50 protein-coding genes, 1 tRNA gene and 1 pseudogene (1 of these 52 only partly in view) are annotated in these 56346 nt (G+C 66.4%); 29 read left to right on the top strand and 23 right to left on the bottom strand.

Annotated elements, in window-relative coordinates; all coding sequences use genetic code 11:
- A pseudogene (locus tag HRUBRA_RS05005) lies at positions 1-316 on the bottom strand (patatin-like phospholipase family protein); the annotation flags it as partial.
- Entirely contained in the window at positions 309-1307 is a 999-nt protein-coding gene (locus HRUBRA_RS05010; RefSeq protein WP_035515089.1) for an AraC family transcriptional regulator, read from the bottom strand. The gene HRUBRA_RS05010 and the pseudogene HRUBRA_RS05005, both read right to left, overlap by 8 nt.
- A gap of 119 nt (positions 1308-1426) precedes the next feature.
- On the opposite strand from HRUBRA_RS05010, the gene HRUBRA_RS05015 reads away from it, so the two are divergent.
- Positions 1427-2635, top strand: a complete 1209-nt coding sequence (locus tag HRUBRA_RS05015; protein WP_035515091.1) for a ferritin-like domain-containing protein — start codon at positions 1427-1429, stop codon at positions 2633-2635.
- A gap of 384 nt (positions 2636-3019) precedes the next feature.
- Here the strand turns inward: HRUBRA_RS05015 and rpsT are convergent, their stop codons facing one another.
- On the bottom strand, positions 3020-3286 hold the full coding sequence (gene rpsT, locus HRUBRA_RS05020) for a 30S ribosomal protein S20 (RefSeq protein ID WP_035515093.1): 267 nt from the start codon (positions 3284-3286) through the stop codon (positions 3020-3022).
- Positions 3287-3408: 122 nt separating this feature from the next.
- Here rpsT and HRUBRA_RS05025 point away from each other — a divergent pair, with 122 nt between their 5' ends.
- Entirely contained in the window at positions 3409-4404 is a 996-nt protein-coding gene (locus tag HRUBRA_RS05025; RefSeq protein WP_052094410.1) for a tyrosine-protein phosphatase, read from the top strand.
- Here HRUBRA_RS05025 and HRUBRA_RS05030 read toward each other — a convergent pair.
- Complete coding sequence (locus HRUBRA_RS05030) at positions 4401-4628, bottom strand: hypothetical protein (protein WP_035515095.1); 228 nt, start codon at positions 4626-4628, stop codon at positions 4401-4403. The genes HRUBRA_RS05025 and HRUBRA_RS05030 overlap by 4 nt on opposite strands.
- A gap of 170 nt (positions 4629-4798) precedes the next feature.
- On the opposite strand from HRUBRA_RS05030, the gene HRUBRA_RS05035 reads away from it, so the two are divergent.
- Entirely contained in the window at positions 4799-5950 is a 1152-nt protein-coding gene (locus tag HRUBRA_RS05035) for a 1-acyl-sn-glycerol-3-phosphate acyltransferase (protein ID WP_035515096.1), read from the top strand.
- The gene (gene dinG / locus HRUBRA_RS05040; protein ID WP_322786718.1) at positions 5947-8073 is read left to right on the top strand and encodes an ATP-dependent DNA helicase DinG; all 2127 of its coding nucleotides are present in this window, start codon (positions 5947-5949) and stop codon (positions 8071-8073) included. The genes HRUBRA_RS05035 and dinG overlap by 4 nt, the downstream gene beginning before the upstream one ends.
- Before the next feature lie 51 nt (positions 8074-8124).
- Here dinG and HRUBRA_RS05045 read toward each other — a convergent pair whose 3' ends face one another.
- From HRUBRA_RS05045 to HRUBRA_RS05055, 3 genes are all read right to left on the bottom strand, one after another.
- Positions 8125-10491, bottom strand: a complete 2367-nt coding sequence (locus tag HRUBRA_RS05045; RefSeq protein ID WP_035515100.1) for a TonB-dependent receptor — start codon at positions 10489-10491, stop codon at positions 8125-8127.
- 293 nt (positions 10492-10784) lie between these two features.
- Positions 10785-10858: transfer RNA gene (locus HRUBRA_RS05050), tRNA-Gly, on the bottom strand.
- A 224-nt stretch (positions 10859-11082) separates the two neighbouring features.
- Positions 11083-13446, bottom strand: coding sequence for a TonB-dependent receptor (locus tag HRUBRA_RS05055; RefSeq protein ID WP_035515102.1), 2364 nt, complete (start codon positions 13444-13446; stop codon positions 11083-11085).
- A gap of 364 nt (positions 13447-13810) precedes the next feature.
- Between HRUBRA_RS05055 and HRUBRA_RS05060 the strand changes: the two genes are divergently transcribed.
- Complete coding sequence (locus HRUBRA_RS05060) at positions 13811-14128, top strand: YqcC family protein (protein ID WP_035515104.1); 318 nt, start codon at positions 13811-13813, stop codon at positions 14126-14128.
- On the opposite strand, the gene HRUBRA_RS05065 is transcribed toward HRUBRA_RS05060, so the two are convergent.
- The 4 genes from HRUBRA_RS05065 to argF all read right to left on the bottom strand — a co-directional run bounded on the left by HRUBRA_RS05065 (position 14125) and on the right by argF (position 21329).
- Positions 14125-16344 carry a TonB-dependent receptor gene (locus HRUBRA_RS05065; protein WP_035515106.1) on the bottom strand — a complete coding sequence of 740 codons (2220 nt, stop codon included), beginning with the start codon at positions 16342-16344 and terminating at the stop codon, positions 14125-14127. The genes HRUBRA_RS05060 and HRUBRA_RS05065 overlap by 4 nt on opposite strands.
- A gap of 357 nt (positions 16345-16701) precedes the next feature.
- The gene (gene fadA, locus HRUBRA_RS05070; RefSeq protein WP_144244392.1) at positions 16702-17877 is read right to left on the bottom strand and encodes an acetyl-CoA C-acyltransferase FadA; all 1176 of its coding nucleotides are present in this window, start codon (positions 17875-17877) and stop codon (positions 16702-16704) included.
- Between the two features lie 28 nt (positions 17878-17905).
- On the bottom strand, positions 17906-20053 hold the full coding sequence (fadB, locus tag HRUBRA_RS05075) for a fatty acid oxidation complex subunit alpha FadB (protein WP_035515108.1): 2148 nt from the start codon (positions 20051-20053) through the stop codon (positions 17906-17908).
- A 358-nt stretch (positions 20054-20411) separates the two neighbouring features.
- The gene (argF, locus tag HRUBRA_RS05080; protein ID WP_035515109.1) at positions 20412-21329 is read right to left on the bottom strand and encodes an ornithine carbamoyltransferase; all 918 of its coding nucleotides are present in this window, start codon (positions 21327-21329) and stop codon (positions 20412-20414) included.
- A 244-nt stretch (positions 21330-21573) separates the two neighbouring features.
- Between argF and grxD the strand changes: the two genes are divergently transcribed.
- Positions 21574-21903: a Grx4 family monothiol glutaredoxin gene (gene grxD / locus HRUBRA_RS05085; protein ID WP_035515110.1), complete on the top strand. Its 330-nt coding sequence runs from the start codon at positions 21574-21576 to the stop codon at positions 21901-21903.
- A 33-nt stretch (positions 21904-21936) separates the two neighbouring features.
- Here the strand turns inward: grxD and bfr are convergent, their stop codons facing one another.
- On the bottom strand, positions 21937-22422 hold the full coding sequence (gene bfr / locus HRUBRA_RS05090; RefSeq protein ID WP_035515112.1) for a bacterioferritin: 486 nt from the start codon (positions 22420-22422) through the stop codon (positions 21937-21939).
- 99 nt (positions 22423-22521) lie between these two features.
- Positions 22522-22731: a bacterioferritin-associated ferredoxin gene (locus HRUBRA_RS05095; protein ID WP_035515113.1), complete on the bottom strand. Its 210-nt coding sequence runs from the start codon at positions 22729-22731 to the stop codon at positions 22522-22524.
- Positions 22732-22875: 144 nt separating this feature from the next.
- On the opposite strand from HRUBRA_RS05095, the gene HRUBRA_RS05100 reads away from it, so the two are divergent.
- The 11 genes from HRUBRA_RS05100 (at position 22876) to lipB (ending at position 32607) form a co-directional block, all read left to right on the top strand.
- Positions 22876-24132 carry a glutamate-5-semialdehyde dehydrogenase gene (locus HRUBRA_RS05100; protein ID WP_035515115.1) on the top strand — a complete coding sequence of 419 codons (1257 nt, stop codon included), beginning with the start codon at positions 22876-22878 and terminating at the stop codon, positions 24130-24132.
- Entirely contained in the window at positions 24129-24794 is a 666-nt protein-coding gene (nadD, locus tag HRUBRA_RS05105) for a nicotinate-nucleotide adenylyltransferase (protein WP_035515117.1), read from the top strand. Before HRUBRA_RS05100 ends, nadD begins: the two co-directional genes overlap by 4 nt.
- A 34-nt stretch (positions 24795-24828) precedes the next feature.
- The gene (gene rsfS, locus HRUBRA_RS05110; RefSeq protein WP_035515119.1) at positions 24829-25164 is read left to right on the top strand and encodes a ribosome silencing factor; all 336 of its coding nucleotides are present in this window, start codon (positions 24829-24831) and stop codon (positions 25162-25164) included.
- A complete protein-coding gene (gene rlmH, locus HRUBRA_RS05115; protein WP_035515120.1) occupies positions 25164-25634 on the top strand; it encodes a 23S rRNA (pseudouridine(1915)-N(3))-methyltransferase RlmH in 471 nt (156 codons plus the stop codon). Before rsfS ends, rlmH begins: the two co-directional genes overlap by 1 nt.
- A gap of 27 nt (positions 25635-25661) precedes the next feature.
- Positions 25662-27515: a penicillin-binding protein 2 gene (mrdA, locus tag HRUBRA_RS05120; RefSeq protein WP_035515123.1), complete on the top strand. Its 1854-nt coding sequence runs from the start codon at positions 25662-25664 to the stop codon at positions 27513-27515.
- On the top strand, positions 27508-28647 hold the full coding sequence (gene rodA / locus HRUBRA_RS05125; RefSeq protein ID WP_035515199.1) for a rod shape-determining protein RodA: 1140 nt from the start codon (positions 27508-27510) through the stop codon (positions 28645-28647). The genes mrdA and rodA overlap by 8 nt, the downstream gene beginning before the upstream one ends.
- A 29-nt stretch (positions 28648-28676) precedes the next feature.
- A complete protein-coding gene (mltB, locus tag HRUBRA_RS05130) occupies positions 28677-29681 on the top strand; it encodes a lytic murein transglycosylase B (protein ID WP_052094412.1) in 1005 nt (334 codons plus the stop codon).
- A complete protein-coding gene (locus HRUBRA_RS05135; protein WP_035515125.1) occupies positions 29678-30448 on the top strand; it encodes a septal ring lytic transglycosylase RlpA family protein in 771 nt (256 codons plus the stop codon). Before mltB ends, HRUBRA_RS05135 begins: the two co-directional genes overlap by 4 nt.
- Before the next feature lie 97 nt (positions 30449-30545).
- Positions 30546-31706 (top strand): D-alanyl-D-alanine carboxypeptidase family protein, encoded by a 1161-nt coding sequence (locus HRUBRA_RS05140; protein WP_035515127.1) that lies wholly within the window; start codon positions 30546-30548, stop codon positions 31704-31706.
- A gap of 8 nt (positions 31707-31714) precedes the next feature.
- A complete protein-coding gene (locus tag HRUBRA_RS05145; RefSeq protein ID WP_201771540.1) occupies positions 31715-31984 on the top strand; it encodes a YbeD family protein in 270 nt (89 codons plus the stop codon).
- Entirely contained in the window at positions 31981-32607 is a 627-nt protein-coding gene (gene lipB / locus HRUBRA_RS05150) for a lipoyl(octanoyl) transferase LipB (protein WP_035515129.1), read from the top strand. Before HRUBRA_RS05145 ends, lipB begins: the two co-directional genes overlap by 4 nt.
- Here the strand turns inward: lipB and HRUBRA_RS05155 are convergent.
- From HRUBRA_RS05155 to HRUBRA_RS05170, 4 genes are all read right to left on the bottom strand, one after another.
- On the bottom strand, positions 32604-33911 hold the full coding sequence (locus tag HRUBRA_RS05155; RefSeq protein WP_084592472.1) for a PepSY-associated TM helix domain-containing protein: 1308 nt from the start codon (positions 33909-33911) through the stop codon (positions 32604-32606). The genes lipB and HRUBRA_RS05155 overlap by 4 nt on opposite strands.
- A gap of 9 nt (positions 33912-33920) precedes the next feature.
- A complete protein-coding gene (locus tag HRUBRA_RS05160) occupies positions 33921-36074 on the bottom strand; it encodes a TonB-dependent receptor (RefSeq protein WP_035515131.1) in 2154 nt (717 codons plus the stop codon).
- Between the two features lie 90 nt (positions 36075-36164).
- Positions 36165-36695: a response regulator transcription factor gene (locus HRUBRA_RS05165; RefSeq protein WP_035515133.1), complete on the bottom strand. Its 531-nt coding sequence runs from the start codon at positions 36693-36695 to the stop codon at positions 36165-36167.
- Entirely contained in the window at positions 36692-37984 is a 1293-nt protein-coding gene (locus HRUBRA_RS05170) for an ATP-binding protein (protein ID WP_052094413.1), read from the bottom strand. Before HRUBRA_RS05170 ends, HRUBRA_RS05165 begins: the two co-directional genes overlap by 4 nt.
- 91 nt (positions 37985-38075) lie before the next feature.
- Between HRUBRA_RS05170 and HRUBRA_RS05175 the strand changes: the two genes are divergently transcribed.
- The 5 genes from HRUBRA_RS05175 (at position 38076) to HRUBRA_RS05195 (ending at position 44247) form a co-directional block, all read left to right on the top strand.
- A complete protein-coding gene (locus HRUBRA_RS05175) occupies positions 38076-39659 on the top strand; it encodes a peptide chain release factor 3 (RefSeq protein ID WP_035515134.1) in 1584 nt (527 codons plus the stop codon).
- A gap of 134 nt (positions 39660-39793) precedes the next feature.
- Complete coding sequence (gene egtB, locus HRUBRA_RS05180) at positions 39794-41035, top strand: ergothioneine biosynthesis protein EgtB (protein ID WP_035515135.1); 1242 nt, start codon at positions 39794-39796, stop codon at positions 41033-41035.
- A complete protein-coding gene (gene egtD, locus HRUBRA_RS05185) occupies positions 41028-42005 on the top strand; it encodes an L-histidine N(alpha)-methyltransferase (RefSeq protein ID WP_035515137.1) in 978 nt (325 codons plus the stop codon). The genes egtB and egtD overlap by 8 nt, the downstream gene beginning before the upstream one ends.
- A 5-nt stretch (positions 42006-42010) precedes the next feature.
- Positions 42011-42760 (top strand): ATP-binding cassette domain-containing protein, encoded by a 750-nt coding sequence (locus HRUBRA_RS05190; protein ID WP_052094414.1) that lies wholly within the window; start codon positions 42011-42013, stop codon positions 42758-42760.
- Positions 42757-44247, top strand: a complete 1491-nt coding sequence (locus HRUBRA_RS05195) for a glycine betaine ABC transporter substrate-binding protein (protein ID WP_084592474.1) — start codon at positions 42757-42759, stop codon at positions 44245-44247. The genes HRUBRA_RS05190 and HRUBRA_RS05195 overlap by 4 nt, the downstream gene beginning before the upstream one ends.
- Here HRUBRA_RS05195 and HRUBRA_RS05200 read toward each other — a convergent pair.
- The 6 genes from HRUBRA_RS05200 to HRUBRA_RS05225 form a co-directional block, all read right to left on the bottom strand.
- Positions 44244-44750 (bottom strand): glutathione peroxidase, encoded by a 507-nt coding sequence (locus HRUBRA_RS05200; protein ID WP_035515140.1) that lies wholly within the window; start codon positions 44748-44750, stop codon positions 44244-44246. The two genes, HRUBRA_RS05195 and HRUBRA_RS05200, sit on opposite strands and share 4 nt — an antisense overlap.
- Positions 44751-44768: 18 nt before the next feature.
- The gene (locus HRUBRA_RS05205; protein ID WP_035515141.1) at positions 44769-45950 is read right to left on the bottom strand and encodes an acyl-CoA desaturase; all 1182 of its coding nucleotides are present in this window, start codon (positions 45948-45950) and stop codon (positions 44769-44771) included.
- 102 nt (positions 45951-46052) lie between these two features.
- Positions 46053-47399, bottom strand: coding sequence for a glutamine synthetase family protein (locus HRUBRA_RS05210; RefSeq protein ID WP_035515143.1), 1347 nt, complete (start codon positions 47397-47399; stop codon positions 46053-46055).
- An 84-nt stretch (positions 47400-47483) separates the two neighbouring features.
- Entirely contained in the window at positions 47484-48329 is an 846-nt protein-coding gene (locus tag HRUBRA_RS05215) for a helix-turn-helix transcriptional regulator (protein WP_035515144.1), read from the bottom strand.
- 79 nt (positions 48330-48408) lie between these two features.
- Positions 48409-49032, bottom strand: coding sequence for a lytic transglycosylase domain-containing protein (locus tag HRUBRA_RS05220; protein ID WP_052094415.1), 624 nt, complete (start codon positions 49030-49032; stop codon positions 48409-48411).
- Positions 48995-50707 (bottom strand): proline--tRNA ligase, encoded by a 1713-nt coding sequence (locus HRUBRA_RS05225; RefSeq protein WP_035515145.1) that lies wholly within the window; start codon positions 50705-50707, stop codon positions 48995-48997. Before HRUBRA_RS05225 ends, HRUBRA_RS05220 begins: the two co-directional genes overlap by 38 nt.
- Before the next feature lie 273 nt (positions 50708-50980).
- Between HRUBRA_RS05225 and HRUBRA_RS05230 the strand changes: the two genes are divergently transcribed.
- The 7 genes from HRUBRA_RS05230 to ruvB form a co-directional block, all read left to right on the top strand.
- On the top strand, positions 50981-51460 hold the full coding sequence (locus HRUBRA_RS05230) for an HU family DNA-binding protein (RefSeq protein ID WP_035515146.1): 480 nt from the start codon (positions 50981-50983) through the stop codon (positions 51458-51460).
- A 178-nt stretch (positions 51461-51638) separates the two neighbouring features.
- Positions 51639-52004: an FmdB family zinc ribbon protein gene (locus tag HRUBRA_RS15535; protein WP_035515147.1), complete on the top strand. Its 366-nt coding sequence runs from the start codon at positions 51639-51641 to the stop codon at positions 52002-52004.
- Between the two features lie 43 nt (positions 52005-52047).
- A complete protein-coding gene (gene aspS, locus HRUBRA_RS05240; protein WP_035515148.1) occupies positions 52048-53856 on the top strand; it encodes an aspartate--tRNA ligase in 1809 nt (602 codons plus the stop codon).
- A 24-nt stretch (positions 53857-53880) separates the two neighbouring features.
- Positions 53881-54630 (top strand): YebC/PmpR family DNA-binding transcriptional regulator, encoded by a 750-nt coding sequence (locus HRUBRA_RS05245; protein WP_035515149.1) that lies wholly within the window; start codon positions 53881-53883, stop codon positions 54628-54630.
- Positions 54631-54706: 76 nt separating this feature from the next.
- The gene (gene ruvC, locus HRUBRA_RS05250; protein WP_035515150.1) at positions 54707-55225 is read left to right on the top strand and encodes a crossover junction endodeoxyribonuclease RuvC; all 519 of its coding nucleotides are present in this window, start codon (positions 54707-54709) and stop codon (positions 55223-55225) included.
- 10 nt (positions 55226-55235) lie between these two features.
- Complete coding sequence (gene ruvA, locus HRUBRA_RS05255; protein WP_035515152.1) at positions 55236-55838, top strand: Holliday junction branch migration protein RuvA; 603 nt, start codon at positions 55236-55238, stop codon at positions 55836-55838.
- 13 nt (positions 55839-55851) lie between these two features.
- Positions 55852-56346, top strand: the 5' end (the start) of a protein-coding gene (ruvB, locus tag HRUBRA_RS05260) for a Holliday junction branch migration DNA helicase RuvB (RefSeq protein ID WP_035515153.1). It continues 576 nt past the right edge of the window; 495 of the gene's 1071 nt are visible here — the first part of the coding sequence; it begins with the start codon at positions 55852-55854; its stop codon lies off the right edge, out of view.

The following is a 56346-nucleotide window of genomic DNA, read 5'->3' on the forward strand; positions in this document are numbered from 1 at the left end:
TCGGTCGCGCCGCGTAGGCCTGGCCGAGATAGGACTCGGCGAAGCGGTTCACGGCGGCCACCGGGTCGTCCTGAGCAAGGCAGGCATGACGCCAGGCGCCAACGGAGGAGCCGAGCACCGCCAGCGGGCCTGTGGAGCGCTGCAGGTAGTCGCCGAAGAGAAAGCGGTCGAGGGCCGCGAGGATAAACCACTTGGGCCCGCCGGAGGCGCCCAGGAGCAGGCTGAACAGGGAGGGATCCCAGCCGTGGCGGGCGAGGGTGGCCGCGGCCTCCCGTCCGGCGTGAATCGCCAGCGGCCCGCCGGCCCGATCAGCCATCTGCGCGTACCTGCGCCGGGGAGCGCCCGGTCCAGCGCCGGAAGGCCCGGCGGAAGTTCGACGGGTCGTTGAAGCCCACCATGTAGGCGATGGTCGACAGCGGAAGGCGCGTCTGCGTGAGGTGGCGGGTGGCGTGCTCGACCCGCACCCGGTCGAGCAGAGTCTGGAAGGACTCTCCCTCCCCGGCCAGCCGGCGCCGGTAGGTGCGCGGGCTGAGGTTGAGCATCCGGGCAAGCTGCGGCATCTGCGGATACTGCCCCTCCAGCTTGCGCAGCAGTCGCAGGGTCTGTTCCGCGACTGAGTCGGCGCCCTTGAGATCCTGCAGCAGGCGCGCGCATTCCTCCTCGTAGAGGGCGCGCAGGGCGGGGTTCGACGAAGGCAGGCGTGTACGCAGCAGCGCTCGGTTGAAGCGGATTCGACCTTGCGGTCGTTCGAAGTGGACGTGGTCGCCAAAGAGTGCCCGGTAGGCATCATGGTGCGCCGGGGCCGGATAGGGGAACTCCAGCTCCAGGGTCAGCTCCGGGAGGCCGAGGAGGCCGCGGAGCGTGTTGCGCATGGCGGCGCCCATCAGCTCGAAGCCGAATTCCGCGAGCTCCGGATAGGGAATGTTCACGGTGGTGATGATGCACTCCCGGTCCGTGAGCGCATACTCGAGCTCCAGCGCCGGCGACAGCAAGTGGTAGTAGCGCATGAAGAGGTCGAGAACTTCGGCGAGGTCCCGGCAGGTCATGAAGGCCTGGCCGAGGACTGCATGGGCGCTCAGGTTCAGGCGCTCCCCGAGGCGCAGACCGAGGGCCGGATCGTTGGTGAGCCTGAGGGCGTTGGCCACCAGCCGGGCGAAGTCTGCCTGGGCCACGCGCGCGCCGAGACCGCCGATGCCGGTCTCGGCCAGCGAAGTGCCCTCGAGGATCGCTGCCTGCGGGTGTCCGCGGCCTGTCACCAGATCGATGAGGATGAGAACGTAGGGCGCTGGAGTCGTGGGGGCAGCCATGGCAGCATTTGGCCATATATGACCCTATTGTGGCAAGAGCGAACCTTGCTCGGGCGGAAAGTCGCTGGCCATAGTGGTGCCATGCCGATAACGCCTATAACGATAGCAGGAGTTGCCCCATGAAAATCGAATGGAAAGACCAGTCCCCGCGCAAGATCCAGCAGTTCGCACACGCTGACTACCCCCGCGAGAATCCCGATCTCGAGGATCTGCTCACCGCGCAGGATGTGGATCACATTGCCGAGATCTTCCAGACGCCGCTCACCGGCGCCTACAACTGGGATTACCAGGTGCAGGATGACCGTATCAAGAAGCTCTACGATCTCGGCAAGCAGCTGAACTGGGATCCGGAGATCGACATCAACTGGAATCGCCCCTGGCCTGACGAGGAGCGGGCCCCAGAGCTCATGAACCTGCACGAGTACCCGCCCTACCTGGCCATGGACGACAAGACCAAGGATGAGTTCTGGCTGCACATGAACGCCTGGAGCCTGTCCCAGTTCCTTCACGGCGAACAGGGCGCCCTGCTCGTGGCCTCGCAGCTCTGCTCCTGTGCACCGACGCTCAACGCCAAGCTCTACGCCGCTTCGCAGACCTTCGACGAGGCCCGCCATGTCGAGGTTTTCAACAAGTACCTGCAGAAGCGCATCGGCGTCATGTACCCGATCAATACGCACTTGAAGAGCATCATTGACAAGATTCTCACGGATCCGCGCTGGGACATGAAGTTCATCGGCATGCAGATTGTGATCGAGGGCCTGGCGCTGTCCGCCTTCAACACGACCCGCGAGACCACGCCGGATCCGGTGCTCAAGGACGTGGTCTACCTGGTCACCCGGGACGAGGCGCGGCATGTGACGTTCGGCGTGAACTACCTGGAGGAGTTCGTGAAGACGCTCTCTGACGAGGAGCGCGAGGAGCGCGCCGAGTTTGCCTACCAGGCCTGCGTGGTGAGTCGCGAGCGGCTGGTGGCGACGGACGTGTTCCGGCACTTCGGTTGGGATGTGGAAGAGGCCCGCAAGCAGGTGCTCGAGGGCTTCGTCATGGCCACTTTCCGCAATCTGCTGTTCCAGCGGGTGGTGCCGAACCTGAAGCGCATCGGCCTGCTCACGGACAAGATCCGGCCGAAGTTCGAGGAGCTCGGCATTCTCGACTTCGAGAACCTGGCCACGGACGGCGATATCGACTGGACGGCCCTGGAGCGCCCCCTCGACACCGAGGAGGCCCAGTCTCACGAGCAGAGCATGCTCGCGGCGTTTCATGCGGCGCACGAGGAGGAGCAGGCGTCCACCGCTGATGAACAGGCTAAGGCCGCTGGTTACGGCTGAACGACGCACTCCCTGTCAGGGGATGTTTGGCGAGCCCAGAAAAGGTTTATTGTAGCTTTTCGTGGCGGACACGTTGGTCGTCCTGTTCCGGGGCGAGCACGGGACACTTCCCTCAGTCGCTCCACGATATTCGCTTGGTGAGGGAAGTGTCCCGCGTTCGCCCCTGGCGCCTGGCGTACTTCGGGCTCGGCAGGGACCCAGCATGCGGTAGGGGCGGCTGCGGGAGGGTGCCCCCACCAAGCGAATATCGTGGAGCGACTGGGGGCACCCTCCCGCAGCCGCCCCGGAAATTTACGATTAACCAAAAAAAAGCCGGCGCTCCTTTCCGGGCGCCGGCCTTTCTTGTGAGATGCAGTCGTGGGACGGAGCGCAGGGCCCGCCCGCTCAGGCGGCCAGGTTCTTGACCTGGGCGCTCAGGCGGCTCTTGTGCCGCGCTGCCTTGTTCTTGTGGATGATGCCCTTGTCGGCCATGCGGTCGATGACCGGAACGGCCTGCGTGTAGGCCTCGCGGGCTTTTTCCACGTCGCCGCTCTTGATCGCTGCGACAACGCCCTTGATCTTCGTGCGCACGAGCGAGCGCAGGCTGGCGTTGCGGGAGCGGCGCTTCTCCGCCTGGCGGGCGCGCTTGCGGGCTTGCGGTGAGTTGGCCACGGTGTGTCCTCTGAATCAGTAACAGAAAAATCGGGAGGGCGGAGTATCCATAGGTGCGGTATCATTGTCAACTGCGCCACCCGGCCGCTGCCGGCCCCTCGCAACGCCTCCAGGAGTACCCCATGGCCCTCAACCCCGACAGCGTTCACATCTGGCGCACGCCGGATGGTCACCACTACCTTCACTGGGAGACCAGCGATCCGGCGACGGCGGTCGCCGTCGAGCCCATCGACGCCGTGGCCGAGACCCGGGAGCTGCCGCCGGGCGGTCCCGGACGGGCACGGATCTCGGGTCTGCCCGCGTCGCGCCGGCACTTTTTCCGCCTTCGCGACAGTTATGGCACGGAGGTGGTTGCCGCGGCCCGGGGCCTTGGCCTGCCGGGGGGCGTGAACTTCCGCGATTTCGGCGGCTACCGCGCGGCAGACGGGCGCCGCGTGCGCTGGGGTTACCTGTTCCGCTCCGGCAACCTGTCCCGCCTCACTGATGAAGCCCAGGCCATGTTCACCGGGCTTGCCATTGATGTGGTCTGCGACTTCCGGCGCGAAGATGAGCAGGTCAGTGACCCGAGCCTGCTGCCCAGCGGGCCCCGGCGCATCAACCTCGCGATTACCCCCGGCAGCCAGGGCAGTGCGCTCTATGACGCGCGGCACCGGCTCACCGATGCCGAGGCCATGGCCGAGGCCATGCGCGACATCAACCGGGAGTTCGTGCGTTCACAGAGCGACCGCTATGCTGCACTTTTCAGCCACCTGCTGGAGCCCCGTAACGAGCGCTGCCTCGTGCACTGCGCCGCCGGCAAGGACCGCACGGGTTTTGCCGCTGCGCTGGTGCTCTTTGCGCTGGGCGTGCCGCAGGAAACGGTGCTCCACGATTACCTGTTGACGCGGCACTACTTCGACGCCACCGGTGAACTGGGCCGGGTGCGCGAGAAGTACGATATGCATCACCTGGATGACGAGGTGTTGCTGCCGATGCTGCAGGTGGACGAGAGCTACCTCGGCGCTGCGCTGGGGGTCATTGCGGAAGACTACGGCAGCACCGAGGCCTATCTTGAAGAGGCGCTGGGCGTTGGCCCGGCGGAGCGGGCGGCGCTGGCCGCCCGCTACCTGGAAGACTAGCTGAGACCCAGGCCGAGGCAGAGGAGGCCGATCGCGGCGACGCCGACACTCTGGCCGGCCTTGTCGAGGTGGAACAGGCCGTAGAGATAGGCCAGGGGCGGCAGCAGCGTGGCGACGAGGCCCCAGGCGTAATCCTCGCGCCAGGCCGTGATGAGCATCAGAATCCAGCTCACCAGCAGGATGGCAGCGCCAAAGGTCGTCAGGGCAGCACTCGCAGCGTCCATGGTTCCTCCATGATGGACTCGGGGGGTCGATAAAACGCTGGCAAGCCTACCAGAAAGCGGCGCTGGCGCTAGTGTTTTCTGGGCGCCGCGGGCTGCCGGGGCTGTTTCTGGCGGATGACGCTGAGAGGCTTTTTCGTTAAGGTTAGGCGCTTTTTTTCGAGGATAACCGCTTGAGCGAGCACGATCCTTTCGCCGACATCAGGCCCTACCGCGACGACGAACTGGCGCCGGTGCTCGCCCGGCTGCTCCGGGACCGGGAGCTCACGGGGGCCGTTGCCGCTTTTCGCTTCGGTGGCCCGGCCCGTCTGCTGCCTTTCCTGCTCCGCCCGGCGGTGCGCTGGTACCTGAAGCGCGAGCTGCGCGGCGTCGCCAGCATCCGCGACCTGCAGCTGGTGATCCGCCGATACATGGATGCCATGATCGAGCAAACCACTGCCGGCCTCACGGTTTCCGGCCTGGAACGGCTCGACCCGGATCGCGCCTACCTTTTCGTCAGTAACCACCGGGACATCGCCCTCGACCCGGCTTTCACCAATTATGCGCTGCACATAAACGGCTTCGACACGGTGCAGATCGCCATCGGTGACAACCTGCTGACCAAGCCCTGGGTCGCCGACCTCATGCGCCTGAATAAGAGCTTTCTTGTGCGCCGCTCGGCGGCGGGACCGCGGGAACTGTTCGCCGCATCCCGGCACCTTTCCGCCTACATCCGCCACGCCCTCACGGTCGAGGGCGCCAACGTCTGGATCGCCCAGCGCGAGGGGCGGGCCAAGGACGGTGTGGATCGCACGGAGCCGGCCGTAATAAAGATGCTCTCGCTGAGTCGCGACAAGGCCGCCGAGGCCTTCGGCGAACACATCGCCAGCCTTGGCATCGTCCCGGTCGCCATTTCCTACGAGCTCGATCCCTGTGACGCCCTCAAGGCCCGGGAGCTGGCGGAGCGCGCCCGCACCGGTGCCTATGCCAAGGGCGAGCAGGAAGACGTGGCCTCCATCGGCGTAGGTATCGCCGGCAGCAAGGGTCGGGTCCATGTCAGCTTCGGGACGCCCCTGGGCAGCGGCTTCGAGAGCCCGGCGGCGGTCGCTGCGGAAGTCGACCGGCAGATACTTGCCGGCTTCCGGCTGCACCCCTCCAATCTCCAGGCCTATGAGGCGCTCGAGGGTCGGGCGCCGCCGGCGGGGCTGACCTGCGAGAGCGGGTCAATCTCCGCCGCGGTATTCCGCGCCCGCATGGAGGCGATCCCGCTCGCGCACCGACCCTTTGCGCTTGCCGGCTACGCCAACGCCGTACGCAGCCAGCTTGCCCTGCGCGAGGCGGCTTGACGGACTTGCTGAGCGAGAGCCTCAAGGAGCGGATCCGCGCCGCCTACAGCGCCACCGTTGCCGCGCGCAAGCTCAGCCCCCGCCGTGGGCAGCGGCAGATGATCGGTGCCGTCGCCCGGGCCCTGGCGCGCCGCCCCGAGGATGGCAGCGCCCCGACCGAGTCCCCCATCTGCGTCGTCGAGGCCGGGACGGGCACGGGCAAGACCATCGCCTACGCACTCGCGGCTATTCCTGTCGCCCAGGATCGTGGCAAGCGCCTTGTGGTGGCAACCGCCACCGTTGCCCTGCAGGAGCAGTTTGTACACAAGGACCTGCCGGACATTGCCGCCGGTAGCGGACTCGTCTTTACCGCCGCGCTTGCCAAGGGCCGTCGGCGTTATGTCTGCCTGAGCAAGCTGGATCGCCAGCTCGCCCAGGGGCAGGACGCTTCGGCCGCCATTCCCCTGTATCCCGACGAACTGCCCGCGGCAGGGGCGGCCGACGCGCTCCCGCGCTACGAAGCGATGATAGATGCACTGGGGCGCGGCAGCTGGGACGGTGATCGGGACAGCTGGCCCGAGGCCCTCGATGAGGCGGCCTGGCTGCCGGTCACTACGGACCATAACCAGTGCACCGGGCGGCGCTGTCCCAATGTGGGTCAGTGCAGTTTTTTTCGCGCCCGGGAGGCGCTGCAGGGCGCTGATGTCGTCGTCGCCAACCATGACCTGGTGCTGGCTGACCTCGCCCTCGGCGGCGGTGCTATCCTGCCACCACCGGAGGACACCATCTATATTTTCGACGAGGGCCATCACCTCCCGGATAAAGCCCTCAACCATTTCTCCAGCTTCTGCCGCCTGCACAGCACCCGCCAGTGGCTGCGCGACAGCGCGCGCGGGCTCACCGCCGGGGTGGCGGACATCGGCGGTATCGCCGGCGTCGGCCCGCTCCTGGAGCAGTTACCCGACAAGCTCGAGGACCTTGCCGGAGGGCTGGAGGTTGTGGAGGACGCGGTTGCGGCTCTGCTCGCCGAGGACGATGCGCACACCGGCCGCGAGGCTGAACGCCTGCGTTTTCCGCACGGCCGTGTGCCCGCAGTGCTCGAGCCCCTCGCCGGCAACCTCGCCGCAGGGTTCGGCCGCCTGGCCTCGAACCTTGCCCGCCTGGAGGGCTGCCTTGAGGACGAATTGGAAAACGGCGACCGCGAAACCGTCGAGCCCTGGCACCTTGCCGTGGCCGGCATGCGCGGGCGGGCGGAGAACACCCTCGCACTCTGGCAGGACTATGCAGCGCCGGATCCGGAAGGGCAGCCGCCGCGGGCCCGCTGGATCACCCGGATCCGCACGGCTGCCGGCGGCACCGTGGGGCACGATCTCCTGTGCAGCCCGATCCTGGCCACGGATATTCTCGCCGAGCACCTCTGGCCGCGCGCTGCGGGGGTGGTTGTCACCTCGGCCACGCTGACCGCCCTGCGCAGCTTTGATCGCTTCCGGCAGCGCAGCGGTGTGCCCGACGACGCCATCTTCGAGGTTGTGGGCAGCCCCTTCGACTACCGCCGGGCGACGCTCACTGTCCCGGCCATGGCGGCGGACGGGGGCAATGCCGCCGCCCACACGGCTGAACTCATAGAGCACCTGCCGCACTGGCTTGACGAGGACGAGGCCGCGCTGGTGCTGTTCGGCTCCCGGCGGCAGATGCTGGAGGTGTGTGATGGGGTTGCCGGTCGTATGGGTGACCGGCTGCTGGTGCAGGACAGCCTCGGCAAGCAGGAGATCCTGCGCCGGCATCGGGAGGCGGTGGACGCGGGCCGCGGCAGCGTTATCTTCGGCCTGGCGAGCTTCGCCGAGGGCGTGGACCTGCCCGGCGACTACTGCCGTCACGTGGTGATCGCCAAGCTGCCCTTCGCCGTGCCCGACAGCCCGCTGGAGGCGGCGCTTGCCGAGTGGGTGGAGGACCAGGGGGGTAACGCTTTTATGGAGATCAGCGTCCCCGACGCAGCGCTCCGCCTGACCCAGGCCAGCGGCCGACTGCTGCGCACCGAAGGCGACTGGGGCCGCATCACCCTCTGTGACCGGCGCGTGGTTACCCGGCGCTACGGCCGGGCTATCCTCGATTCCCTGCCGCCTTTCCGGCGCGAGATTGCATAAAAAAACCGGCCGTGCGGGGCACGACCGGCTTCGGTTGGGCGGTGCGTGGGGTCAGAAGTTGTAGGTTACTTCCGCTCCGTAGATCTGCCCCTTGGCCAGCGCAGCAAAGGTGCCCCCCAGCGGTACCGGGCCGAGTGAAGACGGGAGCTGGGTGTCGCCGCCGTGCTTGACCTCGTCCATCAGGTTGCGTCCGTACAGCGAGAAGATCCAGTGGCCGTCGTTCGAGTAGAAGTCCAGGCCCGCATCCAGAATATGCTGTTCCAGGATGAAACCGAGGTTGTCGTCCGTCCAGGCCATTTCGTCCCGGTAAGCGTAGCTGAAGCGGGCGGTGGCCACGCCCCAGTCGCCCATGGGCATGTCGTAGTTCATGCCTACGCGCCAGGTCAGCTCCGGCGCCCGGGGCAGTTCCAGGTCTTCGCCGTTGCCCGGTGCGTCGCCATTGAGATCGAAGCGCACCGTGTCGTACTCGGCATCCAGGTAGCCCAGGGAGGCGAGCAGCACCAGGTTGTCGCTGAGGCGGAAGGTGCCGTCCAGCTCCAGGCCCATGATGGTCGCATCGGCCGTATTCTGGATGATCTGCGCTACGCCCGAGACCGGGTCCGCGAAGTTCACCTCGCGCTGCATATCCTCGATTTCGTTGTAGAAGACGGCAGCGTTCAACCTGCCCCAGTCGTGGGTGGATTTGTAACCGAACTCGAAGCTGTCCACCTGCTCTTCGTCGAAAGGACCGGGGGAGAAAGCCGGGACCGTGTTGCGCAGGTTATAGCCGCCGGAGCGGAAGCCGCGGCTCCAGTGACCGTAGACCTGCGATGTGTCATTCAGGAAGTAGGCAAAGCCGAGTTTGGGTGCGAAGGTATCCCAGCTTTCCGTGTCGACGAAGTCGGCCGGGCAGGCCGGGCCATTCACGAAATTACAGCGGGTATCGGTGCCAGTGATCGGGTTCGCGTAGACCGGGTTGCCGCCGTTGCCCAGGGTCGCGCCCAGGTCGAGGACGTTGGTATTCACGTTCAGCGAGGCGATTTCCGCGGATTTTTCTTCCGTGGTCCAGCGCGCGCCGGCGGTGATTGTCAGCCGATCCGTCAGGGCATAGTCGACCGCGGCAAAGGCGCCGAGGGACTCGACGTCATAGAAGCCGCCACCATCCTGAATCTGGAAGGGCATCGTGTCCGGCAATACGAGGGCGCCGCCGGTGAGGTCGGCTGACACCTGGTTGGTCACGAAGCCCAGCAGGTCCCGGCGCTCATGATAGGCGATGTCGTTGTCGAACCAGTAAACGCCTGTTGTCACAGTGGCATCACCGAACTGGCCGTTGTAGCGCAGTTCGAAACTGTGCTGCTCGGCCGTCAATTCGGTCGGGGCGTGGAACAGCGATACAGGCTGCGCGTCGATATCGCTCAGCGCCGAGCTTTGCGAATCCCGCCAGCCGTAGATGGCCGTGACACTGCCTTCGCCGAAGGCCACGTCCATATTGAATTCCGCGGTGAGGAAATCGGTTTCGATATGCTGAGAGCCGACTTCATTGTAGTTGGCATCAAAGCTGTCGCGGTCAGCGTTGAACGGCGTCCCGGGAAGACCGATGCCGTTGGTATGGGACTGGGCTACCGGGCCGTCGCCTTCGATATCCGTGTATTCATAGCGGACTACCAGTTCCATGCTGTCCTGCGGCGTCCACACGGCGGTACCGCGGACCATCTGCTGCTCGGCTGCCTGCACGTCACTGCCGTCGAACTGGTTTTCATGCCAGCCTTCGTCATCGTTCAGGTAGGCCGTCAGGCGCAGGCCAAGGGTGTCGGTGACCGGGCCGCCCACGGCGCCCATGAGGTAGCGGTTGAGGCCGCCGTCACCGCCGCCGTCGATGGCAGCACGTACGGTGGCATCAAAGGTATCGCCGGGCTTCTTGGTGTTCATGAGGATGGCGCCGCCGGTTACGTTGCGGCCGAAGAGGATGCCCTGCGGTCCGCGCAGCACCTCGATGCTCTCCAGGTCGAAAACGTCGAAGAGAATGCCGTTGTTGACCCCGAGATAAACGCCGTTGACGAACACGCCCACGGTAGGGTCGATGCTCGGGATGGAACTGTTGATGCCGAGGCCGCGGATGGAGAAGTTCTGTGTGCCCCGGGTGGTGCCGACATCGTCCAGGGCCACGTTGGGCATGCCCACGGAGAGGTTGGTGAGATCACGGACCTTGAGAGCCTCTATCTGGTCGGCGCCGAAGGCGGTGATGGCCAGCGGTACGTCCTGGGAGCCTTCCTGCCGCTTGCGGGCGGTTACCACGACTTCCTCGAGGAGGGAGGTCGAGCCGACGCGACGCTGGGCCTCCTGGGCCTGGGTGGTCATGGTCAGGCCGCCTGCGGCAACGGTGACCGCCAGGGCCAAGGGGGAGAGGAGGGCAGGCTTGTGGGTGGTGTTGGGGCGCATAAGGTACATCCTGTTGCAATCACTATAGGTATCATCAGTGGATGCTGCGGTGGTGAGAGGCCTTTGTGCATTGCACCAGCTAAGCCGGGCATCTCCCAAGCAGTGGGCCAATTCTGACTCGGTGCCCATAAGTTTCAAGGGATTAGGTCGTAATTTTGACAATCTGAGTCAACAGTAGGGGTGGAAGTGAGGGCAGCTCGCAGCTGGAGCGGGTGATGGGAATCGACGGGGCCGCCCAGGCCCACGTTACAGCTTAATCGAACGGCCCGTTTACGCTTCGTAGTACTGAGGGATGGAGCGGGTGATGGGAATCGAACCCACGTCATCAGCTTGGGAAGCTGAGGTTCTACCATTGAACTACACCCGCCGGGGGAGGGCAGCTTAGGCCAAGTCCCTGCTGCCGTCAAAAGACCTGTGCGCTGGTATCTCACTGTCCTGTCCCGCAGAGGGGCCGTGCTCTCGCCTCAACACAACGGTTCTGCTTCGGCAGGCTGCCCTTGCCGTTGCTGGACAGTCCGCTGCCTCCATGGGAGGCACAAAAAAGCCGGCGGGCTTGCGCGCCGCCGGCTCGGGCAGTTTCTGGCCGATTGCTCAGAAGTTGTAGGTGACCTCACCGCCGATTACCTCACCCTTCATCATCGGTGAGAAGGTGCCGCCGACCGGCACCCCGGCGAGCGTGGGAGACAACTGCGTATCGCCGCCGTGACGCACGGATCCCAGCAGGTTCCGGCCATAGACCGAGAACACCCAATGGCCGTCATTGGTGTAGATGTCCAGGCCGGCGTCAAGGATATCCTGCTCGTTGATGAAGCCGAGGTTGTCGTCGGTAAACGCCATCTCGTCACGGAAGGCATAGCTCAACCGCGCCGTCGCGTAGGCCCAGCTGCCAAGCGCGAAGTCGTAGTTGGCGGCGATGCTGTAGGACCACTCCGGTGCGCGCACCACATCGAGGTCTTCATCTTCCTCGTTGATGACGCCGTCGTTGGTCAGATCGAAAATGACCGAGTCGTAACCGGAGTTGGTGTAGCCGACGGAGGCGAGGACCGTAAGGCTGTCGCTCACGCTGAAGGCGCCGTCGGCTTCGAAGCCCCAGAGCGTTGCGTCGGCGGTATTACGGATGATCTGCACTACGCCCGCGTCCGGGTCGGCGAAGTTCAGCTGGCGCTGCATATCGTCGACCTCGGTATAGAAGGCGGCAACATTGAAGCGGCCCCAGGCGTGGGTCGACTTGTAGCCGATCTCGAAGCTGTCAACCTGCTCTTCATCGAAGGCCTGCGGGGTGAATAGCGGCGTGGTATTGCGCAGGTTGTAACCACCGGAGCGGAAGCCCCGACTCCAGTGGCCGTAGAGCTGCGAGCTGTCGTTGAGCATATAGGTGGCCCCGAGCTTGGGCGACCAGGTCTGCCAGTCCTCATCGTCAACAAAGTCAAAGGGACACTCGGGAAAACCCTCGCTCCGATCGACGATGTTGCAGCGGAAGTCAACCGGGTAGCTGATTCCAGGTGTTGCGACTCCCGGCGGCAGCGCGGGGAAGCTGTCCTCGAGGCTCTGGTTCGCGGCCAGGGAGGCTACGTCGGCGTACTTCTCTTCGTCCGTATAACGAACCCCTGCGGTCAGGGTGAGCCGATCGGTGAGCGCGTAGTCAAGAGCGACAAAGACGCCCAAGGTTTCAACCCCGTAAAGGCCGCCGCCGTCCTGGATGATCAGCGGGCCCTGGTTGCCGGTTGCGGCGCCGGCCAGGTTGCGGCGCTCATGATAGCCCTGGTCCATATCGAACCAGTACAGACCGGTGGTGATATTGGCATCGCCGAACTGGCCGTTATAGCGAAGCTCGAGGCTGTTCTGTTCTGCCTCCAGCCAGGCAGCGGAGTGGAAGGCCCAGATCGGCTGCCCGTCGATATCACTGCCGGACTCGGAGTACGAGTCGCGCCAACCGTAAATGGCGGTGACGGTGCCTTCGCCGAAATCGACCTGGTGATTGAGCTCGGCGGTGAGGAAATCGGTCTCTATGGTTTGATAGCCGATGAAATCGTTGCTGCTACCGAAGCTGTTCTTACGGTCGTAATTGACCCACACACCATCGACACCACTGCCGTTGGTGTGCGACTGAGAGACTGCGCCATCACCGTCGATATCAGTGTATTCGTAGCGGATAACGACTTCTGTGCGGTCCGTCGGCGTCCACACTACCGTCGGACGCAACATCAGCTGGTCTACGGCGCCCACGTCCTCTTCCGTGACGCCGAAGGGTTCAAAGGCGTCGCGCTTAAACCAGCCTTCGTCTTCGTTGTAATAGGCCGTGAGGCGGATGCCCAGGGTGTCTGACACCGGCCCGCCGGCGGCTGCCATGGCGTAGTAGTTCAGGCCGCCATCACTGCCGAAGCCGTCGACGGCAGTCTTGATCGTGGCATCCCACTCCTCGCCAGGCTTCTTGGTATTCATCAGCACGGCGCCACCGGTGACGTTACGGCCGAAGAGAATCCCCTGGGGGCCGCGGAGTACCTCGATGCTTTCGAGGTCAAACACATCGAAGATGATGCCGTTGTTAACCCCCAGGTAGACGCCGTTGACGAAAACCCCCACGGAGGGGTCAATGGAGGGAATCGAAGCGTTGATGCCGAGCCCGCGGATTGAAAAGTTTGCGCTGCCGCGAGTGGTGCCCACGTCATCGAGGGTGACATTCGGCAGACCGACGCCGAGGTTGGTCAGATCTCGCACCTTCAGGGCCTCGATCTGATCGGCGCCGAAGGCGGTAATGGACAGCGGCACGTCCTGCGCGCCTTCCTCGCGCTTCCGGGCGGTGACAACGACCTCCTCCAGGAGCGCGGCCGAAGCACCGCGGCGCTGGGTTTCCTGGGCTTGTGCGGTCGTCGCCAGGCCGGCGACGGCGATGGTGACGGCAAGAGTCAGAGGGGAGAATACTGGAGCGGCACTGCGCGTTGTTTCGGGGCTCATAGAAGACATCCTGTTGCTATCATTATCATCGGTAGATACTGCCGTGCTGAGGCGCTTTTGTGCATTGCACGACGTCAGTCAAGCAGTACTCAAACAGTAAACGAAATTCAACTTTTCGCCCACCAGTTTCAAGGCATTACGGCATGATTTTGTCGGTTGGAAACTGCAGCGCATGCTGCGAATCGCTGGGGCCGCCCAGGTGGGGCCGCCCAGGTGGGGCCGGCTGCCAGCATCCTCACCGCGAGCGTGACAAACAGAGACGCTGTCACTGAGCCCCACCCACGGGGGAGCCAGTGGCCAGGCCGAGTGTCCTGTGCCTTCCGAAGGGCCCGCCTCTGATAGTCTGTGCAGCTAGGGAGGGACCATGCACACCCAGGTTGCAGAAATACTGATCGATATTGAAGCCGAACTGCGGCAGCTCCAGCTCTGGGAGCGGGAGCCGCCGCCGGCCGACGCCCTCGCTTCCACGCAACCCTTCTGCTTCGACACGCTGACGCTGCCCCAGTGGCTGCAATTCGTGTTCCTGCCGCGCATGCAGGAGCTGGTCGCAGCCGAGGCGCAGCTCCCCGGGGACTGCGGCATCCGGCCCATGGCTGAAGAGCACTTCCGCAACGCACAGCTGCCGATCCGCGAGCTGCTCCTGGCCCTGGATCGGATCGACCGGCTGCTCGGTGGGGCTTAGCTGCCCAGGCGCCAGTCCAGAGAGACCCCCACGATCCGGCCGCGCGCGAGGGGGCTGAAGGCGCCGCCCAGGGGTTCGCCGATGAACACCGCGGGCAGCTGCGAGTCGCCTCCGTGCTTGACCTCGTTCAGGAGGTTGCGCGCGTAGCCGGCGACGGTCCAGTGGCCGTCCGGGCTGGTCCAGGCGAGGTCCAGATCGACGAGGTCCTGGGCGAGGATGTAACCGAGGTTGTTGTCCGTGTAGGCGACGCGGTCGCGGTAGTTCCAGGCGACGCGGGCGTCGAGGCGGCCGCTAGCCACTGCTCCCTGCCATCGCGCTTCCAGGCTGCCGGTCCACTCCGGCGCGCGCGGCAGCGCCAGGTCCTTGTCGGCGCCGTCCACGGTGCCGTTGCCGTCCAGGTCGAAGCGGACTTTCGTGTAGCGGGCGTCGAGGTAGCTCGCGGTGGCCGCCAGGGTGACACCCGCACCGGCCTCGATGGTGAGGTCCAGTTCCGCGCCGCTGAGCTCTGCACTCGCGGTATTGCGGATCAGCTGCAGGATCCCGGCAGTGCCGCTCGGCAGGTTTACCTCCCGCTGCATGTCTTCGACCCGCGTGTGGTAGAGCGCCGCGTCCAGGGCCCAGGCGTCGCCGCGCAGCTTGTAGCCCACTTCGACTGTGTCCACCTGCTCCTCGTCGTAGGGGCCGGGGGGCTGGGCGGCGTTAGAGTTGCGCAGGTTATAGCCGCCGGAGCGGAAGCCGCGGGTCCAGCTCAGGTAGCCGTGACGGTCCTCGTCCGGACGGTAGCTTACGCCGAGCCGCGGTGCGACGGTCTGCCACTGCTCGCTGTCCTTGAAGTCGAAGGGGCAGTCGCCGCTGACAACAATATTGCAGGGCGTCGGGTTCAGGTTGAAGGAAGCAACGTGTACCTGTTTCTCCTCCCGGGACAGGCGCAGGCCGGTGCTCACGGTCCAGCGCTCGCCCAGGTCATAGTCCGCAGCGACGAAGACTGCGGCGGTACTGAGCTCTTGCGTGCCCCCGCCATCCTGGGTGAACTGCGCGCTGTCGGGAACGCCGCTCTCGCCCAGAAACAGACGCCGGTCATGGTAGGCGAGATCGCCGGCGAACAGGTAGAGGCCGGCGGTGAGGTCCAGCGCGGGGCCGAACTCGCCCCGGTAGCGCAGTTCATTACTCCACTGCTCGGCGTCGATCCAGCCCGGGGAATGGAACAGGAAGGCGGGCTGGCCGTCGATGTCGCTCATGGCAACGGAAGACTGCTCGCGCCAGCCGAAGATGTTGGTCAGCGTGCCCTCGCCGAAGCCCACGGCGCGGTCCCAGCGGAGGGTCAGGAAGTCGCTCTCCACGGACTGGTAACCGCGCTCGTCGATGGCGAACTCGTGGCTGTCCCGCGGGAAGTTGCGCGGCGTGCCGGGAATCCCCGAACCGTTGGTGTGCGACTGCGTGGCCGCCCCCTCGCCGTCGATATCCGTGCGCTCGTAGAACAGCGTCACCGTGTCGGCCGCCGTCGGCTCCCAGACCAGTGTGCCGCGGGCCATGGCCTGCTCGACCGCGCCGAAGTCCTCGCCGTCCGCGAGGTTCTCGAACCAGCCCTGGTCGTCGTTGCCGTAGAGCACCAGCCGGCCCTTGAGGCTATCGCTCAGCGGGCCCGACAGGCTGCCCATGAGGTAGCGCGACAGGCCGCCGTTGCCGCCGCCTTCCACGGCACCGCGCAGCGCTGCCTCGAAGCGCTCGCCGGGCTTGCGGGTTTCCAGGAGCACTGCGCCGCCGGTGACGTTGCGGCCGAAGAGGATCCCCTGCGGGCCGCGCAGAACCTCAATGCGCTCGAGGTCGAAGATATCGAAGACCGTGTCGTTGTTGACCGCGAGATAGACCCCGTTGACGAAGACGCCGACGGCCGGATCGATGGACGGGATGGAGCTGTTGATGCCGAGGCCGCGGATGGAGAAGTTCGCGGTACCGCGGCGGGTGCCGACGTCGTCCAGGAGTACGCCGGGCAGCCCGGCGGACAGGCGCGTGAGGTCGCGCGCCTTGAGCGTGTCGAGGTCTTCGGCTGAGAAGGCAGTGACCGCCACCGGGGCCTCGATGGCGCGCTCGCTGCGCTTGCGGGCGGTGACCAGGACCTCTTCCAGTACCGGGCGGGCGCCGGCCTCGTCGGCGATAGCGGGCGTCGCCGCCGCGGTGGTTGCGAGGAGGAGGGCGGTGCTGAGGCTGCGCTGCATGGAAAGCTCCCTGGCTGTTTGGCGCGCGAAGGGTGCGCCAAGCGTCGGGCGCTGTCAACCCAAGACTGACTCTGTGGTTAACAAGTGTGCTTGCGGGAAGCATGACACGTGTCGACCGCCGGCGCAGGCCCGCCTTGCGGACGGAGTCGCGGCGGGTCGCCGCTCCTACAGAAGGTGGGAGCCCTTTGTAGGAGGCACGACTCGTGCCGACCGCCGGAGCAGGCCCGCCTTGCGGACGGAGTCGCGGCGGGTCGCCGCTCCTACAGAAGGCGGGAGCCCTTTGTAGGAGGCACGACTCGTGCCGACCGCCGGCGTGAGCCGGCCTTGTGGCCGGCCTTCGGCCGGGGTCGCGGCGGGTCAGATCCGCTCGACGACGGTGGTGATGCCCTGGCCGAGGCCGATGCACATCGTGGAGATGCCCCAGGTCAGGTCCCGGTCCTGCATCACGTTCAGCAGGGAGCCGGTGATCCGCGTACCGGAGCAGCCGAAGGGATGGCCCAGGGCGATGGCGCCGCCGTGGACGTTGACCTTCTCCTCCATGCTGTCCAGCAGCCCGAGGTCCTTGAGCACCGGCAGGGCCTGCGCCGCGAAGGCCTCGTTGAGCTCGACCATGTCGATGTCGTCGATGGACAGGCCCAGCTGCTTCAGGGCCTTCTTCGTCGACGGCACGGGGCCGTAGCCCATGATCGACGGGTCCACGCCGGCGACGGTCATGGCGCGGATGCGGGCGATCGGCGCAAGGTCCAGGGCCTCGGCCTTCTCAGCCGAGAGCACCAGCATGGCCGAGGCGCCGTCGGAGATCTGCGAGGAGGTGCCTGCGGTCACCGTGCCGCCCTGGGGGTTGAAGGCCGGCGGCAGCTGGGCCAGGCCCTCAAGGGTGGTTTCGGGCCGGATGGTCTCGTCCCGGGTGACAGAGACCAGGGCGCCCTGCTCGTCGTGGCCCTCGACGGGGATGATTTCCCGGTCGAACTTGCCGTCCTCTGTCGCCTTGTGGGCGAGCTGGTGGGAGCGCAGGCCGAGCTTGTCCTGAGCCTCGCGGCTGATGCCGTGCATGAGGCCGAGGTACTCGGCGGTCATGCCCATCATGCCTGCCGCTTTGGCCACGTTGAGACCGAGGCGGGGATTGATGTCCACGTCGTCCATCATCGGCAGGTGGCCGAGGTGCTCCACGCCGCCGACGAGGTAAACGTCACCGATGCCGGCCATGATGCTGGCCGCCGCTGTGTGCAGGGCAGACATGGAGGAACCGCAGAGGCGATTCACCGTCTGCGCGGGCACGGTGAACGGCAGCTGGGCCCGCAGCACGATATTGCGCGCGAGGTTCATGCCCTGCTCGCCCCGCTGCAGCACACAGCCCCAGATGAGGTCGTCGATCTCCGCCGAGTCGAGCTTGTCGTTGCGGGCCAGCAGGCCCTTGATCACCGCGACGGACAGGTCGTCCGCGCGGACGTTGCGGAAGCAGCCGTTCTTTGACCGGCCCATGGCGCTGCGGGCGAAGTCGACGATGACGGCGTCTCTCGGGTTGGCTTTCACAGTCATTCTCCTTTACGCGAACCGGCGCTCAGTAATAGGTCTCGCCCGCGGCGAGTTTGGCTTTCATGCCCTCGGTGAGCTCGTAGCCCTTGCCGAGGTCCGCGAACTTCTCCGATTGCTCTGCCAGCCAGGGCAGGCCGACGGTGTCCAGCCAGCGGAAGACGCCGCCGCGGAAGGGCGGGAAACCGATGCCGTAGACCAGGGCCATGTCCGCCTCGGCGGCGCTGCCAACGATGTTCTCCTCGAGGCAGCGGGCAAGCTCTGTGGCCATGGGCAGCATCATGCGGGCGATGATGTCGTCGCGCTCGAACTCGCGGCGCTCGCCGCAGACCGGGGCAATCAGCTCATAGGCGGTGTCGGAGGGCGTCTTCTTCGGCTTGCCGCGCTTGTCGGGTATGTAGTCGTAGAAGCCCTTGCCGTTCTTCTGGCCGAGGCGGTCGTTCTCGAACATGACTTCCGTCGCGGTCTTGAAGTCCAGCTTCATGCGGTCCGGGAAACCCTCGGCCATGACGCCGGCGGCGTGTACGCCGGTATCGATGCCGACTACGTCCGTGAGGTAGGCCGGGCCCATGGGCCAGCCCCACTTCTCCATGACCTTGTCGACGGCCTGGAAGTCGGCGCCGTCGCGGAGCAGCTTCGAGAAGCCGTCAAAATACGGGAACAGCACCCGGTTCACCAGGAAGCCGGGGCAGTCTTTCACCACCACGGGTTTCTTGCCCATGCGGTTGGCGTAGGCCACGGTGCGGGCGATGGCGGCGTCCGAGCTTTTCTCGCCGCGGATCACCTCCACCAGCGGCATGGCGTGTACCGGGTTGAAAAAGTGCATGCCGCAGAAGTTCTGCGGCCGCGCAAGCGCCTCGGCGAGGTAGCTGATGGAGATGGTCGAGGTGTTGGAGGCGAGGATCGTGTCGTCTGTGATCTGCTTTTCCGTCTCGGCGAGGACCGCGTGCTTTACCTTCGGGTTCTCGACCACGGCCTCGACCACGATGTCGACCTGGTCGAAGCCCTCGTAGCTGAGCATCGGGTCGATGCTGCTGAGCACCTCGCCCATTTTCTCGGGCGTCATGCGGCCGCGCGCGACGCGCTTCGACAGCAGTTTGCCGGCCTCGGACAGGCCGAGGTCCAGGCCTTCCTGGGCGATATCCTTCATCTTGATGGGGATGCCCTTGTAGGCGGACTGGTAGGCAATGCCGCCGCCCATGATGCCGGCGCCGAGGACGGCCGCACGCCCGATCTTCCTGTCCGCCTGCTTCTCCCAGCCCCTGGCCTGCTTGGAGAGGTACTGGTCGCCGAGGAAGATACCGACCAGCGCGGCCGCCTGCGGCGTGGTGGCGAGTTCGGCGAAGCCCCGGGCTTCGACCGCGAGAGCGTCTTCGAGGCCCATGCCGCGGGCTTCCTCGATCACTTCAACGACTTTCATGGGAGCCGGGTAATTTTTACCGGCCTGCTGCCCGACCATGGCCTTCATGGTGAAGAAGGCCATCATGGCCTCCGTGTCGTTCATGGGCAGGGGGCTTTCCTTGGCGGCGCGACGTTCGGCGTAGTCGAGGCTGCCGTCAGCGGCATCGCCGAGCATCTGCAGCGCGGCATCGCGCAGAGCCTCCGCTTCCACCACCGCATCCACCGCACCGGCCTTGAGGGCGGCGTCGGCGCGCTGCTCCGCACCGGTGGTGATCCAGGTCACCGCTTCGTCCACGCCAATGATCCGCGGCAGGCGCGCGGTGCCGCCCCAGCCCGGGAGGATGCCGAGCTTCGTTTCCGGCAGGCCCACCTTCGCGGCGCTGGCCATGACCCGGAAGTCACAGGCCAGGCAGACCTCGAGGCCGCCGCCCATGGCGTAGCCGTTGATGGCGACCACGCTCGGGAAGGGCAGGGCCTGGAGGCGGTTGAAGTTGGCATTGTTGGCGCCGGTGAAGCCGGCGATGTCGTCGGCGCCGGCGCCGAACAGCTCCGTGAACTCGGTGATGTCGGCGCCGACGATGAACACCGGCTTGCCCGAGGTCACCAGCAGCCCGCGCAGGCCCTGCTCGGCCTCGAGGGCATCGAGGGCGGCGGTGAGATCGACGACGGTGGCCTGATTGAACTTGTTGACCGATTCGCCGGCGAGATCGAAGCGCAACTCGGCGAAGTCGCCATCGAGGCGAGCCACGGAAAGCGCGTCACTCTGGTAGATCATGGTGAGGTCCTGTTGCTGTAGGCAATGGATACCGGCGCTGGGCCGGCGGGGGCTCTACAGTGTAGCGCCCGCTCCCGGTCCTGTGAATGTTTGCAGTGTAAATATGTGCCCTTTTGCGTATCGCAGTTCTCCGGGACGGCTGCTGGACGGCTCCCCCATGAGAGAAGACTCCCGCCCTCACCCCGTGATCCTGGCAATAAGGCGCTGTTTTCGGTGCGAAACGTCAGGCGGCGATGGCGGTCCTGCGGTGCTCGCGCAGGCGCAGGAAGATGTCGGGGCCGGGCTTGAGGGGGGCCGCCAGCGGCAGAGGCCGGTCCGGCGGTGCTTACGAAGGTGATCAGTGGAGCGTGCGGGCCTGTCAGGCGTTTGCCGCGCTGTCGAGGAGCGCTTCAAGGAGGGCCTTCTGGGCGTGCAGGCGGTTTTCCGCTTCCTCCCAGATTACGCTGTCCGGCGCATCCATCAACCCGGCGCTGATCTCCTCGCCGCGGTGGGCGGGCAGACAGTGCATATAAAGCGCCCCGGGGGCGGCGCGGGTGAGGAGCTCGGCGTTGAGCTGGAAGGGCGCAAAGGCCTTCGCGCGGTCCTGCTGTTCCGCTTCCTGACCCATGGACGCCCAGACATCAGTCACCAGCAGGTCAGCGCCGGTGGCGGCGGCGGCCGGGTCGTGGCCGACGCTGACCCGGTCGCCATTGGCCGCGAGCAGCGCCGCGTCCGGTTCGAAGCCGGGCGGGCAGGCGATGCGCAGCTCAAAATCGAATTGCCGCGCGGCGTTGATATAGGACTGACACATGTTGTTACCGTCGCCGACCCAGCATACGGTTCGCCCGGCAATGGAGCCACGGTGCTCCCGGTAGGTCTGCATGTCGGCGAGAAGCTGGCAGGGGTGGAAGCTGTCCGTGAGTGCGTTGATCACCGGTACGCTCGAGGACACGGCGAAGCGCTCGACGATATCGTGGCCGAAGGTGCGGATCATCACAACGTCGACCATGGAGGAGATCACCCGGGCCGAGTCCTCGATCGGCTCGCCGCGGCCGAGCTGCGTATCATTCGGTGAGAGAAACATGGCGTGGCCGCCGAGCTGGGCCATGCCGGCCTCAAAGGAGACCCGGGTGCGGGTCGATGACTTGGCGAAGACCATGCCCAGGACCTTACCGGGAAAGCGGCGCTGGTCCTCGCCGGCGCGATGGCCGCGCTTCAGCTCGCTGGCGCGGTCGAGGAGCGCGTCGAGCTCGGCGGGAGAGAAGTCCAGAAGGGTCAGAAAGTGCCGCGGTGCCATCGTGGTTCCTCTGGGCGGTCTATGCCCCGCGCGCTGAGGCCTGCGCGGACCTGCGCGGAAAAACGGGCGAGCATAGCCGCTGGGCGGGACGCAGGCAAATTGCAGATCGTGCCGGCGGACCCGCGACTTTTGCCGAATAACCGACTAAAATGCGCAGGTATACGCGACGGAGCCGCGAGCCGCGGACATCCGCCGGGGCTCAACCGAGAACTCACGTAAGCCAGGACTCAACAAGGAAGCGACGATGGATATCATGGAGCAAATCCGGGAGCAGATCGAAAAGAACACGATCCTGCTGTATATGAAGGGCTCGCCTAATCAACCGCAGTGTGGTTTCTCGGCGCGCACGGTGCAGGCCCTCATGGCCTGTGGCGAGCGCTTTGCCTATGTGGACGTGCTGTCCAACCCGGATGTCCGCGCCAATCTGCCCCAGTACGGCAACTGGCCCACGTTTCCTCAGCTCTGGGTGAAGGGCGAGCTCATCGGCGGTTGCGATATTGTCAGTGAGATGCACGAGAGCGGCGAACTCGCCACCCTCATCAAGGAAGCGGCAGGGGACGAAGCTGTCTCCTGAGCCGCCCCCGACCGCAGGGCCTGCCGGGGGCCCTCAGGCCTCCGGCTTGACGGTGCGTGTGGCGGTCTGCAGGTAGTTCTGCAGGCCGAGACGTTCGATGAGGCCGAGCTGCGTCTCCAGCCAGTCGATGTGTTCCTCTTCGGACTCAAGGATGCTCGCCACGAGGTCTCGGGAGGCGTAATCGCCGACACTCTCGCAGTAGGCCACTGCGTCTTTCAGATCCTTGTGGGCAATGTGCTCGAGTTTCAGATCGCACTCGAGCATGTCCTTTGTGTCCTCACCGATCAGCAGCTTGCCGAGGTCCTGCAGGTTAGGCAGCCCTTCCAGGAAGAGAATGCGCTCTACCAGGGAATCGGCATGTTTCATTTCGTCGATGGACTCGTGGTATTCGTGCTCGGCGAGCTCGGTGAGGCCCCAGTCCTTGTACATCTTGGCGTGGAGGAAATACTGGTTGATAGCTACCAGCTCGTTGCCGAGAATGCGGTTGAGGTGTTCGATGACCTTGGGGTCGCCCTTCATGCTTGTCACTCCTGTACTGGCGGTCTCCCACCGAGGCGGGCGGAAGTCGAAACGTCAGTGTAAGGGGAGGTTGTGCCCGGTGCCAGTGGCGCGGGACGGTCAGGCCGGACGCACCGCCGCGTAGAAGCGATCTTCGGGTATGGCCATGCCACCGCCTTCCTCCAGCACGGCCTGTGCCATGGCGCCGCACTGGCCGCATTGGCTGGCGACGCCGAGGTGCTCTGTAAGCTCCTCGAGCGTTGAGATGCCGGTAGACGCCGCGGCGCGGATCTGGCTTTCGGTGATGCCGTTGCAGAGACAGACGAACATGTGCGATTCCCTGGTGCCTGTAGGAAAAATAGTGCTAATGAGAATTATTGTCAAATGTTATCTCGACCTGTCCTTTGATGCCGGGGGCGCCGGCGACCGGCCGGCTCGGTTATACTGCCGCGCCCAGCATGACGGGTTGGCGCCATGACTCTCGACAGCTACATGCAGGAGCTCGGCCGGGCGGCGCGTACCGCTTCCCGCCGCCTCGCCGCATCGACTACCGCGGAGCGCAACGGCGCACTGCACGCCATTGCCGGGGCCCTGGACGGGGCCCGCGAGCGTATCGCTGTGGCGAACGCAGAGGACCTCGCCCGCGGTCGGGAGCGGGGCCTTGACCCGGCACTCCTCGACCGCCTGGAGCTCACCCCGGCGCGCATCGATGCGATGCTCGCGGGGCTGGGGGAGGTGGCTGCGCTTCCGGACCCGGTGGGCGCGATCAGCGACCTGGCCAGCCGGCCCTCCGGTATCCGTGTCGGACGCATGCGCGTCCCCCTCGGTGTGATCGGCATCATTTATGAATCCCGGCCCAATGTGACCGTGGATGCCGCTGCGCTCTGCCTGAAGGCAGGCAATGCGTCGATCCTCCGCGGTGGCTCGGAAGCGCTGGCCTCCAACACCGCCATCGCCGGCGCCATTGCCGAGGGCCTGCGTGCCATGGCTCTCCCCGCGGGCACGGTACAGGTGGTGGACACGGCGGATCGGGCTGCCGTTTCCGCTCTGGTGCGCATGGAAGGCTATGTGGACGTGGTGGTGCCGCGCGGCGGCAAGGGCCTTATCGAACGCGTGCTGGCGGACGCCCGGGTGCCGGTACTCAAGCATCTTCACGGTGTCTGCCATGTCTATATCGACGCCGCTGCTGACCTGGCCATGGCCCACGCCATTGCCGTCAACGCCAAAACCCAGCGCTATGGCACCTGCAACACCATGGAAACGCTGCTGGTGGATGCCGCCGTCGCTGACAGTGTGCTGCCGGGCCTCGGCGAGGCTTACCGGGAAGCAGGCGTCGAACTGCGCGGCTGCAAACGCAGCTGCGCGCTGCTACCCGGCATCCGCCCGGCCACGGAGGCGGACTGGAGCGAGGAATACCTGGCGCCGGTGCTGGCCGTGCGGGTCGTCGACGACTACGAGGGCGCCCTGGCGCACATTGCACGCTACGGTTCGGGTCATACCGAGGCCATCGTCACGGCGGACCACGGCCGGGCCATGCGCTTCCTGCGCGAGGTCGATGCGAGCTCGGTAATGGTCAACGCCTCCACGCGCTTCGCCGACGGTCACGAATACGGCCTCGGCGCGGAAATCGGCATTTCCACGGACAAGCTCCACGCCCGCGGTCCCGTCGGCCTCGAGGGTCTCACCTCGCAGAAGTGGATCGTACTCGGTGAAGGGCACCTGCGCTCTTGACCAGTGCCGGTCCGGTTGCCGTTTTCGGCGGCACCTTCAACCCCGTGCACCTGGGACACCTGCGCTCGGCCGTGGAGCTGGTCGAGCGTCTCGATCTCGAGGAGCTGCGGTTCATGCCCTGCGCGCTGCCGCCGCACCGCGAGGCCCCGGGGGTGGACGCGGCGACGCGCGCCCGCCTCGTGGAGCTGGCGATCGCCGGGGCGCCCCGGCTGACCTGTGATCGCCGGGAACTTGCGCGCGACGGCCCCTCCTACACCATCGACAGTCTCCTGTCCCTGCGTGCGGAGCTGGGCGCTCATCGCCCGCTGCTGCTGGTAATGGGCAGCGACGCCCTCGCCGGGCTTGCGGGTTGGCACCGCTGGGAAGAGCTCCTGGCGCATTGCCATATTGTTGCTCTGGCCCGTCCCGCGGCAGCGCTGCCCGCCGGGGACGTCGTGGCCGCCTGGCTGGAGCGGCACCGGGTCGGGGTCGCGGCGCTGCGGGAGAAGCCCGCCGGGGGCGTCCATCTACTTCAGCTGCGGCCGCTGCCTATTTCCGCCACGGAAATCCGGGGGCTGGTACAATCGGGACGGTCGGCGCGCTACCTGGTCCCGGATCCGGTGCTAGCCTATCTCGAACGCCATGCGCTTTATCGACAGGAAGCTAACGATTGTCAGCAGTGAATACTCCGGCCGCAAGCAGCGGCCCGCGCACACCGTGACCGCCGAGGAACTCCGCGACCTCGCCCTTGCTGCCCTTGAAGACCTCAAGGGCGTGAACGTGATCAGCCTTGACGTACGTGACCGCACCGACGTCACTGATTTCCTTGTGGTGGCCAGCGGTACCTCCAACCGTCACGTCAAGTCCCTCTCTGACAGCGTCATCGAGAAGGCCAAGGCAGCCGATCTCCGCCCCCTCGGGGTGGAAGGCCAGGATGCCGGTGAGTGGGTACTGGTGGACCTCGGTGACGTGGTGGTCCACGTCATGCTGCCCGCGACCCGGGACTTCTACGATCTCGAGAGGCTCTGGGCGGTCCCTGACCGGCCGGGCTGATGCGCCTCACGGTGCACGCGGTGGCGGGCAAGCTGCCGCGCTGGGTGGCGGAGGGCAGTGCCGACTACGAACGCCGACTCCCCCGGGAGTTGAAACTCGTCTGGCGCGACGTGCCCCTGGCCCGACGGGGAGCCGACGGCAGGGCGGCCATCCTTGCCGAGCGCGAGGGTGAACGCATGCTCAAGGGCGTCGGCCACGGCGACCGGGTTATCGCCCTGGACCCGGCCGGTGAACCCTGGCAGACGGTGGATCTTGCCCGGCACCTTGCGGACTGGCAGATGGACGGACGCCCCGTGGCCTTTCTTGTGGGCGGCCCCGACGGTCTTTCCCCGGCCTGCCGCGAGCGAGCCGAGCGAAGCTGGTCTCTGGGCCGGCTGACGCTGCCTCATCCGCTGGTCCGCATCGTTCTCGTGGAGCAGCTCTATCGGGCTTGGACAATTCTCACCAACCACCCCTATCATCGCGGCTGATTGCCCGCCGGGATGCGATAACGGCTCATGGCGCAGCTCATCACTCTAAAGGATACGCGGCGGGAACTGCGCAGCTATGGCGGTCGCACGGCGGTCGCCATCCTCGTCGTGCTCGGGGCTCTGTTTCTCATTTTCCTTCGCTACTTCAACCTGCAGGTTACCGGTTACGAGACCTATCGCACGCAGTCGGAGCGCAACCGCGTGCAGCTGCAGGCGCTGCCGCCGAAGCGGGGTCTTATCTACGACCGCCATGGCGCCTTGCTGGCCGCGAATCGGCCCAGCCATATCCTCTCCCTCGTGCGCGAGCAGGTGCCGGATCTCGATGGCACGCTGACAGCGCTCGGGGAACTGGTGTTTGTGGATGAGGACGATCTCGAGGCCTTCCGCCGGCGCCTCGACCAGCGCCGGCCCTACGAACCGGTCCCCCTGCGTTTCCGGCTGACTGAGGAGGAGCGCGCCCGGCTGGCCGTGAATCGTCACCGCCTTCCGGGCGTGGTGGTGGATGCACAGCTCATGCGCCATTACCCGCAGGGCGAGCTCTTTACGCATGCGATCGGCTACGTGGGGCGCATTAATGAGCGCGAGGCGGCACGGCTGGACGCCTCGGACTACCGCGGTACCTTCCATATCGGCAAAACCGGCATCGAGCGTCGCTACGAGGAGACGCTCCACGGCGAGGTGGGTTACCAGAACGTCGAGAGCAACGCTCACGGCCGGGTGCTGCGGGTCCTGGACCGTTTTGATCCCGAGCCCGGTGAGGACCTTGGGCTGCACCTCGACAGTACGCTGCAGCGCGTGGCGACGACCGCCCTCGGCGACCAGCGCGGCGCGGTGGTTGCCATGGACCCGGAGACCGGCGGTGTCCTGGCGCTTGTCTCCACGCCGGTCTTCGACGGCAACCTGTTCGTCAACGGCATCAGCAGCCGCGAGTACAGCGCCCTGCGCGACTCGCCGGATGTCCCCCTCTTCAATCGCGCTGTGCAGGGGCAGTACCCGCCGGGTTCTACGGTAAAGCCGCTGATGGCGCTGGCGGGGCTCGAGGCGGGGCTGGTGACGCCGGAGACCATGGTGCCAGACCCGGGCTGGTACCGGCTCCCGGGCGACACGCGGCGTTATCGCGACTGGATCCTGCGGATCCGCGGCACCGGCCACGCCCCGGAGGTAGACCTGCAGATGGCCCTGGCAGAATCCTGTGATGTTTATTTTTACGACCTCGCCCGGCGCCTGACCGTGGATCGCATGGCCGACTACCTCGCGCCCTTCGGCCTCGGCAGCCATACGGGTATCGATACCACCAACGAACGTCCCGGGGTGCTGCCCTCCAGCGACTGGAAGCGCAGGACCCTCGGCCAGCCCTGGTACCCGGGCGAGACCCTCAGCGTGGGCATTGGCCAGGGCTATATGCTGGCCACGCCGGTGCAGCTGGCGGCTGCTACCGCGGCCGTCGCCAACCGGGGAGTCTTCCGCGTGCCGCAGCTGGTGCGTCGTATCGGTGGTCGGGCAGTCCCCCCCGCGCCAGCCCGGGTGATCGAGGCGGCGCCGGAAACCTGGGATGCGATCCACGAGGGTATGCGCGCCGTTGTTCACGGAGAGCGGGGGACGGCGAAGCTCATTGCCCGCGGTCTTCCCTACACCATGGCCGGGAAGACCGGCACGGCGCAGGTCATCGGCATTGCCCAGGGCGAGGTCTACGACGAGGATGAGATCGCCGAGCGGCACCGCAACCACGGGCTGTTTGTCGCCTTTGCGCCGCTGGAGGCGCCCACGATCGCCGTGGCGGTGATCGTCGAAAACGGAGGTGGCAGCACCGCGGCCTCACCGATCGCCCGGGCGGTGATCGATGCCTGGCTACTGCGCGGAGAGGCGCTTGCCGGTGGTTGATTATGTGCGCCAGCTGCCGGAACACGATGCGGGTCTGCGCCGCGGCTCGCGGACGGCTGTGCGCCTGCGCCTGGACCTGCCGCTGCTGCTCCTGCTGCTGGCACTCACCGCCTACGGCCTGGTGGTGCTGTACAGCGCTGCCGACGGCGATCTGGGCGCGGTGATACGCCAGGGGCGTTATTTTGTTGTCGGTTACCTGGTGCTGCTCGCCGCAGCCTATTTCCCCCTGGTGCGCTATCAGCGCTGGTCGCCCTGGGGCTACCTTGGGGGGGTGCTGCTGCTCGTCGGCGTGATGTTCTTTGGCGTCGGAGCCAAAGGTGCCCAGCGCTGGCTGGACCTGGGTGGTTTCCGCTTCCAGCCCTCAGAGATCATGAAGCTGCTGGTGCCCATGACCGTGGCCTGGTACCTCGCCGATCGTGTGCTGCCGCCGCGGCTGCCCGATCTTCTCGCCTGCTTCGGGCTCATTCTGCTGCCGGCCTTGCTTATCCTGCAGCAGCCGGATCTTGGCACCGCGCTGCTTATCGCCGCGAGCGGTCTCTTTGTGGTGTTCATGGCCGGCATGGGCTGGCGCTATATCATCGGGGCTCTGATCCTCGCCCTGGCATCCGCCTGGCCCATGTGGGCTTTTGTGCTCAAGGATTACCAGCGCCAGCGCATCCTCACGCTACTCAACCCCGAGAGCGACAAGCTTGGCGCCGGTTGGAATATTATCCAGTCCAAGACCGCCATCGGTTCCGGCGGCTGGTCTGGCAAAGGCTGGCTCGACGGCACGCAGTCGCACCTCGACTTCCTCCCGGAGAGTCACACGGACTTCATCATTGCCGTCCTCGGCGAGGAGTTCGGGCTGCGCGGTGTTGTGCTGCTGCTGGCGCTTTACCTGCTTATTCTCCTGCGCGGGTTCTGGATCGGCCTCAACGCCCAGAGCACCTACGGTCGCATCCTCGCGGGGAGTCTGACGCTGACTTTCTTCGTGTATATCTTTGTTAACATGGGCATGGTGTCCGGGCTTCTGCCTGTGGTTGGTGTCCCGCTGCCCCTGGTAAGCGCCGGCGGCACCTCCGTGGTGACGCTCCTGGCGGGCTTCGGCCTGCTCATGGCAGTCGCTTCGGAGCAGCGGGTCATCGGACAATGAGCCGCCATTCCGGCCAGCGAGGGAGTTCGATGTTGCCAACTTGTTCCGTTCCCCGATCCCTGCAGCGCCTGGCGCTGCTCGCCGGGCTCTGCCTTGCTCTGCCGGCCTGTGCCGAGCACTACGACGATCATCCTGGCGCGACGGCGTTTATCGACGAGCTTGTGGCCGACGATGGTTTCGAGCGAGACAGCCTCGAGGCGCTGTTCGCCCGGGCGGAGCGCCAGGAGAGCATTCTCGAGGCTATCGCCCGCCCGGCAGAGAAGACCAAGCCCTGGCATGAGTACCGGGCTATCTTCCTCACCGACCGGCGTATCGACGAGGGAATCGCCTTTCTCGCCGAACACCGCGAGACGCTGGCTGCTGCCGAGGCCGACAGCGGCGTGCCCGCGGCGGTGATCGCCGCAGTGCTGGGTGTCGAGACCTATTACGGCCGCATCACCGGTCGCTACGCAGTGCTGGATGCGCTGTCGACCCTGGCCTTCGACTATCCGCCGCGTTCGCCCTTTTTCCGCCGGGAGCTGCGACACTTTCTCATCCTCGCCCGGGAGCAGGGCCTTGACCCGAGCAGCCTGAAGGGCTCCTATGCCGGCGCCATGGGCTACGGCCAGTTCATGCCCAGCAGCTACCGCAGCTACGCTGTCGATTTCGACGGTGACGGGCTTGCCGATATCTGGAACAACCCTGCCGATGCCATCGGCAGTGTCGCCAACTATCTCGCCCGCCACGGCTGGCGCCCCGGGGAGCCCGTGGCAGCGCCCGCGAGCCTGGCCGCGCCGGTGCCTGACGACTGGTTCGACGCCGGTCTAAAACCGGAACGCACCGTGGCTGAGCTGCGCGCCGGGGGCTTGGTGCCCGCCCGCGAGCTGCCGGCGGACGCACCGGCCCTGGCCCTTGCGCTGCGGGGCGAGGCTGGGCCGGAGTACTGGCTGGGGCTGCCGAATTTCTATGTCATCACCCGCTATAACCACAGTGCGCTCTACGCCATGGCCGTGTACCAGCTCAGCGAGCGCCTGGCGGCGGTGGCTGACGCGTGAGCCCACCCTGGAGCCTGGGCTGTCTGCTGCTCATCGGCCTGAGCGCCTGCAGCGCTCCGGAGCCGCCCGATGGCCCGCCGCTCAAGGCGATCGCCGCCCACGAGGTGCCTGATTCCGTGCCTCGCGCCGAGCCCATTCTGCGCGCCGGGAACAGCAGCCCCTACGAAGTGGCCGGTGAGACCTACCGGGTGCTTCCTAGCGCGGAGGGCTACCGGGCCGAGGGCATCGCCTCCTGGTACGGCACGCGGTTTCACGGCCGCAAGACTGCCAACGGGGAGCCTTATGATCTCTACGGGCCGACCGCGGCCCACCGCACGCTGCCGATTCCCTCCTATGTACGGGTGACCAGCCTGAGCAATGGCCGGTCCATGGTAGTGCGGGTGAACGATCGCGGCCCCTTCCATCCGGAGCGGGTGATCGACCTCAGCTACGGCGCGGCCGTGCGCCTGGGCTTCGCCGAGGCCGGCACGGCGCGGGTGCAGCTGGAGGCCCTGACCGTTGCCGGCGTCGATGACCGGCGCAGGAGCGAGGCCGGCGTTTATCGCTACCTGCAGCTCGGCGCCTTCGACAGCGCCGCCACGGCGCAGAGCCTGCGTGACCGGGTGGCGACGCTGGTCGATGCGCCGGTCACGGTGACCCCCGTCGAGGTGCATGGCCGCGCCCTCAGTCGGGTCCGCGTGGGGCCGGTTCGCGATGAGGCCCACCTGGAGGCGGTGCGCGCTGCCCTTCGCGCCGGTGGCCTGGAGCCCGGCCAGGCCCTGCCTTGAGCGCAGCGCCTTCCGCCGGGCGAGGACGACCTTCCTTTCGCTGACCCGGGGCATGCGGTAACATCCCGCGCTCCTAGCCATCGGGAGACTGCCCTTCATGCGTCGACTCGCCTTCGCCATTCTCGGTCTGCTGCTGGCCGTGCAGGGCCAGGCCCAGAGCATTGTGCCGGCACCCCCGCAGGTCGCCGCAGAAGCCTATATCCTTATCGACGCCGCCACCGGCTTCGTTATTGCCCGCGGCAACCCCGACCAGCCGCTGCCACCGGCGAGCCTGACCAAGCTCATGACCAGCTACGTGCTGGCGAATGAGATCGCCGAGGGGCGCCTGACCCGGGAAGAGCGTACGGTGGTGAGCGAGAATGCCTGGTCGCAGAACCCGGTGTTCAACGGCTCCTCTCTGATGTGGATCGAGCCCGGCAAGGACGTGACCATCGGCGAACTCGAGCGGGGCATCGTTATTGCCTCTGGTAACGACGCCACGGTGGCCGTCGCCGAGCACATCGCCGGCAGCGAAGATGCCTTTGCCGAGCTTATGAATCAGCACGCCGAGCGTCTGGGCCTCAGCAACAGCCATTTCACCAACTCCCACGGGCTGCCGGACCCGAACCACTACACCACCGCCCGGGACCTGGCCAGGCTCTCTGCCGCCATTATCAGTAATTTTCCCGAGCATTATTCGCGCTACCAGGAACTCGACTACACCTACAACGACATCCGGCAGTACAACCGCAACAAGCTGCTGCGGGAAGATCCGTCCGTTGACGGTTTGAAGACCGGTTACACCAGCGAGGCGGGCTATGGCCTGGTGGCGTCGGCCCTGCGCGGCGACATGCGGCTCATTTCCGTGGTTCTGGGGACCAGCAGCCCCACGGCGCGCAAGAACGAAACGCGCAGCCTGCTCAACTACGGCTTCCGCTTCTATGAAACGGCCCATCTCCTCGACGCGAGTGAGGAACTGGACAAGCCGCGGATCTGGAAAGGCCGGGCCGACTACGTCTCCGTCGGGGTCCTCGAGGAGATCGTGCTCACGCTGCCTCGGGGCAAGCGCCAGCAGGTGGAGCGGCGCGTGGCGCTGGTGGACGACATTGTGGCCCCGCTGGCCGTGGGCGACAGCGTGGGGGACCTGACGCTCCTCCTCGATGGTGAGCTGATCTACCAGGGCCCGGTGGTCGCGCTCGAGGCCATTGAGCCCGGCGGTTTCTTTGCCCGCCTCTGGGACATCCTCCTGATGTGGCTCTCGCGGCTCTTCGGCGCCTGAGCCAAGCCGTGAACGAGCAGGAGCCGCCCAGGATCGAATTTCCCTGCGAGTACCCGATCAAGGTGCTCGGCCGTAACCGGGAGGGCATGCAGGATGCCGTGGTTGCTGTCTTCGAGCGCCACGCGCCGGGCTTCGATCAGGCGGGCATCAGTATCCGCGACAGCCGCAACGGTACCTTCCTGGCCATGACTGTGACCATCACCGCCACCGGCCCGGAACAGCTCCGGGCCCTGCACCAGGATCTCATGGCGACCGGTCACGTGCAGATGGTGCTGTGAGCGCCGGGCTCCGCTACCGCCGCCTCGGCGAGGCCGACTACCAGGACACCCTCGCGGCCATGCGCCGCTTCACCGACGAGCGCGGTGTCGACACCCCGGACGAGTTCTGGCTCCTGCAGCACCCACGGGTCTTCACCCAGGGGCAGGCGGGGCGTGCCGAGCACGTGCTCGCCCCCGGGGACATCCCGGTGGTGCAGGTGGACCGCGGCGGCCAGGTTACCTACCACGGGCCCGGGCAATGGGTGGTCTATCTCCTGGTGGATCTGAAGCGCCGGGGACTGGGTGTGCGCGAGCTGGTCAGCCTGATCGAGCGCGCTATCGTCCGCGTTCTGACGGCCTCCGGCATCGATGCTGCGGCGGACCCGGTCCGCCCAGGGGTCTACGTCGACGGGGCGAAGATCGCGTCCCTCGGGCTGCGGGTGCGCCGCGGCTGCAGCTATCACGGCCTCGCCCTGAATGTGACGATGGATCTTGAGCCCTTCGGGCGTATCAATCCCTGTGGCTACGAGGGCCTCGCGGTGACCTCCATGGCAGCGCAGCTGCCGGGAGAGGTGCTGGACGAGGGGGCGGTCGGTGAGGCGCTGCTCGTCGCCCTCGCCGAGGAACTGGGAGAGGCCGGCTAGACCGAGCGGTATCGGCTCGCCCAGGCTACCGCGCCGATGCTGCTCGCAAGGGCCAGCGCTGCCCAGGCGTCCAGCGCCCCGGTGACGAACAGCGCGGCGCCAAGGCCGGTGCCGCTCAGCAGCAGGAGCAGCGTCGGCGCCCGGAAGACCTGGTAGAGCGTTTGCGGCGCCAGCCGGCGGCTCGTTCCTGCGCTGCCGACGCCCGCCTGCGCGTTTATCCCCCGGCGGCGCATCACCCAGAGATAAACCCCCGTGACCAGGATCGCGATGGCGAACAGGTCCAGCAGCGCCCATACCAGCTTCAGCGGCATGCCGCCGTAGTCGCCAAAATGCAGCGGCTCCGCCAGGGCCAGGGTTTTCACATACCAGGGCATTTCCCGGCTGCCGACGAGGCTTCCGTCTACGGCGCTCACCAGCACCGGGCGGGCCAGCTGCTCCGTGAGCGGTGTGCGTCCGTGCAGGAAGATGGCGTAGTGAAAGGCTGTCGACCAGTCGCTCCCCGGGAAGGCGACGAACTGCAGATCCATGCCGGGAGCGGTGCGCTCGGCCTGGGCGACAGCCTCAGCCAGGGAGCTTGCGCGCGCTGGCGCTTCACCGCTGGCGTAGCGTTCCGTCAGGGCCGCAAGCTCCGTGTTGCGCCAGGTATCGATGATCGGTTCGGCCAGGGTGTTTATCACCCCCGTGAGGCCGACCACGAGCAGCCAGCCGAGAGCCGCGATGCCGAGGAGGTTGTGCCAGTCCAGCCAGCGCACGCGCCGGGACTGTTCCCGACGCAGCGTGCCGAAGCGCAGGCGTCGGGTGAAGGGCCAGTAGAGCACCGCGCCCGAGATCAGCGACAGGGCGAACAGCAGCCCCATGAAGCCGAGGAACAGCATCCCCGGCAAGCCGAGGAACAGATCCGTGTGCAGCTGGAGCAGGAAGTGCATGACACCTTCGCCGACCGCGCCGGCGGGGACAAGGTCGCCGCTGGTCAGGTCGTAGGAGAGCATGGTCATGGCGCTTCCCGGGGCGTCGGCGCTCGGTGCCGTCGTGAGATTCACGACGGGCCGGTCGTCGTCGAAGCTCAGAAAAACGGGCACCTCACCGGGACGCCCGGCGAGCCCTATGGTGACTATCTCGTCCAGGGAGAGATGTTCGCCACCTGGGTTGGCCGGCGCCCAGGCTCCCGGATTGAGGGCTGCGTCGATCTCGTCGTGGAAGATCAGCGGCAGCCCCGTCAGGCAGAGCATGAGCAGGAACACGGTGCACAGCAGGCTGGTCCAGCTGTGCACCGCTTGCCAGGCAGCGATGGTGCTGCGCTTCATGGCCGCTCCTCAGAAGCTGTAGGCGGCGCTCAGGAACAGCGTCCGCGGTGCACCCAGGATGAGGTAGTTGGCCCCGGGGAAACCACCCGTGGAGGCCCAGTAGTCCTCGCCGGTGGCGTTCTGTAGCCGGGCCGCGAGGTCCAGAGGGCGGTCGGCCAGGCGCAGCGTGTAGCGCAGACCCAGGTCGATGCGGGTCCACGCGTCGAGTTCCCGGCTGTTCGCCTCATCGACATACTGTTCGCCGTTGTACACGGCACGCCCTTCAACGGTGAAGCCCGTCAGCCCCGGTACGTCCCATTCCGCATTCAGGCTCGCCTGCCACTCGGGGATGCCGATGGGTCGGTTGCCTTCGTTGAGGCCTCCGGCCGTTTCTTCAAGCTCTGCATCAAGCCAGGTCAGGCCGCCGACCAGGCGCAGGCCGTCGCTGGGCTCCCCGAAAACGCTGAGTTCTGCGCCGCTGTTCAGCTGCTCCCCGGCGTCCGTGAACAGCTGGCCGGCCACGATGGCGTAGGGTCGCGTGAAGGTAAATACACCGGCGGTGAAGCCGAAGCGCTCCCGGTCTACCTTGACCCCCAGCTCCCACTGTTCGCCGCGGAAGGGATCCAGTACCTCGCCGGCATTTAGCACCGGCGTGCCGCCGCTGGATGCCGGGGCGATTGCGCCGGGCTGCAGGCTTTCGGCGTAGTTGCCGTAGAGCGACAGCTCTTCGGTGACCCGCCAGACGACACCGGCCGCCGGAGTGACGGCGTCGCTGTCGTAGCCCGACAGCTCCACACCGCTGTTGAAGTCGAAGCTGCGTGTTTCCAGTTCCTGATAGCGCAGGCCGGCTGTCACCAGCACGCTACCCCCTGCGAAGGCCAGCGTGTCGGCGATTGCGACGCTGCGGTTCTGTACTTCCTCGGTGGTCAGCGGGTCCGCGAGGTTGCCGCCGGTGAAGAAGTCCGGCGCCGGCGCCGTGACGGCGACGGGGTTATAGAGGTTGCTTGCGAACGTGTCGAGAAAGCTCGAGAAGGAGAAAGCGTTCTTCGACTCCAGGTCCACGGCGGAGGCGGACAGGACCAGCCGATGACCAATGTCGCCGGTGGCGAAGTTTGCGGCAATGCCGAGGTCTGTGGACAGCACGGTGTCTTCCCGGGTGTTGTCGAAGCGGAAGGCGCTGAGGTTGCCGTCGCCATCGCTGTTCGGGTTGGCGAGGACATTGGCTTCCTCGCCGGAACGGCCGCCGACCGCTGCCCAGGCCGTGACGTGCTCGGAGACGAGCCATTCACCGCGGATCACACCGAATAACTGTTCTTCCTCGGTAAAGGTCCAGGGCTGCGCGAAGTTGTCGGCGCTGTCGGGTTCGCCAGGGATCGCGCCGAAGGGCGTCACCTGGGGCCGGGGGGCGTCGATGCGGTTGTCCTGGTAGCCGAGGTCGGCGCTGAAGCGCAGCCGCTCGCCGGCGTAGTCGGCGCCGATGGAGAAGACCGACAGATCCGCTTCCTGGCCATCGATGCCGCCCTCGCCCTCGCGGGTCATGGCGTTGACGCGGACGCCCCATTCCCGCGCCGCGCCAAAGCGCTGGCCGAGGTCGACGGCGGCGTCGAGTTGGTCTTCACCGGTGAAGCCGAGGGTGACGCGGCGGATGCCGTCTTCCGGGGCGCGCTTGGGAACGAGGTTAACGGTGCCGCCGACAGCACTGCCTCCGGGAGCGGCACCGTTCAGGAAAGCGTTGGCTCCACGAAAGACTTCCACCCGCTCCAGCAGCTCTGCGGCCACGAACTGCCGGGGCAGCACGCCATAGAGGCCGTTCAGCGTGAGGTCGTCCGAGAATACCGGGAAACCGCGGACGATATACACCTCCTGGAAGTTCCCGAAGCCCTTGGCGGTGCGCACCATCGGGTCGTTCTCGAGCACGTCACCGACGCTTTCTGCCTGCTGGCCGTGGATGAGGGACTCGGTGTAGGCCGTGGCGGAGAAGGGCGCCTCGAGGTAGTCGAGGTTGCCGAGGAGCCCGGCGCGCCAGCCGCGCGCGACCTGGCCACCGGCGTAGGCCGGGGGCAGTTCGACCTGGGAGCCGCTGGCGGTGACCAGGACCTCCTCCAGCACCGGCGCCTCGCTTTGTGCAAAGGCCAGTGCGGCGGGAAGCGCGGCGAGAAGGAAAAGAGCGTGCTTGCGTGCCATTACTGCCGTCCATGCTGCTTGGAAGGCGCGCATTCTAGCCGGGAATGGTTCCCGTTAACACCTGAGAAACGATCTTTTTGTTGGCCGGTGTCATTGCCTGACCGGTCGCTTCGCCAGCTTGCGCTGCAGCGTGCGCCGGTGCATGCCGAGGGCGCGGGCGGTGGCCGATATGTTGCCATCGTGGTCGCGGAGCACCCGCTGCAGGTGTTCCCATTCGAGTCGGTCCAGGGAAGTGGGCTGGCTGGGGACAGCCGCGGGCTCCGCCTCGGCCTCGCCGAAGGCGGCGAGGATTTCATCGATGCTGGCGGGTTTGCACAGGTAGTTGGTGGCCCCGCTCTTGGTTGCCTCCACGGCGGTGGCGATGCTCGAGTAACCCGTGAGCACGACCACGCGCGCCCCGGGAGCGCAGGCAAGGAGTGCCGGCAGCGCGACCAGGCCGGAGGTGCCGGGCATGTTCAGATCCAGCAGCACGTGGCTCGGTGCGAAGCTGCCACAGCGCTCCAGGGCGGCGTCCGCATCGTTGCAGACCAGCACGCTGAACCCCCGCCGCTCAAGGCTGCGCGCCAGGACCCGGGTGAAAGCCGGATCGTCATCCACGATCAGAAGCCGTTCTGTGCTCATGGCTGTTCCCTTCCCTCGCCCGGGGCCAGCGGCAGCAGCAGGCGTGCTTCGCTACCCCCCTCGACATTGCGCAGCTCGATGCGGCCGCCGTGCCGCTCTACCGCCGCATGGCTCAGCATGAGACCGATACCGAGCCCCCTGGGGCTGGCCAGTAGCACCGGCTTGCCGGGGTCCGCAAGGAGCTCCCGGGGGAGGCCGGGCCCGTTGTCGCGGACCGTGATCCGTCCCTCGCGCTCGTCCCAGTGGGCGCTGACGTCGACCCTGTCCCCACCGCTGTCCGCGGCATTGTTGAGCAGGTTCTCCAGCGCCTGTGCCAGGGTGGGCTCCGTGAGCACCGCCGGCGCGGCCCCCCCCTGCGTGTCGAAGCTGTGGCGGACGGTGGGGCGACGCACCGCCCAGCGCTCGAGAGTCTCCCGGGCGAAGCGGTCCAGCGCCTGGCGGCGGGGTCGGGTGGCCGAGGTCAGCTCCGCGGTACTGGACAGCTCGCGCAGCGTGCTGCGGCAGGTGGCAAGCTGGTCGCGCAGGACCTCGCAGTCGGCCCTGGCGCCGGTGGTGAGCGCCGGGTCTGCGAGGAGTTCATCGACGGTAACGGTCATGGTGGCAAGGGGCGTTGCAAGTTCGTGGGCGGTGCCGGCGGCGAGGCTGGCAACGGCCATGATCTGGTCATTGCGCAGCCGGTCTTCGCGCTGCTTGGCGTCCCGGTCCGCCTGCGCGCGCAGGATGGCCGCCATGCGGACCACAAAGTAGGTGATCAGGCCCGCGCTGAACAGGAAGTTGAACCACATGCCGAGCGTGTGCATGTTGCCGCCGGCGCCATGGTCCGGACTGGCGTGGGGCGAGAACAGCGGGAAGGGCACATAGATAAAGAGCAGGGTGCTGTAGGCAATCAGTGATGCGCCGGTCACGAGCCAGGTATAGCGCCAGGGCAGTACTGCTGCGGAGACCACGACCGGGACGATGTAGTAGGAAATGAAGGGGTTGTCGGCGCCGCCGCTGAAGTACATGAGCGTGCTCCAGATGCCCACGTCACCCAGGAGCTGACCGAAAAACTCGAAATCCGTTACCGGCCAGGGCTGGCGACTGCGCCACAGCGTCGCCAGCGTGAATACGGCGAGCCCCGAGAGGCCGATGCCGAAGCCGGCCAGGCTCGGGGTCCCGTGGCTCCAGAGCAGGACCCACAGGAATACGCCGGCCTGGCCAAGGAGGGCGATGGCGCGGATAGCCAGCAGACTGCGAAGGTTGGCGAGGGAGGCGCGGTAGACCTCGGGATCGGCGTGGGGGCTCAGCATGGCGGGATTATAGCCAGCGCAGGACCCCGGCGGCACCGCTGCGGTCCCTCTGCTACACTCGCGCCCCCGAGAAACGTGAGCCAGGCTCCCCATGACCGAGACCGCCGCGAACGACGCCGTCGCCCGGCGCCGCACCTTCGCCATCATCTCCCACCCGGACGCGGGCAAGACCACCATGACCGAGAAACTGCTGCTCCTCGGCAGCGTGATCCAGACCGCGGGCATGGTGAAGGGCAAGAAGGGCCCGCATGCGACCTCGGACTGGATGAGCATGGAGCAGGAACGGGGTATTTCCGTGACCTCTTCGGTGATGCAGTTCCCCTATCGCGACTGTGTGGTGAACCTCCTGGACACCCCGGGGCACGAGGACTTCTCCGAGGACACCTACCGCACGCTTACGGCGGTGGACTCGGCACTCATGGTCATCGACGGCGCCAAGGGCGTCGAGGACCGCACCATCAAGCTCATGAACGTATGCCGCCTGCGCGACACGCCGATCATCAGCTTCGTCAACAAGCTGGACCGGGATATCCGCGATGCCATCGAGCTGCTCGACGAGATCGAGGAAGTGCTTGCTATCGCCGCCGCGCCGGTGAACTGGCCCATCGGCATGGGCGCTCACTTTCGCGGTGTCTACAACCTGTACACGGACACGGTGCATGTCTTTGAGCCGGGCCACGGCCGCGAGCTGCACCCGGATACGCGTATCGAGGGCCTGGCCAGTGACCGGGCCCGGGCGCTTCTGGGGGAGGAGTACGACGCTTTCTGCGAGGAGATCGAGCTGGTGCGCGGTGCCAGCCATGAATTCGACAAGGACGCATTCCTTGCCGGGCGGCTGACGCCGGTGTTCTTCGGCACGGCGCTGGCGAACTTCGGTGTCCGCGAGATGCTTGACGACTTCGTGGCCTGGGCGCCGCCGCCCCTGGATCGGGAGGCCACCGTCCGCACCGTGGCCGCTTCGGAGCCGGCCTTCAGCGGCTTCGTCTTCAAGATCCAGGCCAACATGGATCCGCGGCACCGGGACCGCATCGCGTTCTTGCGCGTCTGTGCGGGCCGCTATGAGAAAGGCATGAAAATGCGCCACGTCCGCATCGGCAAGGACGTGCGCATCGCCGACGCGGTGACCTTCAAGGCGGGGGAGCGCGCGCTGGTGGAAGAAGCGGTAGCCGGCGACATCATCGGCCTGCACAACCATGGCACAATCCAGATCGGTGACACGTTCACCGGTGGCGAGACGCTGCAGTTCACGGGCATCCCGCACTTTGCGCCGGAGCTGTTCCGCCGCATCCGCCTGCGCGACCCGATGAAAGCCAAACAGCTGCACAAGGGTCTGCAGCAGCTCTCCGAGGAGGGTTCAACGCAGGTCTTTGCGCCGCTGACTTCTACCGATCTCATCGTCGGTGCTGTTGGCCAGCTGCAGTTCGACGTGGTCGCCTACCGGCTCAAGGATGAGTACAAGGTGGAGGCACTCTACGAGCCGGTGAACGTCTACACGGCGCGCTGGGTTTACTGCGAGGACGCACGCAAGCTCGAGGAATTCCGCAAGAAAGCCGCCGAGCATCTCTCCGAGGACGGGGGCGGCTACCTGACCTACCTGGCTCCGACGCGGGTGAATCTGTCGCTGATGGAAGAGCGCTGGCCGGAGATCCAGTTCCGCGCCACCCGGGAGCACTGACCTGCCGCGAGCGGGGAAAGTTGCTATGCTAGCGGGGAACGGGCCCGGGTAGCGACCGCTGAGGTCGCCCCCGGGTGAGTCCATAGCAGCGGGAAACAGCAGGCGCCGTCATCAGTTCAGCGAACGATTCTGCCATTCCGGTAGCGCCCGGCTCCGCCCTCAGCGATGCTTTCGCTGCGACCCGGGCCGCCTCTGTGGACGCCTGTGCGGGCCTCGAGAATGAGGACTACGGGCTCCAGGCCGCCGCCTTTGCCAGTCCGCCCAAGTGGCACCTCGCGCACACGACCTGGTTCTTCGAGACGTTTATCCTTCGCCCCCTCAGCCCGGGTTACCGGGTCTTCCATCCGGCCTTCGAAGTGCTTTTCAACTCCTACTACAACGGCGTCGGCGAGCAGCACCCGCGCTCGCAGCGGGGCCTCCTGTCCCGCCCCACGCTCGACGAGGTGCTGGCCTACCGGGAACACGTGGATTCGGCACTGCGGCCGCTCCTTGATGATCCCGCAGCGGATCCGGCGATCGCCGCCCGCTGTCGCCTGGGCATCGAGCACGAGCGGCAACACCAGGAGCTCTTCTACACGGACATCAAGTACTCCCTGGCGGCGAACCCGCTGGCGCCGGCGCTGGCCGAGGCGCCGGCGGTTGAGGCGGCTGCCACGATCGCACCGGCACCGGCATGGTTGACCTTTGAGGGCGGGCTGGTGGAAACGGGGCACGATGGGGACGGCTTCGCTTTTGATAATGAGTTGCCCCGGCACCGCAGCTGGCTGGAGCCTTTCCGCCTCGCCACGCGGCCGGTTACCAACGGCGAGTATCAGGCCTTCGTCGACGACGGCGGCTACCAGCGTCCGGAGTTGTGGCTGGCCGATGGCTGGGAGCTGGTGCAGCGTGAGCACTGGCACGCGCCGCTCTACTGGCGGGGCGGGGAGGAATTCACGCTCTACGGCCAGCGTGAGCGCGATTCCGCGGCGCCGGTCATCCATGTCAGTGGCTACGAGGCCGATGCCTATGCCCGCTGGGCCGGGGCCCGGCTGCCTACGGAGACGGAGTGGGAAGCGGGCGCAGCGGCCCTCGCGCCGGGGCCCGTGGGTGTCGAGGCGGGTCGCCTTCATCCGCACCCCGCGGTACCCGGTCCGGCCCAGTTCTACGGTGCCTGCTGGCAGTGGACTGCAAGCGCCTACGGCCCCTACCCCGGGTTCAAGGCCGGCGCGGGTGCTATCGGCGAGTACAACGGCAAGTTCATGTGCAACCAGTGGGTGCTGCGGGGCGGCGCCTGTGTCACACCGGCCGGGCAGCTGCGGCACAGCTACCGTAATTTCTTCTACCCCGCGGACCGCTGGCAGTTCAGCGGAATCCGCCTGGCCGCGGACCATGGCTGAGGGGGGCAGCCCCGCGCCGGGGAACATCGCCTTCCACGATCTGCACCCGACGGTCGGGGACAGCCGCGCCGAGGCCCTGGCCGGGCTGCAGGCGCCCCAGAAGCGCGTAGATCCGAAGCATTTCTACGACGCTCATGGCTCCCGGCTGTTCGAGGACATCACCCGCCTGCCGGAGTACTACCCCACGCGGACAGAGACGGAGATTCTGCGCCGGGAGGCCCGCGCCATCGCCGGCAGCTGCGGTACCCGCGCCGTGCTCATCGAGCCCGGCAGCGGCAATTGCGAGAAGGTGCAGCTCTTGCTTGATGCGCTGCGCCCGGCGGCTTATGTACCCTTTGATATTTCCGCTACCTTCCTCCGCGAGGCGGCCTCGCGTCTTGCCGGGGCCTTTCCCTGGCTTCCGGTGCGTGCCATCTGCGCTGACTTCAACGCGGCCCCGGAGCTCGACGATTATCTGCCGGCCGGGCGCCGCCTCGTGTTTTACCCCGGTTCTACCATCGGCAACCTCGAGCCCCCGGCGGCCCGGAATTTCCTGCGCCGCCTCGCCGGCTGGCTCGGCGAGGCCGGTGGTGCGCTGGTGGGCGTGGACCTGCACAAGGACGCGGCCGTACTCGAGCGCGCCTACAACGACAGCGCCGGAGTCACCGCTGCCTTCAATCTCAATGTTCTCAACAGTCTGAATCGGCTCCTGGATGCGGACTTCGACCCCGACGCCTTCCGCCACCGCGCCTTTTATGACCGTCAGCGGCAGCGCATCGAGATGCATCTTGTCAGCGACCGCGAGCAGGCTGTCCGCTGTGGCGCCGTAACCGTCCGCTTTACGGCCGGCGAGACGCTGCACACGGAGAATTCCTACAAGTACACGGTGGACGGTTTTGCCGAGCTTGCCGCCGCCGCGGGGCTTACCGTGCGCGAGCACTGGGTGGATCCGGACTGCTTGTTCAGCGTGCATTATCTGGAGCGCACCTGAGGCGCGTGGCCACGGCCCCGGCCATCGCTTTTGAGCGCGTCTGCAAGGGTTGGGGCGCGCAGCCGGTGCTCCGAGACATCAACCTCGCCTTCGCTAGCGGTCGCATTACCGCGATCGTGGGCCGCTCCGGCTGCGGCAAGTCCACGCTGCTGCGCCTTTGTAATGGTCTTCTGACGCCCGATGCGGGCACGGTCCGTGTCTTCGGCGAGCCGCTGCCGGCCCCCGACCCCGTGGCCCTTCGCCGGCGTATCGGATACGCGGTGCAGCAGGCGGCGCTCTTTCCTCACCTCACCGGCGAGGAGAACATCACCCTGGTCGCCCGCCTTGAGGGCTGGTCCGCCGCGGCGCTGGCCGAGCGGTTGGAAAAGCTGCGCGTGCTGGTGGACCTGCCCGCCGACGCGCTCGCGCGCCTGCCCTTCGAACTGAGCGGTGGGCAGCAGCAGCGTGTCGGCCTGTGTCGTGCTCTGTTCCTCCACCCGGCCATGCTTCTGCTTGATGAGCCCTTCGCTGCGGTGGATCCGCTCACCCGCCGGGATATCCACCGGCGCCTGCTGGCCGTGCACGCGCAGGAGCCCGTGACCACGGTGCTCGTGACCCACGACATGGCCGAGGCGCTGCACCTCGCGGAGGAGGTGGTGATCCTCGGGGCTGCCGGCGGGCCGCAGGTGCACAGTCGGGAAGCCTTGCGCGCGCGGCAGGGTGACGGCGATGCGGAAAGCCTGCTGCTGACCCTCATGGGGGAGGCGGACCCTTGAGCCGCGTCTGCGCTCGGCTGCTCCTGCTCCTGCTCCTGCTCCTTGAGTGCAGTACAGCGTCTGCGCTGACCGTGGGCTCGAAAAGCTTCGCCGAGAGTCACGTACTCGCAGAGATCGCGGCGCAGCTGCTGGAGCGCGAGGGTTTCGCTGTGGAGCGGGCCCATGGTCTCGGCGGCTCCCTGATCGCCTGGGAGGCTCTCAGCGCCGGTGCTATCGACGTCTACCCGGCCTACACGGGCACGCTCGCCCGGGCGGTGCTCCAGGCGCCGGAGCTTGCCGGAGAGGCGCTTCGCGAACGGCTCAGGGCCGAAGGCTTCGAGCTGCTGCCGGGGCTGGGCTTTGACAACAGCTACGCCATTGCCATCGCCGGGCGCCTGGGGCGGGAGCATGGTCTTGCGCGTCTTTCGGAGCTCGCGGGGCGTCCGGCGCTGCGGCTGGGCTTCAGCCATGAGTTCCTGCGCCGCGGTGATGGCTGGGAGGCCCTCGCCCGTCACTATGGCCTGCCGCAGCAGCCACGGGGTCTGGAGCACGCGCTTGCTTACCGGGCCGTAGCCGCCGGCGAACTCGACGGCACCGATGCCTACACCACCGACGGCGAACTGACGGTGCATGACCTCGTCCTGCTCGAGGACGACCGTGGCTTTTTCCCCCGCTACGAGGCGGCGCTGCTGGTGCGCAACGATCTGCCGGCAGCGGCGCGGACAGCGCTCGCGGGGCTCTCCGGGCGCATCGATGCGGCGACCATGCGTGGTCTCAATCACCGGGTGAGCGCCGGAGGCGAGAGTCCGGCGGCGGTGGCTGCGACGTTCCTCGACCGCGCGGGCCTGGCCCCGGCGAGCGCCGTGGGGGGGCCGCCGACGCTGGCGCGACAGGTGCTTGCGCGCACGGGCGAACATCTTCGGCTGACGGGGCTTGCCCTCTTTGCCGGCTGCCTGGTGGCCATCCCCGGGGCGCTGCTCCTCGCCGACCGGCCGCTATCCGCCCGGGCTTTCCTCTACGCCACGGGGCTGGTTCAGACCATCCCGGCCCTGGCCCTGCTGGCACTGCTGGTACCACTGCTCGGGCTCGGTACCGGCACGGCGATCGGCGCCCTGTTCCTCTACTCGCTGCTGCCGGTGGCGCGTAATACGCTGAGTGGGCTGCTGTCTGTGGATCCCATCCTGTTGGAGGTGGCCGATGGCATCGGCCTTACCCGACGCCAGCGACTGCTCCGGGTGCAGCTGCCCCTGGCGGCGCCGGCCGTGCTGGCCGGGGTGAAGACCGCGGCAGTGGTGAGCGTGGGCACGGCAACGCTGGCAGCTTTTGTTGGCGCCGGTGGCCTCGGCGAGCCGATTATTACCGGACTTACCCTGAACGATCAGCGGTTGATCCTCGCCGGCGCCATCCCGGCGGCGCTGCTTGCCCTGGCGGTGGAGCTGCTGTTTGAACTGCTGGAGCGGGCCCTGGTGCCCGCGCACCTGCGCCCGAGGAAGGCCGGAGGTGTCTAGTGTCCTGCCTCAGGACCCTGCTCGAGCAGCGCTTCGATATCCCGGCGCAGATCTTCGGGCTTGGTGGTCGGTGCGTAGCGCTTGACCACCTCGCCGTCCCGGTTCACCAGAAACTTGGTGAAGTTCCACTTGATGCGCTGGCTGCCAAGGGCGCCGGGAGCTTCCGCCTTGAGGTGAGCGAAAAGCGGATCCGTATGGGCGCCATTGACGGCGATCTTGCCGAACATAGGGAAGCTCACGCCGTAGTTCAGCTGGCAGAACTCGATGATCTCATCGTTGCTTCCCGGATCCTGGCTGCCGAATTGGTTGCAGGGGAAGCCCAGGATCGCGAAAGCCTTTGTCGAAAGATCCTCGTAGAGCGCCTCGAGGCCCGCGAACTGGGGTGTAAAGCCGCACTTCGAAGCGGTGTTGACGATGAGCAGCACCTTGCCGCGGTACTGGCTGAGGTCCACGGGCTTGCCGCTGGCGTCGGTGCAGGTGAAATCGTAGACGGTCTCGCTCATGGGTGCCTCCCGGATGTTTCAGTGCGATGCTGCTGACAAGGTCGGCAGCTGGGCCATGAGCAGACCCAGGCGCTTCTGCTGCATTTTCAAGGAGAACTCGAGTTCCCGCAGCCGGGTGCGCAGGGCAGCCTGCTCCCATTTCTGCTGCAGAGCGACCCGGCGTTCGCCGATGGCATCCTCGAGGGCGTGCACGTGGCGCTCGTAGCGCTCGCCCTGGAGCTCCTTCCATTGATTCACCGCGTTGGTGAACAGCTGGTACTCCCGCTCCAGCTTCTCGAGCAGCGGTGCCCCGGCGCGGTGCCGTGACAGGGAGCGCCGGGCGCGCTCGAACTGTGTGTCCAGGAGAGCCCGGCGGATGCGGAAGTCCGGCACCCGCTGCAGGTCCCGGGCGAGGCCCAGGCGTGCGCAGAGCGCGATCATCCACTTCGTCGGGTCCCACTGGTACCAGCGGATGCCGTTGCGGTAGTCGCTCTGAAAGATGTGATGGAAATTATGGTAGCCCTCGCCGTAGGTAAGGAAGGCGAGGACACCGTTGTCCCGGGCGCTGTTGCTTTCCGTGTAGGGGCGGCTGCCCCAGAAGTGCGCAAGGGAGTTGATGAAGAAGGTTACGTGGTGGTTGAGCACGAGCCGGGCGAGCCCCACCAGCAGCACCGTGCCGATAATGTCGCCGAGAAGCCAGCCGAGGAGCAGTGGCAGCCCGAGGTTCATCACCGTCGTGAGGGCCACGTAATGGCGGTGCTGCCAGGTGACAATCGGGTCGCGCAGCAGATCCGGGACGTTGCTGAAATCCTCCGTGTTAGTGGCGTACTCGCGCAGCATCCAGCCCATGTGGCTGAACCAGAGACCCCGCCCGGCGGAGTACGGATCGCGGTCGTTGTCGTCCACGTGCCGGTGGTGCCGTCGGTGGTCCGAGGCCCACACCAGTATGCTGTTCTGCAGGGCGCCGGCGCCCCAGAGCGCAAACCACAGGCGCAGGGCCCAGTGTGCCTGGTAGGCCTTGTGGGACCAGAGCCGGTGGTAGCCGCCGGTGATGGCAAGGCCGTTTAAATAGAGGAAGACCACAGCCCAGGCCCACTGCGCAGCGGTGAAGCCATGGCTGATCCCCCACCAGGGGACGAGAACAAGGGCGGCGAGAGGAAAGCCCAGGAAGATGACGGCGTTGACGGGAATGAGAGCGGGCCGGGGTGCTGCTTGCGACATGAGATACCAACGTGAGCCAGGACCCGACAATGATAGCGGCTTGCGCCGCGGCTGTCTGTCTGTGCCGGTCGATGCGATCGGTGCGGCGCGCGGCGGGGTCTGTCAGAGCCGCTGCAGGTAGGTCTGGTATTCCATGGTGGTGATGTGGCGCAGGAACTCCGTGATTTCCTGTTCTTTGGTCAGCGAGAACGTGTGCTGCATGGTTCTGCCGAGCGCGCGGCGGATGAATTCGGAGTCGGCGAAGCGTTTGAGTGCGTCCTGCATGAAGATCGGAAGCTGTTCCTCTCCCTCGCGGCTGTAGCCGTCGCCGGTGACTGGCGGCGGCGGCTCCAGGCGCTCTTCAATGCCCTCCAGGGCTGCGGCGAGGAAGACGGCCAGGACCAGGTAGGGGTTGGCGTCGGCGCCGGCAACGCGGTGCTCGATCCGTCGCGCTGCGGGGCTGCCCGCGGGCACGCGCAGGGCAACGGTGCGGTTTTCGTAGCCCCAGCCGGGGTACGTGGGCGCGTGGCTGCCTTTCTGGAAACGGCGGTAGCCATTGAAGCTCGGCGCAAAGATAAGGAAGGAGTCGGGCATATGGCGCAGGCAGCCGGCGATGGCGTGTTTCAGCTCCGGCGTGCCGCTCTCGGCGCCGTTGTCGAAGACGTTGCGTCCCTCCCGGTCGAGCACGCTGCAGTGCACGTGCAGACCGTTGCCGGCCTCGCCCTGAAAGGGCTTGGGCATGAAGCTCGCCACCAGGCCGTGGCGCTCCGCGATCCCCTTGATGAGTCGCTTCATCATCAGGATCTGCCGCGCCGCCAGTACCGGGTTGTCGACGTGCTGCATGTTGAACTCGTACTGCGACGGGGCCGACTCCTTGACCACTCCGTCGAAGGGCAGATCCTGGAGCTCGCAGGCGCGCTGCATTTCCTCCAGCATCGCCTGATGTTTGTGCAGTACATCGAGGCCGTAGAGGTTGCCGGTGACCGGTTCGCGGCTGGCGGGGTTGGCCCCGGCATGCGAGGGCGTGCGGCCGTCCCATTCGACCAGACTGAACTCCAGCTCCGCCGCCACCACCGGGCGCCAGCCGCGCTCGCGATAGCGGGCCACGACCTGCTTCAGCACTTGCCGGGGGTCGCCGAGGTAGGGGCTGCCGTCGGGCTCAAAGAGGGACAGCATGACCTGTCCGTGCTGAGCGGCCGGTGACCAGGGGGTGGGGAGGAGAGAGCCCTCGATAGGCCGACAGACCCCGTCCTCGTCGCCCGACGCGAAGACGAGCTCTTCCACATCGCGGCCCCAGATATCGAGGCTAAGAGCCGTCTTGGGAAACTTGAGGTCGCCCTGATAGATCTTCGCCAGCTTGCCGCGCGGCACCCACTTGCCCCGCAGGATGCCATTGGCGTCGGGCAGGAGTGCCTCCACCATGGTGATTTCCGGGTGCGCGCGGAGGAACCAGTCGACTTCAATCGCCATGGTGAGAGGGCCAGCTTCAGTTAGTAAGTACTATCTGTCAGTCAGCCCGCCAGCTCAATGCCCCGCATTGGGTAGCACACGGCTTTACCCGGTGCCCATGTAGACGCGGAGGGGGTCTTCGCCGGCAGCTTCCGCCAGGCAGGACATGCTGTTGATGAACAGGGCAAAGAGGTCTGTCTGCGAACTCACATCCAGTTTCTTGTAGATGTTCTTGCGGTGCCGGCGCAGCGTTTCCCGGGCGATGCTGAGGCGCTGTGCCGAAACATCTGTGCTGTAGCCGCGGAGCATGAGTTCGAGCACATCCTTTTCCCGGGGCGACAGCACCGAGGCTCCGAAGGTGCTGAAGGCGAGTTCGACCTGGTGATCGATCCCTGGCTGGATGAGATTCCTGACCGCGAAGTCGCCGAGCCCGGTGTGGCGGCGCAGCAGCGCAGCCACCGGCTCGGCGAGCAGGTACAGGCGCTGGTATTCGTCCTCGCTGAAAGGGCCCTGCTTCGGCAGCCGCATCATGCTCAGGTTGATCACATCGCCGTCCGGCAGCCGCGCAAGAAAGACCGCCTCGTCCACCGTGCCGGTTTCCGCATAGTAGTCCCGGTAGTAGGCCGACTCCTCGAGTCTGCCGGCCGTGAGCCGCGTCAGACGATAGATCGATGACTTGGGCCGGTTCATGGAGGCGCGAAAGAAAGGATCTTCCCGGTAGGGTCCCTCGAGATACCGGTCGACCTGTGCGGCAACGGCGTTCGCCGGGATCTCGTGATAGAGCACCTGCGGCGGCAGCTCGCGGTGGTAGAGCCAGAACTGGGGATAGGCCACGGGGACCTGGTTGCGCACCGCCGCGACCAGAGCGGGGAAGAAATCGTCGCTGCCCAGGCTGTCGATGGCCCGCGAAAGGTCCAGGTGCCACTGGCCGAGCTTGGCTGGATCGATCATGCGTCGACCGGTACCCCCAGATGCTTCATGGCAGTTTGGGCAGCCCCCGGCTGCCTGTCAACGGGCCCCGGCGGCGCGCTCACCAGGGTAGGGGCCCCGTGCGCCAATGCCGGCGCCAGGCGCTCTCGACCCGGTCTGGATAGCGACGGCTGCCGCTGGATCCGTTGTAGGCCGCGAGCGCGCGGCGCAGGTTCCCGTTCTCGCGCTCCAGGTAGAACTGCAGAATGCGGCAGCCGTAGGTGAGGTTGGTGCCGTTGTGCGTGAGATTGTCATCCTGCCGGCCGATCTCCGCCCGCCAGAACGGCATCACCTGCATGAGCCCCTGGGCGCCGGCGGAGGATACGGCAAAGCGGTCGAAGGCACTTTCCACCTCTATTACCGCCAGGACCAGTTCCGGAGCCAGGCCGCTGCCGGTCGCCGCCGCGTGAAGCTGGCGCAGCAGCGCGAGCCGCTCTGCGGGGTCGCGGAGGAAGGGCGCCAGACGGGTAGACATGTCTACCAGCCAGACTTCCGCCGCGTAGCGGTCCGTAAAACTGTCACTCTCAGTGATGGTGCGCTCAAGGAAGGCGCGCAGGGCCGACCGCTCCTCACCCTCCGGCAGCGGTGTGGCGGCGGCGCCGGCTGCGAGGACAAGGAGCAGCAGGGCGGGCGCGAGCCGCCGGGCGTCAGCCCGCCAGCTTCGCGCGCAGGAAGTCCAGAGCATGGTCACGGTCGATACGCTGCGCTTCGTCGTCCTTGCGCCCCTTGTATTCGAACTCGCCCTCGGCGAGGGACTTGTCGCCGATCACAATGCGATGGGGAATGCCGATCAGTTCCATATCGGCGAACTTAACCCCCGGGCGTTCGTCGCGGTCGTCAAGGAGGACGTCGATGCCCGCCGCGCGGCAGTGCTCGTAGAGCGCTTCCGCGGCGCTGGTCACCGCCTCGGACTTGTGCATGTTGAGGGGCACGATGGCGACCTCAAAGGGGGCCATGGCGGCGGGCCAGGTGATGCCACGGTCATCGTGGTTCTGCTCGATGGCGGCGGCGACGATGCGGCTCACGCCGATGCCATAGCAGCCCATATGCAGGGTCACGCTGCGTCCGTGTTCGTCGAGCACGGTGGCGTCCATTGCTTCGCTGTATTTGGTGCCGAGCTGGAAGATATGGCCGACCTCGATACCGCGCTTGAGCTGCAGCACACCCTTGCCGTCGGGGCTTGGGTCGCCTTCCACGACTTCGCGGAGGTCCTCGATGCGTGGTAGCGGCAAGTCGCGCTCCCAGTTCACGCCGACAAGGTGATAGCCGTCCCGGTTGGCGCCGCAGCTGAAGTCTGCGAGCACGGCGGCAGAGCGGTCCGCGATCACCGGCAGGGCCACGCCCACGGGGCCGAGGGAGCCGAAACCGGCGCCGAAGGTGTCGCGCACCTCGGCCTCTTCCACGAGGCGGAGCGGCGAGGCAACGCCCGGGAGTTTTTCTGCTTTTACGGTGTTGAGGCTGTGGTCCCCGCGGAGTACGAGGGCGACGAGGGACCCGGGCTCCTCGCCCGCGACAACGAGCGTTTTGACCGTTCGAGTGGCGTCCACGGCGAGATGACTGCAGAGGCTGGCGATGCTGTCGACGCCGGGTGTGGCCACCTCCTCGAGCGCGGCCGTCGGTGCCGGGCGCGCCGCAGTCGGGGGCAGCGCCTCGGCCATCTCGATGTTGGCGGCGTAGTCGCTGCCGTCGCTGAAGGCGATGGCGTCCTCCCCGGAATCGGCGAGCACATGAAACTCCTGCGAGGTGCTGCCACCGATGCTGCCGCTGTCGGCGACCACCGGCCGGAAGGCGAGGCCGAGGCGCTCAAAGACAGCACAGTAGGCAACATGCATCGCCCGGTAGGTCTCCTCCAGGGAGGCCTGGCTTGCGTGGAAGGAGTAGGCATCCTTCATGATGAATTCCCGCGAGCGCATCACGCCGAAGCGTGGGCGGATTTCGTCGCGTACCTTGGTTTGTATCTGATAGAGATTGATGGGCAGCTGCCGATAGCTGTTGACCTCGTTGCGCACGAGCTCGGTAACGACTTCCTCGTGCGTCGGGCCGAGACAGAAGTCGCGCTCGTGACGGTCCTTGATGCGCAGGAGTTCCGGGCCGTACTGAACCCAGCGTCCGGACTCCTGCCAGAGTTCTGCCGGCTGCACCACGGGCATGACGACTTCCTGCGCGCCGGCGCGATCCATTTCCTCGCGGACCACCTGTTCCACCTTGCGCAGCACGCGCAGGCCTGTGGGCAGCCAGGTGTAGAGCCCGGCACTGAGTTTTCGGATGAGGCCGGCGCGCAGCATGAGCCGGTGGCTCACGATTTCCGCATCGGCAGGCGTTTCTTTCTGGGTGGCAAGCAGGTAATGACGGGTGCGCATGATGGCGGTTCCGGGCGTCTTGCGGGTGCGGCAAAGTTTACGTGTGAAACACTCCCCGGTACAGACGGAGGCCTCCGACCCTTTAAAAATCAGGGTAAGATCGGCTTTTTCGCCCTCGAACGTGGGAAAACCCTTGTATTACAGTATTTTGTGTTTTATATAAGCACGAAGTCGGGTGCAGGCGCTGTGAATGTAGCGGTAAACGCATTGCGAGCGGAGTCTGGTGCGCGGCTTGGACGAGGCCATTAAAAAGCAATGAGGAAGGGTTGAAACATGGCGATACGCAAAGCTGCAGCGAAGAAAGCGCCGGCGAAAAAGAAAGTAGCTGCCAAGAAGGCACCGGTGAAGAAAGCGCCGGCCCGGAAGGCCGCACCGGCGAAGAAAGCTCCTGCGAAGAAGGCGGCGGCTGCTCAGGCCGCTCCGGCTCGCAAGGCCACCGCACTCAAGGACAAGCTCACCAAGACGCAGATCGTCGGCACCATTGCCGACAACACCGGCCTCAGCAAGAAGCAGGTCGGCGACGTTATGGGCGAGCTGGAGCTGCTTATTGAGCGCTCCATCAAGAAGCGTTCCGTCGGTGAGTTCACGCTCCCGGGTCTGATGAAGATCACCACCGTGAAGAAGCCCGCCCGCAAGGCGCGCAAGGGGATCAACCCCTTCACCGGTGAGGAGACGGTCTTCCAGGCCAAGCCGGCCAGCGTCGCCGTCAAGGTGCGCCCGCTGAAGAAGATGAAGGAGTTCGCCGACTCCTGATCGACCTCTGACCACCGGCACCGGTCGGTGCCGGTGGTTTTCCCTAGCCTGGTCTGCCTTCCGGGGTGGACAGCTCTGACCCTTGCGATAACTGCCGCCGGCGCCCTTGGCCGCTTCTTGCGCCATGGGGTAAAATCCCGCGCTTCCTGTACGCAGGCCCGATGCCGGGCGAGCAACCATGCCAATCTACGAGTACCAGTGCCAGGCCTGCGGTGAGCTCACCGAGGCGCTTCAGAAGCTCAGTGACGCACCGCTGACCCGTTGCCCCGCCTGCGGGGAAGACGCGCTCCGCAAGAAGGTGTCCGCAGCAGCGTTTCGTCTGAAGGGCGGTGGCTGGTACGAGACCGACTTCAAGACCGGCAACAAGAAGAACCTCGCCGGGGAAGGTGATAGCAAGACCGGAGGCGATGGCAAGGGCGCTGCTGACGGCAAGGCCGATAGCAAGGACAGCAAAAAAGACGCCAAAAAAGACGGTAAGAAAGAAACAGGTGGCGCAAAGGCTGCCGACAAGAGTAAGGGCGGAAAGGGTTCAAGCGCCGCCTGACAGCCCGCCGGCGCGGGCGCCAAGCAACCGGGAAACAGCAACCATGCGCAGCCATTACTGCGGCGTCCTCGGCAACGCCAACATCGATGAGACCGTGACCCTCTGCGGCTGGGTAGATCGCCGCCGGGATCATGGCGGCGTCATTTTCCTGGATCTGCGCGACCGGGAAGGCATCGTCCAGGTGGTTTTCGACCCCGACACGGAAGAGCATTTCGAGCGTGCCGACCGCGTGCGCAGCGAGTACGTGCTGCGGGTGACCGGTCGGGTGCGCGCGCGCTCCGAGGGCACGATAAACCCCGCCATGGCGACCGGCACTATCGAGGTCCTGGGCAAGGAGCTTGAGGTGTTGAACAGTGCGGCGACTCCGCCCTTCCAACTCGACGAGCATACCGCCGTGGGCGAAGAAGTCCGGCTGCGCTACCGCTATATGGACCTGCGGCGTCCGGAGATGCAGCAGCGGCTGATGCTGCGCTCGCGCATTACCGCGGCAGTTCGCCGCTTCCTCGACGGCGAGGGGTTCCTGGACATCGAGACGCCGATCCTGACCCGGGCGACCCCGGAAGGAGCCCGCGACTACCTGGTGCCGAGCCGCACGCACCAGGGTGCGTTTTTTGCCCTGCCCCAGTCCCCGCAGCTGTTCAAGCAGCTGCTGATGGTGTCCGGCTTCGATCGTTACTACCAGATTGCCAAATGCTTCCGCGACGAGGATCTGCGCGCCGACCGGCAGCCCGAGTTCACGCAGATCGACCTCGAGACGGCATTTCTTGATGAAGCGGCGGTCATGGATATCACCGAGCGCATGATCCGCGGTCTTTTTCACGAGGTCCTGGCTGTAGATCTCGGCGCCTTCCCGCACATGAGCTGGGCGGAGGCCATGGAGCGCTTCGGTTCCGATAAGCCGGACCTGCGCATCCCCCTCGAACTTTGCAGTCTCGATGACCTTATGGCGACGGTGGACTTCAAGGTGTTCCGCGGCCCGGCGGAAGACCCCCGGGGCCGGGTCGCCGCCCTGCGCGTGCCCGGCGGCGCGTCGATTTCGCGTAAGGAGATCGACGATTACACCCGTTACGTGGGCAATTACGGCGCCCGCGGGCTCGCCTGGATCAAGGTCAACGACCTTGCCGCCGGGGTCGAGGGACTGCAATCGCCGATCCTCAAATTCATGCCGGCGGAGGTCGTCGACCAGATGATGCAGCGCCTCGGGGCCGAGGATGGCGACATCATCTTCTTCGGCGCGGACCGGGCGAGCATCGTCAACGAGTCCCTCGGTGCGCTGCGCATCAAGGTCGGCACGGACCGGGGCCTTGTTCGCGAGGGCTGGGCTCCGCTGTGGGTCATCGACTTCCCGATGTTCGAGGAGGAGGCGGATGGCAGCTGGTCGCCCCTGCATCACCCCTTCACCGCTCCGGCCTGCGACGTAGAGGCGCTCCGTCGCTCCCCCGGGGAGGCGCTGTCCCGCGCCTATGACATGGTGCTGAACGGCACGGAGCTCGGTGGCGGCAGCATCCGCATCCATGATTCCAGCCTGCAGCAAGCCGTGTTCGACATTCTCGGGATCGAGCCGGAGGAGGCCGAAAGCAAGTTCGGCTTCCTCCTCGACGCACTGCGCTACGGTGCGCCGCCGCACGGCGGCCTGGCCTTCGGGCTCGATCGGCTGGTGATGCTGATGACCGGTTCCAGCTCGATCCGCGACGTGATCGCCTTCCCCAAGACCCAGAGCGCGCACTGCGTCATGACTGATGCACCGTCCCCGGTCAGTGCCGCCCAGCTCAAGGACGTGGGCATCCGCCTGCGCCAGGAACCGCGCGCGGCGGCGGACACGCCGGCCGGCGGCGATGAGCCGATGCAATAGCACGCCAGCGCAAAGGAGGAAACCATGGCGGGCCACAGTAAATGGGCCAACATCAAGCACCGCAAGGCAGCCCAGGACGCCAAGCGCGGCAAGATGTTCACCAAGCTGATCCGTGAGCTGGTGGTTGCCGCCAAGGAGGGCGGTCCGCTGCCGGAGGACAACCCGCGGCTGCGCGCCGCTGTCGACAAGGCCCTTGGCGCGAACATGACCCGGGACACCATCGACCGGGCCATCGCCCGCGGCGCAGGCAATAATGAGGCCGATGACGTCGAGGAGCTGACCTACGAGGGTTATGCCGCCGGTGGCATCGCTGTGCTGGTAGACGTCATGACGGACAACCGCAACCGGACCGTGGCTGAAGTGCGGCACGCTTTCAGCAAGCGCGGCGGCAACCTGGGCACCGATGGCTCCGTCGCCTATCTGTTCAGTCGCCGGGGCCAGCTCACCTTCGCGGCCGGTACGGACGAAGAGCAGCTCATGGAAGTAGCCCTGGAGGCTGGCGCCGAGGACATCATCCCCCACGACGACGGTTCCTTCGATGTGATGACCCCCTGGGAGGACTTCTCCGCGATCAAGGCGGCGCTCGAGGAGGCGGGCCTTTCGCCCGAGAGCGGCGAGGTCAGCATGATCGCAAGCACCACGGTCCCCGTTGATGCCGCCGGAGCCGAGTCGCTTATGGGCCTGGTCGATGCATTGGAAGATCTGGACGACGTGCAGAACGTCTACACCAACGTTGCTATCTCCGACGAGGTGCTCGCCGAGCTGGAGAGCTGAGCGGCTTCGCCCCGCCGCCGAAATACTGTAAATTCTTACAGGGTATGAGCGCAGGCGCAGCGCCGGAGCGGTCCCCATGGCGGTAATTCTCGGCATCGACCCGGGCTCCGTGAAAACGGGCTTTGGTATTATCGAAGCCGGTGCGGGCAGGCCCCGCTATGTGACCAGCGGTGTGATCCGCCTGCCCCCGGGGCCGCTCCCGGAGCGCCTCCGGGTGCTCGTTGCGGGCATCACCGAGCTGGTGGAGCTACACGCCCCGTCGGAGCTGGCCATCGAGCAGGTGTTCATGGCCCGTAGCGCCGGATCGGCACTAAAGCTCGGTCAGGCCCGGGGAGCGGCTATCGTTCCCTGCGTTACGGCGGGCATGCAGGTCAGCGAGTACTCGGCGCGGCAGATCAAGCAGGCGGTCGTCGGCACCGGCGCCGCCGACAAGGTGCAGGTGCAACATATGGTCAAGACGCTCCTCAAGCTTCCCGGCACACCGCAGGAAGACGCGGCGGATGCGCTGGCGGCCGCGCTGTGCCACGTGCATACGCAGGCCGGGCTCATCGCCCTCGCCGGCGCCAGCGCTGTGCGCCGGCGCCGCGTTCGCTGAGGCGCGCCTGATGATCGGCAGCCTGCGCGGCATCCTCGTGGCCAAGCAACCTCCGGAAATCCTCGTCGATGTCGGCGGTATCGGCTACGAGCTGCAGGTGCCCATGACCACCCTGTTCCAGCTCCCGGCCCTGGGGCAGGAGGTTGCCCTGGTTACCCATTTCGCCGTGCGCGAGGACGCGCAGGTGCTCTATGGCTTTATCGATCCGCGGGACCGGGAGTTGTTCCGCAACCTCGTGCGCGTCTCCGGTGTCGGTCCCAAGCTCGCCCTGGCGATACTGTCGGGCATGGACGCAGACAGCTTCGTGCGCTGCGTGCAGCGCGATGACACGGCCTCTCTCGTGGCTCTGCCCGGCGTCGGCCGCAAGACCGCCGAGCGTCTGCTGGTGGAGATGCGCGACCGGCTCAAGGACTGGCTGGAGGACCCGGCGGCGGCCGCGACGCCGGCGGTGGGGCGCCCGGCGGACATCACCGCCGATGCCGAAGGCGCCCTCGTTGCCCTGGGCTACAAGCCCGCAGAGGCGGCTCGCCTGGTCGCTGCCGTGAACGACGACAGTATCGGTGACAGCGAGGAACTGATCCGCCGGGCGCTGCGTTCCACGGTGCGCGCATGAGCGGAGGGGTGTCATGATCGAGCCGGACCGGCTGCTCGCCGCCGAGGGCGCTCCGGGGCGTGAGGACGCCCAGGATCGCGCCATTCGCCCGAAGACTCTGGAAGACTACGTCGGCCAGCCCGCGGTGCGCGAGCAGATGGGGATTTTTCTCGCCGCCGCGAAGGCCCGCGGCGAGCCTCTGGACCACACCCTGATTTTCGGTCCTCCGGGGCTTGGCAAGACCACCCTCGCGGCCATCGTCGCCCAGGAACTGGGTGTCTCCCTCAAGACCACCTCGGGCCCGGTGCTCGAGAAGGCCGGCGATATCGCCGCGCTCATGACCAATCTCGAGCCCGGGGATGTGCTGTTCATAGACGAGATTCACCGCTTGAGCCCCTTCGTCGAGGAAATCCTCTATCCGGCGATGGAGGACTATCAGCTCGACATCATGATCGGCGAGGGGCCGGCGGCGCGCTCCATCAAGCTGGATCTGCCGCCTTTCACCCTTGTCGGCGCGACCACTCGCGCC

Source organism: Pseudohaliea rubra DSM 19751 (assembly GCF_000764025.1).
GTDB lineage: Bacteria > Pseudomonadota > Gammaproteobacteria > Pseudomonadales > Halieaceae > Pseudohaliea > Pseudohaliea rubra.

What these genes read in the sequence shown, in the direction of transcription:
- HRUBRA_RS05010 (WP_035515089.1), bottom strand. Translation starts at nt 1,307, where the DNA reads ATGGCTGCCCCCACGACTCCAGCGCCCTACGTTCTCATCCTCATCGAT.
- HRUBRA_RS05015 (WP_035515091.1), top strand. Translation starts at nt 1,427, where the DNA reads ATGAAAATCGAATGGAAAGACCAGTCCCCGCGCAAGATCCAGCAGTTC.
- HRUBRA_RS05025 (WP_052094410.1), top strand. Translation starts at nt 3,409, where the DNA reads ATGGCCCTCAACCCCGACAGCGTTCACATCTGGCGCACGCCGGATGGT.
- HRUBRA_RS05030 (WP_035515095.1), bottom strand. Translation starts at nt 4,628, where the DNA reads ATGGACGCTGCGAGTGCTGCCCTGACGACCTTTGGCGCTGCCATCCTG.
- HRUBRA_RS05045 (WP_035515100.1), bottom strand. Translation starts at nt 10,491, where the DNA reads ATGCGCCCCAACACCACCCACAAGCCTGCCCTCCTCTCCCCCTTGGCC.
- HRUBRA_RS05055 (WP_035515102.1), bottom strand. Translation starts at nt 13,446, where the DNA reads ATGAGCCCCGAAACAACGCGCAGTGCCGCTCCAGTATTCTCCCCTCTG.
- HRUBRA_RS05060 (WP_035515104.1), top strand. Translation starts at nt 13,811, where the DNA reads ATGCACACCCAGGTTGCAGAAATACTGATCGATATTGAAGCCGAACTG.
- HRUBRA_RS05065 (WP_035515106.1), bottom strand. Translation starts at nt 16,344, where the DNA reads ATGCAGCGCAGCCTCAGCACCGCCCTCCTCCTCGCAACCACCGCGGCG.
- fadB (WP_035515108.1), bottom strand. Translation starts at nt 20,053, where the DNA reads ATGATCTACCAGAGTGACGCGCTTTCCGTGGCTCGCCTCGATGGCGAC.
- argF (WP_035515109.1), bottom strand. Translation starts at nt 21,329, where the DNA reads ATGGCACCGCGGCACTTTCTGACCCTTCTGGACTTCTCTCCCGCCGAG.
- grxD (WP_035515110.1), top strand. Translation starts at nt 21,574, where the DNA reads ATGGATATCATGGAGCAAATCCGGGAGCAGATCGAAAAGAACACGATC.
- bfr (WP_035515112.1), bottom strand. Translation starts at nt 22,422, where the DNA reads ATGAAGGGCGACCCCAAGGTCATCGAACACCTCAACCGCATTCTCGGC.
- HRUBRA_RS05095 (WP_035515113.1), bottom strand. Translation starts at nt 22,731, where the DNA reads ATGTTCGTCTGTCTCTGCAACGGCATCACCGAAAGCCAGATCCGCGCC.
- HRUBRA_RS05100 (WP_035515115.1), top strand. Translation starts at nt 22,876, where the DNA reads ATGACTCTCGACAGCTACATGCAGGAGCTCGGCCGGGCGGCGCGTACC.
- rlmH (WP_035515120.1), top strand. Translation starts at nt 25,164, where the DNA reads ATGCGCCTCACGGTGCACGCGGTGGCGGGCAAGCTGCCGCGCTGGGTG.
- mrdA (WP_035515123.1), top strand. Translation starts at nt 25,662, where the DNA reads ATGGCGCAGCTCATCACTCTAAAGGATACGCGGCGGGAACTGCGCAGC.
- mltB (WP_052094412.1), top strand. Translation starts at nt 28,677, where the DNA reads ATGTTGCCAACTTGTTCCGTTCCCCGATCCCTGCAGCGCCTGGCGCTG.
- HRUBRA_RS05140 (WP_035515127.1), top strand. Translation starts at nt 30,546, where the DNA reads ATGCGTCGACTCGCCTTCGCCATTCTCGGTCTGCTGCTGGCCGTGCAG.
- HRUBRA_RS05155 (WP_084592472.1), bottom strand. Translation starts at nt 33,911, where the DNA reads ATGAAGCGCAGCACCATCGCTGCCTGGCAAGCGGTGCACAGCTGGACC.
- HRUBRA_RS05160 (WP_035515131.1), bottom strand. Translation starts at nt 36,074, where the DNA reads ATGGCACGCAAGCACGCTCTTTTCCTTCTCGCCGCGCTTCCCGCCGCA.
- HRUBRA_RS05165 (WP_035515133.1), bottom strand. Translation starts at nt 36,695, where the DNA reads ATGAGCACAGAACGGCTTCTGATCGTGGATGACGATCCGGCTTTCACC.
- HRUBRA_RS05170 (WP_052094413.1), bottom strand. Translation starts at nt 37,984, where the DNA reads ATGCTGAGCCCCCACGCCGATCCCGAGGTCTACCGCGCCTCCCTCGCC.
- HRUBRA_RS05175 (WP_035515134.1), top strand. Translation starts at nt 38,076, where the DNA reads ATGACCGAGACCGCCGCGAACGACGCCGTCGCCCGGCGCCGCACCTTC.
- egtD (WP_035515137.1), top strand. Translation starts at nt 41,028, where the DNA reads ATGGCTGAGGGGGGCAGCCCCGCGCCGGGGAACATCGCCTTCCACGAT.
- HRUBRA_RS05200 (WP_035515140.1), bottom strand. Translation starts at nt 44,750, where the DNA reads ATGAGCGAGACCGTCTACGATTTCACCTGCACCGACGCCAGCGGCAAG.
- HRUBRA_RS05205 (WP_035515141.1), bottom strand. Translation starts at nt 45,950, where the DNA reads ATGTCGCAAGCAGCACCCCGGCCCGCTCTCATTCCCGTCAACGCCGTC.
- HRUBRA_RS05210 (WP_035515143.1), bottom strand. Translation starts at nt 47,399, where the DNA reads ATGGCGATTGAAGTCGACTGGTTCCTCCGCGCGCACCCGGAAATCACC.
- HRUBRA_RS05215 (WP_035515144.1), bottom strand. Translation starts at nt 48,329, where the DNA reads ATGATCGATCCAGCCAAGCTCGGCCAGTGGCACCTGGACCTTTCGCGG.
- HRUBRA_RS05220 (WP_052094415.1), bottom strand. Translation starts at nt 49,032, where the DNA reads ATGCTCTGGACTTCCTGCGCGCGAAGCTGGCGGGCTGACGCCCGGCGG.
- HRUBRA_RS05225 (WP_035515145.1), bottom strand. Translation starts at nt 50,707, where the DNA reads ATGCGCACCCGTCATTACCTGCTTGCCACCCAGAAAGAAACGCCTGCC.
- HRUBRA_RS05230 (WP_035515146.1), top strand. Translation starts at nt 50,981, where the DNA reads ATGGCGATACGCAAAGCTGCAGCGAAGAAAGCGCCGGCGAAAAAGAAA.
- HRUBRA_RS15535 (WP_035515147.1), top strand. Translation starts at nt 51,639, where the DNA reads ATGCCAATCTACGAGTACCAGTGCCAGGCCTGCGGTGAGCTCACCGAG.
- aspS (WP_035515148.1), top strand. Translation starts at nt 52,048, where the DNA reads ATGCGCAGCCATTACTGCGGCGTCCTCGGCAACGCCAACATCGATGAG.
- HRUBRA_RS05245 (WP_035515149.1), top strand. Translation starts at nt 53,881, where the DNA reads ATGGCGGGCCACAGTAAATGGGCCAACATCAAGCACCGCAAGGCAGCC.
- ruvC (WP_035515150.1), top strand. Translation starts at nt 54,707, where the DNA reads ATGGCGGTAATTCTCGGCATCGACCCGGGCTCCGTGAAAACGGGCTTT.
- ruvA (WP_035515152.1), top strand. Translation starts at nt 55,236, where the DNA reads ATGATCGGCAGCCTGCGCGGCATCCTCGTGGCCAAGCAACCTCCGGAA.